The sequence below is a fragment of the Nocardia sp. NPDC049149 genome, assembly GCF_043197455.1.
Classification (GTDB): Bacteria; Actinomycetota; Actinomycetes; order Mycobacteriales; family Mycobacteriaceae; genus Nocardia.
In genome coordinates, this window is the sequence record NZ_JBICTD010000006.1 from 285,475 (window position 1) to 342,545 (window position 57,071).

General features: G+C 68.0%; 52 protein-coding genes (2 of these 52 only partly in view). 33 read left to right on the forward strand and 19 right to left on the reverse strand.

The window, feature by feature from the left end:
- On the reverse strand, positions 1-131 hold the 5' end (the start) of the coding sequence (locus ACGFNJ_RS25560) for a hypothetical protein (protein WP_393452981.1). Its footprint begins 1,213 nt before the window's first position; only the first 131 of its 1,344 coding nucleotides appear in the window; its start codon is at positions 129-131; its stop codon lies off the left edge, out of view.
- Between the two features lie 358 nt (positions 132-489).
- Between ACGFNJ_RS25560 and yajC the strand changes: the two genes are divergently transcribed.
- From yajC to ACGFNJ_RS25585, 5 genes are all read left to right on the forward strand, one after another.
- Entirely contained in the window at positions 490-843 is a 354-nt protein-coding gene (gene yajC / locus ACGFNJ_RS25565) for a preprotein translocase subunit YajC (RefSeq protein WP_393452984.1), read from the forward strand.
- A gap of 194 nt (positions 844-1,037) precedes the next feature.
- Positions 1,038-2,786 (forward strand): protein translocase subunit SecD, encoded by a 1,749-nt coding sequence (secD, locus tag ACGFNJ_RS25570; RefSeq protein ID WP_393452987.1) that lies wholly within the window; start codon positions 1,038-1,040, stop codon positions 2,784-2,786.
- A gap of 7 nt (positions 2,787-2,793) precedes the next feature.
- Entirely contained in the window at positions 2,794-4,017 is a 1,224-nt protein-coding gene (secF, locus tag ACGFNJ_RS25575; protein WP_393452990.1) for a protein translocase subunit SecF, read from the forward strand.
- Positions 4,018-4,034: 17 nt separating this feature from the next.
- On the forward strand, positions 4,035-5,756 hold the full coding sequence (locus tag ACGFNJ_RS25580) for an ABC transporter substrate-binding protein (protein WP_393452992.1): 1,722 nt from the start codon (positions 4,035-4,037) through the stop codon (positions 5,754-5,756).
- Positions 5,757-5,793: 37 nt separating this feature from the next.
- Positions 5,794-6,366 (forward strand): adenine phosphoribosyltransferase, encoded by a 573-nt coding sequence (locus ACGFNJ_RS25585; protein ID WP_393452995.1) that lies wholly within the window; start codon positions 5,794-5,796, stop codon positions 6,364-6,366.
- Positions 6,367-7,783: 1,417 nt separating this feature from the next.
- Here ACGFNJ_RS25585 and ACGFNJ_RS25590 read toward each other — a convergent pair.
- Positions 7,784-8,608: an alpha/beta fold hydrolase gene (locus ACGFNJ_RS25590; RefSeq protein WP_393452998.1), complete on the reverse strand. Its 825-nt coding sequence runs from the start codon at positions 8,606-8,608 to the stop codon at positions 7,784-7,786.
- 68 nt (positions 8,609-8,676) lie between these two features.
- Here ACGFNJ_RS25590 and ACGFNJ_RS25595 point away from each other — a divergent pair, with 68 nt between their 5' ends.
- Both ACGFNJ_RS25595 and ACGFNJ_RS25600 read left to right on the forward strand, forming a co-directional pair.
- Positions 8,677-9,279 carry a DUF4291 domain-containing protein gene (locus ACGFNJ_RS25595; protein WP_393453001.1) on the forward strand — a complete coding sequence of 201 codons (603 nt, stop codon included), beginning with the start codon at positions 8,677-8,679 and terminating at the stop codon, positions 9,277-9,279.
- A 174-nt stretch (positions 9,280-9,453) separates the two neighbouring features.
- Complete coding sequence (locus tag ACGFNJ_RS25600) at positions 9,454-11,043, forward strand: ABC-F family ATP-binding cassette domain-containing protein (RefSeq protein WP_393453004.1); 1,590 nt, start codon at positions 9,454-9,456, stop codon at positions 11,041-11,043.
- A 55-nt stretch (positions 11,044-11,098) separates the two neighbouring features.
- On the opposite strand, the gene ACGFNJ_RS25605 is transcribed toward ACGFNJ_RS25600, so the two are convergent.
- Both ACGFNJ_RS25605 and ACGFNJ_RS25610 read right to left on the reverse strand, forming a co-directional pair.
- A complete protein-coding gene (locus ACGFNJ_RS25605; protein WP_393453007.1) occupies positions 11,099-11,452 on the reverse strand; it encodes an MmcQ/YjbR family DNA-binding protein in 354 nt (117 codons plus the stop codon).
- Positions 11,453-11,461: 9 nt separating this feature from the next.
- Complete coding sequence (locus tag ACGFNJ_RS25610; RefSeq protein ID WP_393453010.1) at positions 11,462-11,890, reverse strand: nuclear transport factor 2 family protein; 429 nt, start codon at positions 11,888-11,890, stop codon at positions 11,462-11,464.
- A 77-nt stretch (positions 11,891-11,967) separates the two neighbouring features.
- Between ACGFNJ_RS25610 and ACGFNJ_RS25615 the strand changes: the two genes are divergently transcribed.
- On the forward strand, positions 11,968-12,468 hold the full coding sequence (locus ACGFNJ_RS25615) for a winged helix-turn-helix transcriptional regulator (protein ID WP_393453013.1): 501 nt from the start codon (positions 11,968-11,970) through the stop codon (positions 12,466-12,468).
- Between the two features lie 67 nt (positions 12,469-12,535).
- Here ACGFNJ_RS25615 and ACGFNJ_RS25620 read toward each other — a convergent pair whose 3' ends face one another.
- The 3 genes from ACGFNJ_RS25620 to ACGFNJ_RS25630 all read right to left on the reverse strand — a co-directional run bounded on the left by ACGFNJ_RS25620 (position 12,536) and on the right by ACGFNJ_RS25630 (position 14,566).
- Positions 12,536-13,015, reverse strand: a complete 480-nt coding sequence (locus tag ACGFNJ_RS25620) for a YbaK/EbsC family protein (RefSeq protein WP_393453016.1) — start codon at positions 13,013-13,015, stop codon at positions 12,536-12,538.
- A gap of 66 nt (positions 13,016-13,081) precedes the next feature.
- On the reverse strand, positions 13,082-14,110 hold the full coding sequence (locus ACGFNJ_RS25625) for a saccharopine dehydrogenase NADP-binding domain-containing protein (protein WP_393453019.1): 1,029 nt from the start codon (positions 14,108-14,110) through the stop codon (positions 13,082-13,084).
- Positions 14,111-14,179: 69 nt separating this feature from the next.
- Entirely contained in the window at positions 14,180-14,566 is a 387-nt protein-coding gene (locus tag ACGFNJ_RS25630) for a RidA family protein (RefSeq protein WP_393453022.1), read from the reverse strand.
- 124 nt (positions 14,567-14,690) lie between these two features.
- Between ACGFNJ_RS25630 and ACGFNJ_RS25635 the strand changes: the two genes are divergently transcribed.
- The 4 genes from ACGFNJ_RS25635 to ACGFNJ_RS25650 all read left to right on the forward strand — a co-directional run bounded on the left by ACGFNJ_RS25635 (position 14,691) and on the right by ACGFNJ_RS25650 (position 18,269).
- Positions 14,691-15,638: a hypothetical protein gene (locus ACGFNJ_RS25635; protein ID WP_393453025.1), complete on the forward strand. Its 948-nt coding sequence runs from the start codon at positions 14,691-14,693 to the stop codon at positions 15,636-15,638.
- Positions 15,639-15,663: 25 nt separating this feature from the next.
- Positions 15,664-16,920: an adenylosuccinate synthetase gene (locus ACGFNJ_RS25640; RefSeq protein WP_393453028.1), complete on the forward strand. Its 1,257-nt coding sequence runs from the start codon at positions 15,664-15,666 to the stop codon at positions 16,918-16,920.
- Between the two features lie 53 nt (positions 16,921-16,973).
- The gene (locus tag ACGFNJ_RS25645) at positions 16,974-17,600 is read left to right on the forward strand and encodes an NUDIX hydrolase (protein ID WP_393453031.1); all 627 of its coding nucleotides are present in this window, start codon (positions 16,974-16,976) and stop codon (positions 17,598-17,600) included.
- A 66-nt stretch (positions 17,601-17,666) separates the two neighbouring features.
- A complete protein-coding gene (locus ACGFNJ_RS25650) occupies positions 17,667-18,269 on the forward strand; it encodes a hypothetical protein (RefSeq protein ID WP_393453034.1) in 603 nt (200 codons plus the stop codon).
- 157 nt (positions 18,270-18,426) lie between these two features.
- Here the strand turns inward: ACGFNJ_RS25650 and ACGFNJ_RS25655 are convergent, their stop codons facing one another.
- Positions 18,427-19,278 (reverse strand): isocitrate lyase/phosphoenolpyruvate mutase family protein, encoded by an 852-nt coding sequence (locus ACGFNJ_RS25655; RefSeq protein WP_393453037.1) that lies wholly within the window; start codon positions 19,276-19,278, stop codon positions 18,427-18,429.
- A gap of 110 nt (positions 19,279-19,388) precedes the next feature.
- Entirely contained in the window at positions 19,389-20,114 is a 726-nt protein-coding gene (locus ACGFNJ_RS25660; protein WP_393453040.1) for a metallophosphoesterase, read from the reverse strand.
- Between the two features lie 340 nt (positions 20,115-20,454).
- Here ACGFNJ_RS25660 and ACGFNJ_RS25665 point away from each other — a divergent pair, with 340 nt between their 5' ends.
- From ACGFNJ_RS25665 to ACGFNJ_RS25750, 18 genes are all read left to right on the forward strand, one after another.
- Positions 20,455-21,369, forward strand: a complete 915-nt coding sequence (locus ACGFNJ_RS25665) for an alkaline phosphatase family protein (protein WP_393453043.1) — start codon at positions 20,455-20,457, stop codon at positions 21,367-21,369.
- Between the two features lie 215 nt (positions 21,370-21,584).
- Positions 21,585-23,981, forward strand: a complete 2,397-nt coding sequence (locus ACGFNJ_RS25670) for a RelA/SpoT family protein (protein WP_393453046.1) — start codon at positions 21,585-21,587, stop codon at positions 23,979-23,981.
- 361 nt (positions 23,982-24,342) lie between these two features.
- Complete coding sequence (locus ACGFNJ_RS25675) at positions 24,343-25,968, forward strand: cutinase family protein (RefSeq protein ID WP_393453049.1); 1,626 nt, start codon at positions 24,343-24,345, stop codon at positions 25,966-25,968.
- 54 nt (positions 25,969-26,022) lie between these two features.
- Positions 26,023-26,997 carry a hypothetical protein gene (locus ACGFNJ_RS25680; RefSeq protein ID WP_393453052.1) on the forward strand — a complete coding sequence of 325 codons (975 nt, stop codon included), beginning with the start codon at positions 26,023-26,025 and terminating at the stop codon, positions 26,995-26,997.
- A 16-nt stretch (positions 26,998-27,013) separates the two neighbouring features.
- Positions 27,014-27,892 carry a MinD/ParA family protein gene (locus ACGFNJ_RS25685; protein ID WP_393453055.1) on the forward strand — a complete coding sequence of 293 codons (879 nt, stop codon included), beginning with the start codon at positions 27,014-27,016 and terminating at the stop codon, positions 27,890-27,892.
- On the forward strand, positions 27,889-28,557 hold the full coding sequence (locus ACGFNJ_RS25690; RefSeq protein ID WP_069167700.1) for a hypothetical protein: 669 nt from the start codon (positions 27,889-27,891) through the stop codon (positions 28,555-28,557). Before ACGFNJ_RS25685 ends, ACGFNJ_RS25690 begins: the two co-directional genes overlap by 4 nt.
- A 52-nt stretch (positions 28,558-28,609) precedes the next feature.
- Entirely contained in the window at positions 28,610-28,906 is a 297-nt protein-coding gene (locus tag ACGFNJ_RS25695) for a hypothetical protein (protein WP_069167701.1), read from the forward strand.
- 8 nt (positions 28,907-28,914) lie between these two features.
- A complete protein-coding gene (locus ACGFNJ_RS25700; RefSeq protein WP_393453058.1) occupies positions 28,915-29,190 on the forward strand; it encodes a hypothetical protein in 276 nt (91 codons plus the stop codon).
- A 20-nt stretch (positions 29,191-29,210) separates the two neighbouring features.
- A complete protein-coding gene (locus ACGFNJ_RS25705) occupies positions 29,211-29,903 on the forward strand; it encodes a hypothetical protein (protein ID WP_393453061.1) in 693 nt (230 codons plus the stop codon).
- 72 nt (positions 29,904-29,975) lie between these two features.
- Entirely contained in the window at positions 29,976-30,788 is an 813-nt protein-coding gene (locus ACGFNJ_RS25710; protein WP_393453064.1) for a hypothetical protein, read from the forward strand.
- Between the two features lie 62 nt (positions 30,789-30,850).
- Complete coding sequence (locus ACGFNJ_RS25715; protein ID WP_393453067.1) at positions 30,851-32,329, forward strand: hypothetical protein; 1,479 nt, start codon at positions 30,851-30,853, stop codon at positions 32,327-32,329.
- A complete protein-coding gene (locus tag ACGFNJ_RS25720; protein WP_393453070.1) occupies positions 32,326-33,822 on the forward strand; it encodes an SCO6880 family protein in 1,497 nt (498 codons plus the stop codon). Before ACGFNJ_RS25715 ends, ACGFNJ_RS25720 begins: the two co-directional genes overlap by 4 nt.
- A 7-nt stretch (positions 33,823-33,829) precedes the next feature.
- Entirely contained in the window at positions 33,830-36,238 is a 2,409-nt protein-coding gene (locus tag ACGFNJ_RS25725; protein WP_393453073.1) for a hypothetical protein, read from the forward strand.
- 52 nt (positions 36,239-36,290) lie between these two features.
- Complete coding sequence (locus tag ACGFNJ_RS25730) at positions 36,291-36,599, forward strand: transposase (RefSeq protein ID WP_069167967.1); 309 nt, start codon at positions 36,291-36,293, stop codon at positions 36,597-36,599.
- 37 nt (positions 36,600-36,636) lie between these two features.
- Positions 36,637-38,328: a peptidoglycan DD-metalloendopeptidase family protein gene (locus tag ACGFNJ_RS25735; protein WP_393453076.1), complete on the forward strand. Its 1,692-nt coding sequence runs from the start codon at positions 36,637-36,639 to the stop codon at positions 38,326-38,328.
- Between the two features lie 128 nt (positions 38,329-38,456).
- Positions 38,457-39,020 (forward strand): hypothetical protein, encoded by a 564-nt coding sequence (locus tag ACGFNJ_RS25740; RefSeq protein ID WP_393453079.1) that lies wholly within the window; start codon positions 38,457-38,459, stop codon positions 39,018-39,020.
- A 37-nt stretch (positions 39,021-39,057) separates the two neighbouring features.
- Positions 39,058-40,893 (forward strand): type IV secretory system conjugative DNA transfer family protein, encoded by a 1,836-nt coding sequence (locus ACGFNJ_RS25745; RefSeq protein ID WP_393453082.1) that lies wholly within the window; start codon positions 39,058-39,060, stop codon positions 40,891-40,893.
- A 28-nt stretch (positions 40,894-40,921) separates the two neighbouring features.
- Complete coding sequence (locus ACGFNJ_RS25750; RefSeq protein ID WP_069167964.1) at positions 40,922-41,308, forward strand: DUF4913 domain-containing protein; 387 nt, start codon at positions 40,922-40,924, stop codon at positions 41,306-41,308.
- 1,157 nt (positions 41,309-42,465) lie between these two features.
- Here the strand turns inward: ACGFNJ_RS25750 and ACGFNJ_RS25755 are convergent.
- The 10 genes from ACGFNJ_RS25755 to ACGFNJ_RS25800 form a co-directional block, all read right to left on the reverse strand.
- On the reverse strand, positions 42,466-43,719 hold the full coding sequence (locus tag ACGFNJ_RS25755) for an IS30 family transposase (RefSeq protein ID WP_393453086.1): 1,254 nt from the start codon (positions 43,717-43,719) through the stop codon (positions 42,466-42,468).
- A gap of 512 nt (positions 43,720-44,231) precedes the next feature.
- A complete protein-coding gene (locus tag ACGFNJ_RS25760; protein ID WP_069166017.1) occupies positions 44,232-44,780 on the reverse strand; it encodes a hypothetical protein in 549 nt (182 codons plus the stop codon).
- 402 nt (positions 44,781-45,182) lie between these two features.
- A complete protein-coding gene (locus ACGFNJ_RS25765) occupies positions 45,183-46,058 on the reverse strand; it encodes a peptidylprolyl isomerase (RefSeq protein WP_393453089.1) in 876 nt (291 codons plus the stop codon).
- Positions 46,059-46,241: 183 nt separating this feature from the next.
- On the reverse strand, positions 46,242-47,249 hold the full coding sequence (locus ACGFNJ_RS25770; RefSeq protein ID WP_393453092.1) for a sugar phosphate isomerase/epimerase family protein: 1,008 nt from the start codon (positions 47,247-47,249) through the stop codon (positions 46,242-46,244).
- The gene (locus tag ACGFNJ_RS25775) at positions 47,246-48,409 is read right to left on the reverse strand and encodes a Gfo/Idh/MocA family protein (protein ID WP_393453095.1); all 1,164 of its coding nucleotides are present in this window, start codon (positions 48,407-48,409) and stop codon (positions 47,246-47,248) included. Before ACGFNJ_RS25775 ends, ACGFNJ_RS25770 begins: the two co-directional genes overlap by 4 nt.
- Before the next feature lie 14 nt (positions 48,410-48,423).
- Positions 48,424-49,470, reverse strand: a complete 1,047-nt coding sequence (locus tag ACGFNJ_RS25780; RefSeq protein WP_393453098.1) for a substrate-binding domain-containing protein — start codon at positions 49,468-49,470, stop codon at positions 48,424-48,426.
- A gap of 40 nt (positions 49,471-49,510) precedes the next feature.
- On the reverse strand, positions 49,511-50,545 hold the full coding sequence (locus tag ACGFNJ_RS25785; RefSeq protein WP_393453101.1) for an ABC transporter permease: 1,035 nt from the start codon (positions 50,543-50,545) through the stop codon (positions 49,511-49,513).
- 58 nt (positions 50,546-50,603) lie between these two features.
- Complete coding sequence (locus ACGFNJ_RS25790) at positions 50,604-52,103, reverse strand: sugar ABC transporter ATP-binding protein (RefSeq protein ID WP_393453104.1); 1,500 nt, start codon at positions 52,101-52,103, stop codon at positions 50,604-50,606.
- Between the two features lie 23 nt (positions 52,104-52,126).
- Complete coding sequence (locus tag ACGFNJ_RS25795) at positions 52,127-53,311, reverse strand: ROK family protein (RefSeq protein WP_393453107.1); 1,185 nt, start codon at positions 53,309-53,311, stop codon at positions 52,127-52,129.
- Positions 53,312-53,525: 214 nt separating this feature from the next.
- On the reverse strand, positions 53,526-54,290 hold the full coding sequence (locus ACGFNJ_RS25800; RefSeq protein ID WP_393453109.1) for an IclR family transcriptional regulator: 765 nt from the start codon (positions 54,288-54,290) through the stop codon (positions 53,526-53,528).
- A 157-nt stretch (positions 54,291-54,447) separates the two neighbouring features.
- Between ACGFNJ_RS25800 and ACGFNJ_RS25805 the strand changes: the two genes are divergently transcribed.
- The 3 genes in view from ACGFNJ_RS25805 to gcl are tightly spaced (at most 32 nt apart) and all read left to right on the forward strand, a layout consistent with a single transcriptional unit that may run on beyond the window.
- Positions 54,448-55,272, forward strand: a complete 825-nt coding sequence (locus tag ACGFNJ_RS25805; protein ID WP_393453111.1) for a hydroxypyruvate isomerase family protein — start codon at positions 54,448-54,450, stop codon at positions 55,270-55,272.
- Positions 55,273-55,304: 32 nt separating this feature from the next.
- Positions 55,305-56,195: a 2-hydroxy-3-oxopropionate reductase gene (locus ACGFNJ_RS25810; protein ID WP_393453114.1), complete on the forward strand. Its 891-nt coding sequence runs from the start codon at positions 55,305-55,307 to the stop codon at positions 56,193-56,195.
- 2 nt (positions 56,196-56,197) lie between these two features.
- Positions 56,198-57,071 carry the beginning of a glyoxylate carboligase gene (gene gcl / locus ACGFNJ_RS25815; protein ID WP_393453117.1) on the forward strand. The gene runs 902 nt beyond the window's last position, so only the first 874 of its 1,776 coding nucleotides appear in the window; its start codon is at positions 56,198-56,200; its stop codon lies beyond the right edge, outside the window.

A 57,071-nucleotide genomic window follows, 5' to 3' on the forward strand; every position in this document is an offset into this window, starting at 1 on the left:
CTGGCGTCGGGCATGCCGAACCAGGAACCCGATTCGGCGATTCGTGCCAGGTCGTACAGTTCGGGCGCGGACAAATCTCCGGCGGCCTTCTGGAATAGCGTTTTGACGTCGATTCTGGCGTCTGCGGCCATCGTGATCCCCTTTGTGAAGGCACAGGAGGCCACGAGACACGGCTCGGCGATCGATGAGTGCGTGCGAATCAGGCTCCCCGGCTGCGCCGTCGGGACGTCCTGCGCTACTGAATACCCTGCGATTTCCACTGTAGGCCAATGGAATTCGTGGCGTGCCGGTTTCGAGTGGCGACCTTTCCCGGCAAACCGACCTGTCGCGTCGGACCGCCCCGTGCACCGCTTACCTGGCGTAGGATTCGCCCGCCATACTCGCCACAGGTTCCCACCTGGTGTGCCGGTGTGGCGCTGACGACACGAAATGGCAGACTGTGTGGGTACATATCCATCCCACCACCAAGACTAGGGACTGACTTCGACGATGGAACTTCTGTTTCCGCTGCTGCTGGTAGCCCTGCTCGTGCCGATGTTCCTCGGTGTCCGCCGTCAGAAGCGGGAAGCCGCCAAGGTCACGGAGATGCAGGACAGCCTGAAGGCCGGCGACCAGGTCATCACCACGTCGGGGCTGTACGGCACCGTCGTCGATCTCGACGACACCACGGTTGATCTCGAGATTGCCGAAGATGTCGTCACCACCTGGCTGCGCGCCGCCATCCGCGAAGTGCGCACCGAGACCGAGGTCGTTACCGACGAGGCCGATTCGACGACCGAGGGCGCGCACGATGCTCTCGAGGAATCCGCCGAGCAGACCGAGACCCGGCTGACCAAGGACTGATGTGCCGTCGCGGTCGGCGCCCCGCCGGTGCCGCCGCGTCTGTGTTCGATCCGCCGCTGCGGCGGCGGTGCTCGATGGGCCGCCACCCGCGCGCTACCTGATCGGTGTATTCTCCGCCGCTCACGTCCGCACCAGGCATCGCTGGTGTGCCCGCCTGTTCAACTCTCGACTTCCCGCCTAGGAGATGACGCACTGTGCCACCTTCCCAAGGATCGGCGCATCCGCTCCGGCTGATCGGCGTCTACGCCGCGCTGCTGGCCGTGATCTATGCGCTGGTGTTCTTCACCGGTGACAAAGCACCGACACCCAAGCTCGGCATCGATCTGCAGGGTGGCACCCGGGTCACGTTGACCGCGCGCACCCCCGACGGCAACAAGCCGAGCCAGGACAGCCTGAAGAAGGCGCAGGAGATCATCGAGACCCGCGTCAACGGGCTCGGCGTGCTCGGCTCCGAGGTGGTGATCGACGGCGACAACATCGTCATCACTGTGCCCGGCGATGACGGACAGCAGGCGCGTTCGCTGGCTTCGACCGCGAAGCTCTACATCCGGCCGGTGATCGGCCAGCCGTACGGTGCGGTCCCCGATGCCACGCAGCTGCCGCCAGGACAGCAGCCGGGCCAGGCGCCCGCGTCCGGTCTGCCGCCGACGCTGCCGCCGCCCGCGCAGGGTGGCGAGCCGCTGCCCGCACCGGCACAGGGCGGTGAGCCGCTGCCCGCACCGGCACAGGACAACCCGGCCTCCGAAGGCGCACCGCAGAACCGCGTGTTCCCCGCGCAGGCGCCGACCACGCCGCAGCCGACGCCGGCGCCGAACCAGTCGGAGCTCGCGCCGCAGGAGCAGGTGAAGCAGGAAATCGCGCAGGCCAAGGCGACCCGCCAGAGCCAGGATCCGGCCGTGCAGCAGCAGGCGCTTGCCGCGCTCGACTGCAGCAAGGCCGATCCGCTGGCGGGTAACGACGATCCGAACCTGCCGCTGGTCACCTGCTCGGTGGACGGCAAGGCCAAATACATCCTGGACAAGAGTCGGATCGACGGCCAGGAGATCAGCAACGCGGTCGCCGAGTTCGATCAGCGGCAGTCGCGCCACACCGTTCGCCTCGACTTCAAGTCGACCGGCTCGGACGAGTGGGCCAAGCTGACCACCGAGTACTACAACAAGTACCTCGCCTTCACCCTCGACTCGCGTGTTGTCAGCGCGCCGATCGTGCAGGCGGCAGGCCAGTACGGCGGCACAACGATCTCCGGTAACTTCACCGCCAACGACACCAAGCAGCTCGCGAGCACGCTGAAGTACGGCTCGCTGCCGCTGTCGTTCCAGACCTCCGAGGCCGAGACCGTGTCGGCGACGCTGGGGCTCTCCTCGCTGAAGGCGGGTCTGCTCGCGGGAGCGGTCGGCCTGGTCGTCGTGCTGCTCTACTGCCTGGCCTACTACCGGATGCTCGGGTTCGTCACCGGATTGTCCTTGGTGGCTTCGGGTCTCGCGGTGTACGGCATCATGGTGCTGCTCGGCCGCTGGATCGGGTTCACCCTCGACCTGGCAGGTATCGCCGGTTTGATCATCGGTATCGGTATGACCGCCGACTCGTTCGTGGTGTTCTTCGAACGCATCAAGGACGAGATGCGTGAGGGCCGTAGTTTCCGTTCCGCCGCACCGCGCGGCTGGCAGCGGGCGCGTCGAACCATTCTGTCCGGCAACGCGGTCAGCTTCATCGCCGCCGCGGTGCTCTACATTCTCGCGGTCGGCCAGGTGAAGGGCTTCGCGTTCACCCTTGGCCTCACCACCATCCTCGACGTCGTCGTGGTGTTCCTGATGACGTCGCCGCTGGTGTTGCTCGCCTCGCGCACGAACTACTGGGCCAAACCGTCGGTGAACGGTCTCGGTGCGATCCAACAGGTCGCGCGCGAGCGCAAGGCCGCCGAAGCCGCACTCGGGAAGGCGTGAGAACGCGATGACGAACCACACGAGCCCGTCGCTCGCCAAGAACGCGGCCGAGACCACCGATGTCTTCGCCGCCGTGCCCGCCACGCCCAAGCACGGCTTCTTCAACCGGCTCTACACCGGCACCGGTGCCATCGACGTCATCGGCAAGCGCCGGATGTGGTACCTGATCACCGCCGCGATCGTGCTGATCTCGTTGGGCAGCATCGTCTTCAAGGGCTTCAACTTCGGCATCGACTTCGAGGGCGGCTCGCGGATCCAGTTCCCGGCCGGGTCGGCGAGCACGAGCCAGGTCGAAGAGGTCTACAAGTCCGCCATCGGTACCGACCCGGTGTCGGTGCAGACCGTCGGCAGCGGCTCGAACGCCACCGTGCTGATCCGCTCGGAAGCGCTGAACAAGGAACAGGTCGACGCGCTGAACAACGCGCTGTTCGAGAAGTTCCAGCCGAAGGGCAAGGACGGCAACCCGAGTCGGGCCGCGATCAGCGCCTCCGACGTCAGCGAGACCTGGGGTAGCCAGATCACCCGCAAGGCGCTCATCGCGCTCGCGGTGTTCCTGGTGTTGGTCGCCGCCTACATCGCCATCCGATTCGAACCGCACATGGCGCTGGCCGCGTTGGCCGCGCTGGTCTTCGACGTCACGGTGACGGCGGGCGTCTACTCGCTCGTCGGCTTCGAGGTGAGCCCGGCGACGGTGATCGGTATCCTCACCATCCTCGGCTTCTCGCTCTACGACTCGGTGGTCGTGTTCGACAAGGTCGAGGAAAACACCAGGGGCATCCTGCATTTGAACCGCCGCACCTACGGCGAGCAGGCCAACCTCGCGGTGAACCAGACGCTGATGCGGTCCATCAACACCGCCCTCATCGGCATCCTGCCGATCGTCGGCCTGATGGTGATCGCGGTCTGGATGCTCGGTGTCGGCACCCTGAAGGACTTGGCGCTGGTGCAGCTGGTCGGCCTGCTGGTCGGCACCTTCTCCTCGATCTTCTTCGCGACACCGCTGCTGGTGTCGATCAAGGAGCGGTGGGGCCCGGTCGCCAAGCACACCGAGCGGGTCAAGTCCCGCAGGGCCGCAGGCGCGAGCGCGCGTGCGGGGTTCGAGGCAGAGCGGCGAGCGACCGCGGCGACCGGCCGTAGTTACGACGAAACACCGCGCAGGCCACGCGAACCCGGACAGGCACCACGGCCGGGCGCGCGCCCGAGCGGCAAACGGCAGAAGCGGCGGCACTGACACAGGCAGGGGGTTTCATGCGCAACCCACGTAGCCGGGCCGTCCGCCTGCTCGCCGTGGTGGCTGCGAGCGCCATGGCCGCCGGACTGGCGGCCGGGTGCTCGAGCAAGAACCAGGTGCCGTCCATCGGTTACGCCGTCGACGCCACCATCGCCAGCTACAACGGCGGAACTACGTTGGGCGCGAGCACCGGAACGGCTGCGGTGTTCGCGCGAACGATCACCGGGTTCTTCTACACCGGACCGGATGGTCAGCAGGTCGCCGACACCGACTTCGGCACCGCCAAGGAAGTACCTGGCGAGGCACAGACCATCCAGTACCGGCTCAACCCCGACGGGGTGTACTCCGACGGGGTGCCGACCTCGTGCAACGACCTGGTGCTCGCTTGGATGGCCCGCAGCGGGCGGTTCACCAAACCCGGTGACCGCGGGCCTGTTCCGCTGTTCGACGCCGCGAGCACCGCGGGCTACGCCGACATCGAGCGGGTGGACTGCCAGCCGGGATCACGCGACGCCACCGTGGTGTTCCGGCCGGACAAGCGCTACCTGCCGTGGCGCAACTTGTTTGCCGCGGGCCAGATGGTGCCCTCACATATCGCGGCGCAGGCGGCGAATGTGCCGAATGTGGTGTCGGCCTTGCAATCCGGTGATTCGAACGCCATCGGGCGGATCGCCGATTTCTGGAACACCGGCTGGACGCTGACTCCTGGCAAGCTCGACCTGGCCCGGTTCCCGTCGTCGGGGCCGTACCGGATCGAATCCTTCAGCGAGAAGGACGGTCTGGTGCTGGTGTCGAACGAGCGGTGGTGGGGCACCAAGCCGGCGACCGGCCGAATCATGGTGTGGCCCAAGAACGTCGATCTGAAGTCGAAGATCGGCGACAGCGCCATGGGCGTGATCGATATCGGCACCGGCTCGGTGAAAGACCTGAACCTGGACGGCTTCCGGGTCGAGAACCGGCCGGGCCGCGGCGCCGAGCAGCTGGTGCTGGCGACCGGGGGAGTGCTCGGTTCGGTGGACATGCGCAGGGCGCTCGCGCTGTGCGTGCCGCGGCAGGCGCTGTTCGACAAGCTCGGCAAGGTGCCGGACGCGCCGAAGACCGGGCTCGGCTCCGCGCCGCTGAATGCGCATATCGTGCAGCAGGATTCGCTGTTCTATGCGTCGGCGATCGGTGCGGCGGACAAGTTCGGCGGTGGCGACGTCGCCGGTGCGACCCAGGCCGTCGGTGCGTCCAAAACACCGAACCCGACCATCCGCATCGGCTATTTGCGGCCTGATGACCGGCGCGCGCAGACCGTGGCGATGATCACGGAAGCCTGCAAGCCCGCAGGCATCACCATCGTCGACGCCGGGTCGCCCGATTTCACGCCCGCCCAGCTCACCGAGGGCAAAGTCGACGCCGTCCTCGGCAGCACCGCGGCCGCGCCGGGTCCGGCGGGATCCATCCCAGGGGTCGCCGCGGTCGCCGCGTTGCGCACCGGTAGCGGGCTCAATTTCGGTCGCTACGGAAACGGCCGTTACGATGCGATCACCGATCAGCTTGCGGCCGACGACAGCTCGACCACACAGCTGAACCGGCTCACCGATGTCGAAAACCTGCTGTGGGCGGAGCTGCCGAGCATTCCCCTGTTCGCCACCCCGCGCACGATCGCGTTCGGCAACGGTTTGCAGAACGGAATCTCCGCCGCCAACCAGGCGGGATCCGGGTGGAACATGGACCGTTGGGTGTTGAAACGGTGACGGGTGCTGTGGGGGTTGTGATGATGGAGAGGTGTCGATGAGTAAGCACGCGGCGATCGAGTCGGATGAGCTAGCCGCCGAACGGACCGGCCGGGCCGCCGAAGCGGTCGAGCGATTGACCCGTTGGCGTGACGACTTCCCCACTCCCGGAGTCCGATTCGCCGATCTCACGCCCGTGTTCGCCGACGCCGAAGGCTTCCGCGCCGTCGTCGACTCCCTCGCCTCCTGCGCCCCCGACGCCGACCTGGTCGCCGGTGTCGACGCCCGCGGCTTCCTGATCGGCGCGGGCGTCGCCGCCAGCCTCGGCACCGGTGTCCTCGCGGTCCGCAAGGCAGGCAAGCTGCCTCCGCCCGTCATCACCCGCGAATACCAGCTCGAATACGGCACCGCGGCCCTCGAAATCCCCGCCGACGGCCTCTCCCTGGCAGGCAAGCGCATCCTGCTCCTGGACGACGTCCTCGCCACCGGCGGCACCCTCGCCGCAGCCGCCGCCCTGTTCACCGAGGCAGGCGCAGAAATCATCGCCGCCGCAGTAGTCCTGGAACTGACCTTCCTCGAAGGCCGCGACCGCCAAGGCGACTACCCCTTGAGCTCCATCGTCAAGATCTAACTCCCGCCGAACCGCACTGGTTTTGGTGGATCCGCACACCCTCTGGAGTTGGTCGGTTGATCATGGGGAACTGGTGCAGGCGTCGCCCGAGAAGCCACCTGCACCATTACCCCCTCGGCCCGAAACCACCTCTGGGATCCCACATGCTGGGAGCGCTGGCACTTCTGAGACCGGTAACCGCGCCCAGCCCCGCCTGACGCCGAAATCCGCACCCCTTCTGCGGATCCGCACCCGTTCTAGCAGCCCACAGCTAGTGCGGATCCCCAGAACGAGTGCGGTTGCCGAGAGGGGGTGCGGATTACGGAGCGCGGTGGGTGCGAGCGAGGATTCGGCGTAGTTGATCGTGAAACCCCCGCAGCCGCACACTTTCTGTCTTCCCGCACACGATCTGGCATGCAAAATCGTGTGCGGGAAGACAGAAAGTGTGCGGCTGAGAGTCTTTGATCTTGAATCTCTGTCTTTGATCTTGAAGTTCTCGAAACGGGAGCACAGCCAAGTAACCCGGCTGGGACGAGCGAACGCGTGACTGACTGCGGAGGTCAGCCGGGTACGGCAGGCGACGTCACCACGCTAATCCGGTGCACACACCGAGATGCCGTACTCACAGGAGACCGCAGAGCCGGGGAAATCTTTGCCTTCGCCGAGCCCAAAGCGGCACGACCGCAGTCCAACCCGGCCCGTGGGGCGCGGTCTCGGACGGGCGCAGTCTCGGACGGGCGCGGCCTCGGACGGGCGCGGCCTCGGACGGGCGCGGCCTCGGACGGGCGCGGCCTCGGACGGGCGCGGCTTTGGAGGGGCGCGGCTTTGGGGGTTGGTGCGGGTTTCGTAGGGCGTGTTGCGTTTGGGGTGGTGGTTTATCCGCTGGTTGGACGGTTTCCTGGCGAGCGGGACGGTTTCGGGGTTTGCACTGGATAGCGTGGTGGCGTCGTGTGCCGTACCTGGCTGACCTCCGCAGTCAGGTGCGGGTTCTCTTGTTCCAGAGCGGGTTGCTTGGCTGTGGTCCGGTCCAAAGATTTTCGGGGAAGTGATCTCGAGGGAGGTTGACGGGAGTCATATGGTGGCCGTTTTCGAGCGCACGGCAACCATAGGACTCCCGCCAACGACAGTCAGCAACCATTTCACTCCCGTCAACGGGTCAACAACCATTTCACTCCCGTCAACACGGGCGGCAACCGCCCCGGTCATCGGCCGGTGATCCGGCCCAGGAGACCTTCACAGCGATCTTGAAGCGTTGACGTGAGAGAAAAGGCGCGTGTCGCGACACGCGTCGCAACCCCTTCACTCACGCCAATCAGGTTCAGCAACCATTTCTCTCACGCCGATGCAGGGCTCAGCGGTCGTAGTGGGGAAGTGGCAGCGTGGGCCGGTTGGGGCATGGCTTGGGCCATCAGCTCGGAACCCTCAATGAGCGGCGCTCCTACAGTTGCAGCAACCAGTCCATCGCAGCGCCGCATTCGCGGAGGATCGAGACGTGGCCGTCGTTGGGGCGGGACCATAACTGCGCCTTGGGGATTCGGGTGTGCAGCCAGTCCGCGTGGCTGGGTGGGACCACTCGGTCCTGCTGGCCTTGGACGAGGAGGACCGGGGTGGTGATCGCGGTGAGGTCGATGTCCCACGGCATGGTGAACGCCACATCGTCGTCGACCAGCCCGTCGGTTCCCGCCTCGCTCGCGCGTTGCGCGTCCGCACCGAGGGCGGCCCACGGGCCCGCGAGTGCCTCCATATCGGCGGAAGTGAAACTGGCAGGGTCGAATTCGTCGATCGCTGCGAAGCGTTGCCGCGCCGCGGTTCCCTGCAAGGCAGCCTGTAGTCCGCCCGGCGAAACCATGCCGCCGAACCAGTCGAACTCCTCGGTATACGGGGCGATGCTTGCGAGGCAGACCGCGCCGATGATCCGGCCGGGCAGTGCTGCCGCGCAGGCCAGGGCGTGCGGGCCGCCGCCGGAGGCACCCATGACGGCGAACCGGCCGATCCCGAAGGCGTCGGCGAGGTGTGCGACGTCGTCGGCGGCGGAGCCGACGGTGCGGCTGTCGAGCCGGGTGGACCCGCCGTAACCAGGTCGAGCGTAGGAGAGCAGGCGGATTCCGCGTTCGGCGGCCGCGACCAGGAGTGGGTCGAGGGGCAGCCCGGTTTGCGGTGAACCGTGGTGCCACAGCAGAACTCCCGCGCGATCATCGGCCTCGCTGTCGTAGGCGCGAACGACCCGTCCGTCGGGCAGGCGAACATCTCTGGCTGCGACCATTCCTGCACGGTAGCTGTGGGTACCGACAATCCGTTGCCGAGCGGGGGCCGGGGTGTCAGGATCTGCCGGTGAGTGTTGCGCCGCCGATGCGGCAGGTCAGAGCTGACTACGACGCGGCGACAGTGGTGGTGTATCAAGCGTATTCCGCGGAGATCGCCGAAGCTGCCGTTGCCGCAGGAACTTTCGTGAACCCGTTCATCCGGGATCGGATGACGTGGATCAAGCCGTCGTTCCTGTGGATGATGTATCGATCGGGGTGGGCGAGCAAGCCTGGGCAGGAGCGGGTGCTCGCGGTGACGATCACCCGTAGCGGTTTCGAGTGGGCGCTATGGCAGTCGTGCCTGAGTCACTATGTGCCGGAGATGTATTCGGATCGGCAAGCGTGGCTGGACCGGCTGCGGGTGAGTCCGGTTCGCATCCAGTGGGATCCGGAGCGCGATCTGCTGCACCGGCCGATGGCGCACCGATCGCTACAGGTCGGGCTCGGCGGTCCGGCTGTCGGTCTCTATGTGGATCGCTGGATCACCGGGATCAGGGACGTCACCGAGCAGGCGCACCGGATCGGTCGGCTGGTCAGCGACGGGAAGCTCGATGCCGCGGCCCGCGCGGTGCCGGTCGAGCGACCCTATCCGCTGACCGCCCAGGTCGCCGAGGTGATCGGGGCAGACTGACGCGCGGATGCGGCGTGTGATCCACATCTCATTGGCGCGCACGGCACAAGTGTGGTTAATCTATACAGGTCTTGTTCCCGTTGATCGGAGTCATGCCGTTGCTCTTCTGAGGTAGCCATTCGGGCGGTCCGCACTCGCGCACCGCGTTTTCCGTAGCAACCTCATGGAGTCACCATGGCCAATATTTCATTTTCCGATCTCACCTTCTCCTGGGCCGACGGCACCCCTGTGTTCGATGGGCTCGATGGAGTGCTCGGCCCCGGTCATGTCGGCTTGGTTGGCAGCAATGGTGCGGGCAAATCCACCCTGTTGCGGTTGATCGCCGGTGAGCTGACTCCGGCGCGCGGTTCGATCACGGTCACCGGCCATCTCGGCTACCTGCACCAGGACATCGGGCTGGCGGCCGGCCAGCAGGTGGACGCCGTGCTCGGCATCGCCGAGGTACGGAAAGCCTTGCACCGCATCGAATCCGGCGGCGGCGACGATGCCGACTTCGACATCGTCGGCAGCCGCTGGGATGTCGAGGAACGCGCCATCGCGTTGCTCGGGCGACTCGGACTGCACTACGTCGCCGACTCGGCCGAACAGCTGGACCGTCGCCTGGAGACGCTCTCCGGCGGCGAGACCACGCTGCTCGGTCTGGTGGCGGAACTGCTGGCCGAGCCGGAGGTCCTGCTGCTCGACGAGCCGACGAACAACCTGGATCAGGTTGCCCGCGAACGGCTTTACGAGGTAGTCGCACAGTTCTCCGGCACCGTGCTCACGGTCAGCCACGACCGGGAGTTGCTGGAACGCATGAGCACCATCGCCGAGTTGCGGCATGGCGAGATGCGTTTGTTCGGCGGCAATTTCAGCGAGTACGAGCGGATCATCGAGGCCGAGCAGGAGGCGGCGCGGGCCGCCATCCGCGACGCGCGCAGCGATGTGCGCAAGCAGGCGCGCGAACTCGTCGATACGCGGATCAAGCTGGATCGCAGGCTGCGCTACGGGCAGAAGATGTGGGACCAGAAGCGGGAACCGAAAATCATCATGTCCGAACGCAAACGGCAGGCACAGGTGTCGGCGGGCAAGTTGCGCAATCAGCACATCGGCAAGCTGGAGACGGCCAAGGACCAGCTGCAGCAGGCCGAGGAGTTGTTGCGCGACGACAGGGAGATCCGGGTGGATCTGCCTGACACCCGGCTGTATCCGGGCCAGGACGTCATCGACCTGGACCGGGTGCGGCTCGCGTGCGGGCCGACGGTGTCGCTTCGGGTCAACGGCCCGGAGCGGATCGCCTTGACCGGGCGCAACGGCGTTGGCAAAACCACGCTGCTGCACCAGATCTCGGCGGCACACCCGAAGGTGCCGTGGCGGATGCTGCCGCAGCGGCTCGACCTCTTCGACGAGCAGCGGTCGGTGTTCGAGAACGTGGCGTCGACGGCGCCGCACGCGTCACCGGAGCAGATCCGAGCCAAGTTGGCCCGCTTCCTGTTTCGCGGCGCGGACGCCGATGTGGCGGCCGCGGCACTGTCCGGCGGTGAACGCCTGCGGGCGGCGCTGGCCATGTTGTTGCTCGCCGATCCGGCGCCGAAGTTGTTTCTGCTCGACGAGCCGACCAACAACCTCGACCTGCCGAGCCTGCAGCACCTCACCCAGGCGCTGGCCGGTTTCGAGGGCGCGCTGATCGTGGTCAGCCACGACCCGCGTTTCCTCGACGACATCGGCGTCACTCGTCGGCTGGAACTGACTGCCGACGGGTTGCAGGAGACGCTCGTCAGCTGATGAATGGCGTTGCACCCCTTGGTCTTCCGCACGGAAGGCTAAGGGGTTGCGCGTTTCAGTCGAGCTGTGCCGACAGCTTCTTCGGCGCCACCTTGCGGTAGGCGTCGTGGATGATTTCGGCCAGCTCGTCCCAGTCCGGGTCGACATCGAGCCGAACGCCGATCCACCCGCTGTGCCCGACGTACGGCGGCACGAAGAAGCGTGTGGGTTCCGCGTCGACCAGTTCGGCTTGGACACCTTCGGGGGCCGGGCACCAGATGGTGGGTCCTGGCTCGTCGTAGCCACCGTCGATGTATTTGACGAACGAGGTTTCCGCGCGGACGAAGAAGGTCGGGCAGCCGTGGCTGAGCCGTTCGCTGCATTCCGGTAGGTCCAGGCAGATCGCTCGGATCCGCGTCAACGGGTCCATGCCCGCAGTCTACGGCGCGGTGGCGCCCCGCATGGCCCGTCGCATGACGCCGGGGTGCCTGAGCAGGCGCGGCGAGAGCAGCACCGCAAGGGCGGTGAGGGTGAGCCATGGCCGCAGATGCGGGCGCAGGCTGCGGATTCTTCCGTCTGCGGCGAGGTCGATGACCAGGGCTTCGGTCAGTTTGAACGGTCCGGCGGTGGCCTCTGCCAGCAGTACCCGCCTGGCGCCGTCGCCGATCCGGTCGGTCCAGCGCAGTCCGGTGAGGCTGCCGTAGGCGGCGGTCAGCAGCACCCGCAGGTCGTCCTTGCCGCGGAACACCAATCGGCCGGACAACGGCGAGATGAGCTCGGCATCCGGCGCCAGGGTGTCCACCATCGCATCGAAGTCGGCGGCGGTGGTCGCCGCACAGAATTGGGCGACGAAATCCGTGGCGGTCATGCTTTCTACCTTCACCGTGTCCATGTCTCGAACCTAGCCGCAGTCCCTTGCAAAAAGCAATGGACTATTCTGAGCGGGTGCCCAAGGTTGCTCTGTCCGACATCGTCTGCTCGATCGCGCGCACCGTCGACGCGATCGGCGAGCGCTGGACGCCGCTGATCCTGCGTGACCTGTTCGCCGGGGTGACCCGGTTCGAAGACCTGCGTCGCGATCTCGGTATCGCCTCGAATGTGCTCGCCGCACGGCTGGACGGGCTGCAAGCGCACGGCATCGTGGAAACCCGTGCCTACCAGACGAATCCGGTCCGTTACGAATACCTGCTCACCGACAAGGGGCGCGATCTCTATCCGGTGCTGACGATGCTGGTCGCCTGGGGCGACACCTGGCTGGCCGGGCCGGAAGGCCCACCCGCGCTGATCGTGCACAACGACTGCGGCAAGGAGACCGCAGGCGTGGTCGTGTGCCGGGAGTGCGCGGCGCCGCTGACCGCCGACAACGTGCATTTCCGGCAGGGCCCCGGCGGGCAGCGCGGCCAGGGGACCATGGTCATCGGCGATCATCTGGAACCGTCCAGCTGATCAGTCGCCTTCTTGCCGAGCCTGTTCCGGCCCTCGGTGGCCGCAGGCTCGGATTTCGACGCGGGCCTCAGTTGACCGTGACAACCTCGGCGCCGGTCACGGCGACCAACTCCGTGAACGTCGTCGCGAACACGGTGTGTGGATGCCCGGCGGCAGCCCAGATCTGCTCCTGCGCGGCCAGTGTCTCGTCGACCAGCGTCCTGATCGGCGCGGGATGCCCGACCGGGGCAACGCCGCCGATCGCCTGACCGGTGTGCGTGCGCACGAAAGCCGCACTGGCGCGGGCAAGTTCGCCGATGCCGAGGTGCGCGGCCACCTTGCCGGTGTCCACCCGATGCGCGCCGCTGGTGAGCACGAGCAGCGGCGCGCCCTCGGCATCGAAGATCAGGCTGTTGGCGATCGCGGCCACCGGACAGCCCAACTGCTCGGCCGCCGCGGCCGCGGTCGGTGCGGTCTCCGGGAGCACTCGGACCTGCGGCGTGACCCCGGCGGCGCGCAGCGCGGCCTCGACGGCAAGTACGGTCGGCTTCCTGGCGATCTCGTCCATGGCGGCGATCCTAGACCGCGGCTGCCGCGCCCGGCCTTCGATTTTCGGCGCGTCCTGCCTCGCGGGCTATCTGCCGTCGATCTCCAAGAGATCGAGGTGGACGGGCAGCAGCGCGCGCAGCACCTCGGCCGGGTCGGCGATCCGGCCCGCCGTGTGGAGTCCGGCTTGCGTTCCGGAGGTGATGTGCGACAAGACTTCCACCACGATCGGTGCGGTCACCGCGTAGATATCGCGACCGGCGGCAACGGCTCGGCGTTCGGTGTCGCCTGCCCGAACTACGACCTCGACGAGGAATTGCTGGGCGGACCGCCCGAACTCGTCCGCGGGCTGCGGCGGCGTCTCGTCGGTGGATGCGAGATCGCGCAGCGCGTCGGGAGTCATGTAGCTGTGCAGGGCACCGGTTTTCAGGTGAGAGGGGATGGTGACGCTGTCGGCGGTGGTGAAATCGCCTACGACGGTTTGCTTTCCGAACGGAGCGGGGAAGGTCCACTCGGCGGTGGGGGCGGCATCGTCGCGCAGGACGAGCTCCCCGCCGGTGTAGACGAGACGCTTGCCGTTGCGACGGCCGCGGGACGCCACGCCGGCTTTACGGGTGCCGGGGGTGGGGATCCAGCTGTCCAGCGCGAAGGCGAGGTGGATCTCGTCCACCGCGGGCAGATCGCCCACCGCCGCGCTGGCGAGCAGGTCGCCGAGCCCACCGTAGAAGGCAACCGCGGGCGCGAGGACGATGCCTGCCGCGGCAGCACGATCCTGGTATGTGGCAACGGTTTTCGCGACCACCTCGACTTCGGCGGCGACATCGACATAGTGGATACCCGCCCGTAGCGCTGCCTCCACGAGCGCGGGGACGGTGTCACCGAACGGTCCCGCGGCGTTGATCACCGCCACGCTGCCCGCGAGTGCGCGATCGAGCGCGTCGGGGTCGTCGACGGTGGCCGGGCGGACGGCAAGCCCGGGATACCCGGCGGCCAGGTCGTGAAGCTGGGATTCGTTGCGGCCGGACAGGATCGGTGTCCAGCCCCGCCGCACCAGTTCGGCGACGACGAATCGGCCGGTGTGGCCGTAGGCGCCGAAAACGGTCACGGTCGACGGCATGGGGGTCTCCTCAACGCTGGAAGGTGTCGAGTCGAACCAACATGCCGTAGCCGCAGGGCATTCCCAGCGTTAGCCCGCGGCGACGATCTCGACTTCGACCAGCCAGTCGCTTTCCAGCGTCTGCACCACGATCGCGGTGGTCGGGACGGTGCGGCCGCCCAACGCGGCAATTCTGGCGGCGGCGTTCGCTTCGGCGTAGGCAGCATCGCGCAGGTAGCTGGTCAGCCGGACGATGTTGTCGACGGTCATGCCTGCCGAGGCGAGGATGGTGCGCAGGTTCGTCCAGATCAGGTCGAGCTGTGCGGTCAGGTCGGCGCCCGGCTTGCCCTCGGGGTCGAGGCCCATGGTGCCCGAGACGAAGAGTAGCCGCTCGGCGCCGCGGACCTCCATCGCATGCACATAGTCGTTGGTGGCGGGGTAGATGCCTTCGGTCGGGTTGCGCGGTTCGAGCTCCACGGTTTTCGATCCTGCCAGCCAAGGGAATTCGGCGACAGTGAATTTGGCAGGCAGGGGATCGATGCTTGACCCCGCTACTTTTGGTCGCATACACTAAAACTGGTTCACGAGAGGAAGTGATCACATGGGATACGGAAACTGGGACGACACCGCCTACCGCGCGGCCAAGACCTTCCGTGCCAGCCGGGGACTCGACGACTTCGGCTACACCGCCGATATGCAGGCGGAGCCGTACGAGAACTGGCAGGCGCATCCGACCCTCGATCCGCTGGGGGTAGGCGCGCGGGAATGCCGAGATTCGGCCGACCACGCGAATTCGCTGCCCATCGCGGTGCTGTTCGACGTCACCGGTTCGATGGGGCGGGTGCCGAGGATCATGCAGCAGAAGCTCGGCAAGCTACACGGGCTGCTGCGCAGCAAGGGCTACGCCGACGATCCGCAGATCCTGTTCGGCGCCATCGGCGACGCCGACACTGACCGGGTTCCGTTGCAGGTCGGGCAGTTCGAGTCCGACAACCGGATGGACGAGCAGCTGCGCAACATCCTGCTCGAGGGTGGCGGCGGCGGGCAGAAGTCCGAAAGTTATGAGCTGGCAGGATATTTCATGGCCACTCACATCGTCACCGACGCGTGGGAGAAGCGCGGCAAGAAGGGCTATCTGTTCCTGATCGGCGACGAGCTGAACAAGCCGAAGCTGGCGTCGCGGCACATCCGCAGCGTCATCGGTGACGCGGTGCGCCGCGATGTCTCGGTGGAGTCGATCTACCGAGAGCTGATGCAGCGCTGGCATGTCTATTACATCCTGCCGAACGAGTCGAGCTACTACCACGATCCGGAGATCGCCGACCACTGGCGCGGGCTGCTCGGCCAGAGCTTCATGAAGCTCGACGATCCCGCCGCGGTCTGCGAGCTCATCGCGTTGACCATCGGCCTGGAAGAGGGCCGGGTCGACATGGATTCGGGCCTGGCCGACCTCCGCGATATCGGATCGGCGGCCGAGGCCGCCTCCGTCGGCAAGGCGTTGTCCGCCACCGGACCGCGCATCCGCGCGCTGCCGAGTGGTCGTAGCTGAGCACGGAAAGACCAAGGAGCACAGCATGTTCGACTCGCACATCATCGTCGTCGACCTCGGCTTCGGCGATGCGGGAAAGGGAGCGACGGTCGACTGGCTGTGCTCGGCGGACGCGGGCCTCGACGTGGCGGCTGTCGTGCGGTTCAACGGGGGCGCGCAGGCGGCACACAATGTGATCGCCCAAGGACGGCATCACATGTTCGCCCAGTTCGGGTCGGGGACGTTCGCGGGCGTGCCGACGTTGCTGTCGCGGCACATGCTGGTCGAGCCGATCGCGTTGGCGGGGGAGTCGCGGCAACTGGCGGCGCTCGGTGTGCCGGATCCGTTGTCCCTGCTGCGCATCGACGGTCGAGCACTGCTCACCACGCCGATCCACATCGCCGCCAACCGTGCCCGCGAGGACGCGAGGGGTTCCTCGCGGCACGGTTCGTGCGGACGGGGGATCGGCGAGACCGCCGCGCACGCGCTCGACCACGATGCGCCGACGGTCGCGGATTGCCTGCGCCCCAAGGTGCTTCGTGACAAGCTTCGGGCACTGGCCGCGCACTACGGCAGCCTCGTCGCCCCGAGCGCGCACGGCTACGAGCCGATCGACGACCTGGTCGACATGTACCGCGAGTTCGCCGCCGCCGTCGCGATCGTCGGCGGCGACCAGCTCGCCCGCTTCGCCAGGCGCGGCAGGCTGGTCTTCGAAGGCGCCCAGGGCGTGTTGCTCGACGAGTGGCGCGGCTTCCATCCGCACACCACCTGGTCCACTGTCGAACCACGCAACGCGCACGCCCTGCTTGCCGAAATAGGCGCTACCGCTGCGGTTCTCGGTGTGACCCGCACTTACCTGACCCGGCACGGCGCCGGTCCGTTCCCCACCGAAGACCACGCCGTGGACGTCCCCGAGCCGCACAACACCACCGGCCGCTATCAAGGCGCATTCCGCCTCGGCCACCTCGATCTGCTCCTGCTGCGCTACGCGATCACCGTCGCAGGCGGCATCGACGGCCTCTCCGTCACCCACCTGGACGCGCCGGGAACCCGTTACGCGGCAACGAAATACCGCACCGACAACGGCACCGTCGACCATCTGGAACCAGGTACCTGGCAGGACCTCGACCACCAGCAGCGCCTGACCGATCTGCTGACCACCGCCCACCCGGTCCTCACCGAAATGCCGGACGACGTGATCCCCTGGCTGGCGCAGGCACTCGACACCCCGGTCGTGCTGACCGCGAACGGCCCGACCCGGGCACACCGCACCGCTATCGAGGCCTGCGCTGCCGCGGCATGACACTCGATCGGCCGAGCGCGGATGCGCCGCCCGGGTGCGGCAGGATTGGCGGCGTGGAGCAGTCGGTGGTTTCGGTGGACGTGGTGGCGTTGCGGTTCTGGGGCGACGACGCCGGAGTGCGTGCGGGGATCGCGCCGCGTGCGCTGGCGCCGTTTGCGGGTGCGCTTGCGCTGCCCGGTGTGCTGCTCGGCCGGGGCGAGCGGCTGGTCGGGGCGGCACGGCGGGCGGTGCACACGAAACTCGGTGTGCCGGAGGCGGCGATCGGCGCGGTGGGCCAGCTGGTGACCTTCGACGAACCGAACCGCGATCCGCGCGGTCCGACCTTGTCGATCGCGATGTGGGCGGTGGTCGGGCCACACGAGGGGCCCGCGCAGTGGGTGCCCTTCGACGAGGTGCCGGAGCTGGCTTTCGATCATAATCGGATCATCGGCGCATCACGGGGGCTGCTCGCCCAACTCCTGTGGAAGGACCTGACTTTCACCAGGGCGCTGCTCGGTGACGAGTTCCCCGCGACCCGCGCCGTCGCGGCAAGCACTGCGCTGTCCGGCATTCGCCCTGATCCGGCCAACCTCAACCGCACGCTCGCCGCCCTACCCGGCCTGGCCCGCACCACCGAACGCAGACGGGTCAAGGCGACCGGCCGCCCTGCGGCGGTCTGGGCCTTCGATTCGCCGGGGTAGTCGGCCGAAACCAGTTGTTCGCCAACCGGATACGCGCGGTTGGCCGAAATGGTCTTGGATGACGCCGTGAAAGAACTTCTCTCTCGACTTCCCGACATCCCGACCCTGCGTGACCGCTGTCGGGCACTGGCGATGCTCGACGCCATTCTCAGCCCCGAGTGGGAGGAACGGTTCTACTCGTTCGACAGCGGCTGGGCCGAGGGCGAGGAACTGGCCTCGATGCGCGACGGCTCCGGTAACCAGTGGTTCATCGTCTTCTCCGCAGCGGGCGTCTACGGCCAGGGCTTCGACCACGAGGCGCCCAACGCGCCGGAGGTGCTCGATCCGGTGCCTGCCGCGTTCGCGTCCAGTGTCGAGGAGCCCGCGTTCGGCGACGAGGTCGGACCGCTTGTCACCGTGTGCTTCTGGCGCGAGCCCGCCGACCCGGCGTGGGGCGTTTCGGTGGCCGACCGCGGCGGGGAAGGGCTCTTCGACGTGCTGGTCGAAGGCACGCCCGAGGCCTACCAGGAGTTCGCCGAGGACTACTACGAGTTCGACCTCGACCTGCCGGTCGTGCAGCACGTGTTTGCGCTGCGACCGCTCACCCAAGAGGTGATCGCCGAGCTCGACCCCGACCTCGAGCTCGCCGATCTCGAGGAAGATATCGCTCAAATCGGCTACCCGCGTTGAGCATTGGGCACCGCCCGGTGGCTTGAAGCGGTATCCGGCGCAGGGCAGAGCTTGTGCACGCTCTGCCCTGCGCGTCGGTCAGCGTGGCGATCATGCCGACGCTCACCGTTGGCCTTCGAGCTCGGCAAGATCGACGCAGTGCCGGCAGTGCGTCTTGTCAGCGGCGGAAAAGCGCTTGCACCGAACCGAAGTCCAGCGCATCCGTCAACGCCGTGTACGTGCCGTGCTGCAGCAGCTCGACGGCCGCAGCTTCGGCCTTGGCGTAGGCCGCTTGGGCCACCGCCGACCCGACGCTCACCCGGCGCACGCCGGTGGCGGCCAGCTCCGCGACGGTCGGTCCGCCGGGCCCCGCCATCACATTGATCGGCAACGATGTCTTGCCGACCAGGTCGGTCAATGTCGCCAGGTCGAGCAGTCCCGGCACGAAGAGGCTGTCCGCGCCCGCTTCCGCGTACGCGGCGGCCCTGGCGAGCACGTCGTCGAAACGTCCTTCCGGCGCACCGATTCCGAACAGATAGACGTCGGTGCGCGCGTTGATCACCAGCTCAGGCAGGCCCGCCGCCTCCGCAGCGGCCCGTGCCGCCCGCAGCCGGTCGGACTGGGCGTCCGGGTCGAACAGCCCGCCGCCGGGCGCGTTGGAGTCCTCCAGGTTCACCCCCACCGCGCCTGCGGCCACCACGGCCGCGATAGTCGCCGCGACATCCTCGGGCGCCGGTCCGTAGCCGCCTTCCACATCCGCGGTGACCGGCACATCGACAGCGCCGGTGATGCGGCGCACGTGGGCGATCATCTCGTCCCTGGTCAACTGCTCACCGTCGCCGCGGCCGAGCGACCAGGCAACGGCCGCACTGGTTGTCGCGATGACCGGAGCGCCTGCCCTGGCGATCACCGCCGCGCTCACCGCATCCCAGGCATTCGGCAGCACGAACAGCCCGTGCTCGTGCAGTGCCCGGAATGCCGCCGCCGCGCGGTGCTGAGCTTCGGTGATCGGCTGAATGTCGTTTGCCACGATGACTCCTCGCGAGTGTGTCCCCAATTACCCGTCGTGACGAACGTAGTCCGAAACCGCTCTCCGCGCATATGTTCGATTCAACCCTGATCGCCTAGAGCCCTTGGACATCAACACTTTCCGGGATGCGGCACCCGGTCCGGCCCGACGTGATAGACCGCGTAGGAGCGGCCGAGCACCGGATACGACACGTTCCGGACGGGCACGCCGCCCGCGGTGCTGCCGAACTCGGTGCCACTGTGCGCATGGCCGTGTAGGGCGAGGGTGGCGCGCCCCGCGTCGACGGCTTCGGCGAGGTCGTGGCAGCCGAGGCCGGGATAGAACTTGACCGGCTCACCGACGATGGTGTCGATCACCGGCGCGAAATGCATGAGGGCGATGCGTATGTCGGTGTCGAGGGTGTCGAGGGCCTGCCGCAGCCGCCCGGCGTCGACGGGACCGCGCAGCATTCTGGCGCGATGTTCCTCGGTGCCGACATCAGGATTGCCTGGATGGTCGGGGAAGCCGCCGCTGCCGCCCATCGCCCCGGCGATGCCGAGCCGAATCCCGTTGCACTCCAGCGTGATCGCGGTGCCGTCGAGCATGTGTACGCCGATGTCGGTCAGCTGGGCCGAGATTCGCCACGCCAGCTTGCGGTCGTGGTCGTGATTGCCGAGCACGGCGACCACCGGGACCGGTAGATCAGCGATCTCGGCACACAGCAGCTCCGCGTCGCGGGGCGTGCCGCCGTCGGTGAGGTCACCGGCGAGCAGCAGCACATCGGCATGCTCGGCGAGTCGAAGGAAGTCGGGCCGAAACCGGCCGGCGACGGCGGGACGCAGGTGGGTGTCCGCCACGGCGGCGATGCGAACGGTCGGCCGCGCGGAATCGGCTTGCACCAAGCCAGCGAGCCACACGATGATCGAGGTGTCAACCGCAATATCGCGTTCATCTCCGCGCCACCCGCTCGTGAGCTGCTGGAATAGCTTCAGGCTATCGAGAGTTCAGTGGGTGTTCAGCCGGGCAACAGCCAGTGGCGCGAGCGATGAAACGTCCATGAACAGTGGCGTGTGCGGCTACCGCCCGGCCGGTTCGCCCCGCATCGTTCGCACTATGAACGAGCGCGGCAAGCGAGCGAAGCACCGCCCCGGCCCGTACGGGGGAGTCGGGCGGGCTGTCGCTAAAGTCCTTGCCATCATGTCTGTCTCGGTTCTCCCACTGACCGCCACCGCGGGCGTGGCGCACGCCGAATCCCGCGTGGACAAGGTGGTCGTGATCGGGCTCGACGGGCTGATGTACGACAAGGTGCTGCGGGTGCAGGCGCCGAACCTGTTGCGGCTCAGCGCCGAAGGGTTGCTCAGCCGCTCGTCGATCGCGCCGCACATCACCATCTCGGGCCCGTCATGGGCGAGCGTGCTGACCGGGGTGTGGGACCGCAAGCACGGCATCAAGGACAACAGCTTCACCGCGGCGCCCTTCGCGAAGTACCCGACGGTGTTCACCCAGCTCGAACGGGCGAACCCGGCGCTCAAGACCCACTCCATCGCCACCTGGGATCAGATCGCCACCATGGCGGGCAGCGGCAATCCCCGCGCCGACGTCGTCGTCTCCACCCCGCCGGTCCCGGACGACCCCGACGAGGCCGAGACCGACGCGGCCACCGCCACCGCCGTCGTCGGCGCCATCACCAAGTTCGCCCCCGACTTGCTCTTCACCCACCTCGATCAGGTCGATCACGCCGGGCACAGCGACGGCGCCGCGTCCAAGGCCTACCTCGACGCGGTCACCCGCATCGACGAGCAGGTCGGCCGCATCGTGGCCGCCGTCGACGCGCGCGCCAAGGCCAACCCCGCCGAGAACTGGACGATCCTCGTCACCGCCGACCACGGTCACCGGCCCAAGGGCGGGCACGGCGGTCAGTCCGCGGACGAGACCACCAACTTCGTGATCGGCCGCGGACCGGACTTCGCCGCAGGTACGACCACGTCTCGCTACACCCTCGTCGACATCACCCCGACCGTAGTCGAGCTGCTGCGCGTCCCGGCCAGCCCCGACTTCGACGGCCAGTCGATGATCACCCGCGACCCCGTAGGGCCCGTCACGATTCGTTAGGAACCGGACAGTTTCATTGCTGTTGGGCGACCACACCGCCTCGGTCCCGACGCCAGCGCGGCGGCGGGACTAAAGTTGGTGGTCTGGGCGGTTGCCACGGTCGGATAGGGTGGTCCGACCGAGGCACGTGGCGCGAACGCCAGGCCCGGAGGCGGCAGCCTGCGTCACCACGGAGGGGCCGTGAGCGCTGCACGCGGGCACTGAGAGGTGGTGGCATGACTCAGCACGTGGGCGAGGCGAATGTCGGGCAATCGGCAGGAGCCCCGCAGTCCAACGGTGCCACCACACCGGGAGAGCCGAAGCAGCCGGCCACCCCGGTGCCGCCGTCCAGGCAGCCGGGCGCCTCCGCCGCGGTGCCGACCTCGGCCTCGCGCCGGGTGCGTGCGCGCCTGGCCCGCCGGATGACCGGTCAACGCGGTATCGCCGCGGTCAAGCCGGTGCTGGAGCCGCTGGCCAGCGTGCACCGTGAGCTGTACCCGAAGGCGAACCTGACGCTGCTGCAGCGCGCCTTCGACGTCGCCGACGAGCGGCACAAGCATCAGTTCCGCAAGTCCGGCGATCCGTACATCACGCACCCGCTCGCGGTGGCGAACATCCTGGCCGAGCTCGGCATGGACACCACGACGCTGGTCGCGGCGCTGCTGCACGACACCGTGGAGGACACCGGCTACTCGCTGGAGCAGCTGACCCTGGATTTCGGTCCCGAGGTCGCGCACCTGGTGGACGGGGTCACCAAGCTGGACAAGGTCAACCTCGGTGCGGCCGCCGAGGCGGAGACGATCCGCAAGATGATCATCGCGATGGCGCGCGACCCGCGCGTGCTGGTGATCAAGGTCGCCGACCGGTTGCACAACATGCGCACCATGCGCTTCCTGCCGCCGGAGAAGCAGGCGAAGAAGGCCAAGGAAACCCTCGAAGTCATTGCGCCCCTTGCGCATCGGCTCGGCATGGCGACGGTCAAATGGGAGCTGGAGGACCTCGCGTTCGCGATCCTGCACCCCAAGAAGTACGACGAGATCGTGCGATTGGTCGCGGACCGGGCGCCCTCGCGCGACACCTACCTGGCGAAGGTGCGCGCGGAAATCGTCAATACCCTTGCGGCGTCTCGGATCAACGCGATCGTCGAGGGTCGTCCGAAGCACTACTGGTCGATCTATCAGAAGATGATCGTCAAGGGTAAGGACTTCGACGACATCCACGACCTGGTCGGCATCCGCATCCTCTGCGACGAGGTGCGCGACTGCTACGCGGCCGTCGGTGTGGTGCACTCGCTGTGGCAGCCGATGGCAGGCCGGTTCAAGGACTACATCGCCCAGCCGCGCTACGGCGTCTACCAGTCGCTGCACACCACCGTGGTCGGGCCGGACGGCAAGCCGCTCGAGGTGCAGATCCGCACCCAGGACATGCACCGCACCGCCGAGTTCGGCATCGCCGCGCACTGGCGCTACAAGGAGACCCGCGGCAAGCACTCCAACGACTCCACCGAGGTCGACGACATGGCGTGGATGCGCCAGCTGCTCGACTGGCAGCGGGAGGCGGCCGACCCGGCCGAGTTCCTGGAGTCGCTGCGCTTCGACCTGAAGTCCCCGGAGATCTTCGTGTTCACCCCGAAGGGTGACGTGATCACGTTGCCGCAGAAGTCGACTCCGGTCGACTTCGCCTACGCGGTGCACACCGAGGTCGGCCACAAGTGCATCGGCGCCAGGGTGAACGGCAGGCTGGTCGCGCTGGAGCGGCAGCTGGAGAACGGCGAGGTCGTCGAGGTGTTCACCTCGAAGGCGCAGAACGCAGGGCCGAGCCGCGACTGGCAGAACTTCGTGGTGTCCCCGCGCGCCAAGGCCAAGATCCGGCAGTGGTTCGCCAAGGAGCGCCGCGAGGAAGCCCTCGAAAACGGCAAGGAGCAGATCTCCAAGGAGGTGCGCCGCGTCGGGCTGCCGCTGCAGCGCCTGATGAGCGTCGACGCGATGACCGCGGTCGCGCACGAACTGCACTACACCGACATCTCCACGCTGTACACCGCGGTCGGCGAGCACCAGGTTTCCGCGCATCACGTCGTGCAGCGGCTGATGGCGCAGCTCGGCGGCATCGGTGACGTGGAGAACGAGCTCGCCGAGCGGTCGACCCCGTCGACGACGCCGAACCGGCAGCGCACCACCGGCGATGCAGGCGTGCTGATCCCCGGCGCGCCCGGCACGGTCGCCAAGCTGGCCAAGTGCTGCACCCCGGTGCCCGGTGACGAGATCATGGGCTTCGTGACCCGCGGCGGCGCGGTCAGCGTGCACCGCACCGACTGCACCAACGCCGGATCGCTGCGTGACCAGTCCGAACGCATCATCGAGGTGGCGTGGGCGCCCTCGCCGTCCTCGGTGTTCCTGGTCGCCATCCAGATCGAAGCGCTCGATCGCACCCGCTTGCTCTCCGATGTGACCAAGGTGCTCGCGGACGAGAAGGTGAACATCCTGTCCGCGTCGGTGGCCACGCACGGCGATCGGGTCGCGATCAGCAAGTTCACCTTCGAGATGGGCGACCCGAAGCACTTGGGGCACTTGCTGAACGTGGTGCGCAACGTGGAAGGCGTCTACGACGTCTACCGCGTGACCTCCGCGGCCTGAACCGCGGCGGCGGTCATCTCCCCTTGACGTGTCACAAAGTCGCGCGTCCAGATAGCGCTGAGCTACCGGTTTCTGTACGGGAAATACCTGGCCGAATGCCGGAGTCCTCGGGCGATCGGAACCCGGAGTCCCGGTGGGGAATTCGGGTGGCGGGTGGATCGCCAGGTGGTTGCCCCTGCTTTCCGATGATCGGAAACTTGCCGAAGGGTGACAGGTGGCACGCCGGAATGTGTCGTGCGCCTTTCGGCAGTTCGAACAATCTTTTCGGCGATGCCTCAGCTATTGCCGGAATCTGTTACCGTCTATTGCGTTTCATGGCGTTGAGGAAAGCTGCGGCAACACGGATTGATTGCGGATCGCTATGACAAATGGTGCGGCGAAAGTCACGGGGGTGCTGGCGGCACTCGCCGTAACTGTGGCAACGGCAGGTAATGCCGCGGCCGTGCCGACCAATCCCGCGAGCCCACCGACGAACATCGCACTGAGCGCGTGTCCGGCACTGTACGCGTTGGGAATTCAGGGCACCGGTGAATCGTCGCCGGATGCCGCGCCCTCGACCGATACCGGCATGCTGTCCACCGTCTTTCGTCCGATGCTGGCCAAGGCCGCCGACGCGGGTCTGGTCGACCGCGCCTACGTCCCCTACGAATCCGGCTTCGGCGGCGTGACCGCGGGCAGCACGGTGCCGTATGCGGAATCGGTCACCGGCGGCCTGGTCCGGCTGCGCACCATGGCCAAGGCGGTGGCCGACCGCTGCGCCGACACCAGATTCGCGGTGGTCGGCTATTCACAAGGCGCGCACGTGGCCTCGGTGTTCGCGCAGGAGGTCGGCAACGGCAACGGCGTGCTGCCCGCCGAAAAGGTCGCGGCGGTCGCGCTGTTCGGCGACCCGACCCGCAACCCCGGCGCACCGCTGTTTCCCGGCTCGCCGGGCAAGGCGACCCCGGACCCGGCGCCCGGCACCCACGGCGACCGCCTCGCTACCATCGCCGCGCTGCCGCAGGCGCCTGCCACCGGCGGCGGCATCGGCCCTGACCGCGACAAGGCGGCCAATTTCGGCGCGCTCACCGGACGTGTCGCCAGTTTCTGTGCGGCGGGCGATCTGGCGTGTGACGCACCGCAGGGCGCGCCGATCCTCAAGGCGGTCACCAACGTTGTCGGCCAGTCCACGCTGAGCGGCGGCGACCCGATCACCTCGCTGGTCTCCATCGCCCAGGCGCTGGCCTACACCTCGATCAAGACCGCGACCAAGGTGGTCAACGAGGACGTCCAAGGCAATTCGCTCGCGACTCTGGCCATCTCGCCGAAGAAGTCGATCTCCGAGCGCCTCGCCGACGCCGCCGACCCGCGCACCCCGCTCGACCTGCCCGCCGCGCTGCAGGCGCTGCTGAAGGCCGGCATGCTGGGTCTGAACGCGGTCGTCACCGTGGTCCGATCGGTGATCAACCCGGCGGCCATTTCCGAACTCGCCACGGCGGGCCTGTCGAATCCGCCTGCCGCGCTGCTGTCGCTCGGCACCAAACTGGCGGGCGCCATTGCGCAACTGGTGCCGCCGACCACCGGCGTCCGGTTGGTCAACCAGGCATTCGACGCGGTCGTCCAGAACATCACCGACAACAGCGAACTGCTCAACACCGCCACCTGGGTGCGCTATTGGGACACCGTGCAAAGGCATCATGCGTACAACACCGCGACGGTCGCCGCGAATGGTGCGGCGCCCACCCAGTTCGTCGCCGACTGGTTCGCCGCGGTCGCGCGCGATATCGCCGGTGTATTCGGCATGAACAGCAGGCCACTCGGCGGTGTCGATAAACCGCCGACCGGATTCTTCGGAGAGCAATCCGGCGCGTCGACTACGCCGAATTCGTCCGGTACGGGACAATTTCCGTTCGGGAGAGCCGACGGCGCCTCAACCGGGGGCGCGACGTCGATTCCGCCCACCGACCGCCCCGGTACCGCCAACACCTACCCGTTCTCCACGAACTGATCGCCGAGAGGGTCCGACGATGCGATACGCGCCTCGCTCAGCGGGAATGGGGGAATGTTGAAGTCGTACAAAGATCTGTCGCGCTGGTACGGCGCGCTGGAGCCGGAGACCGGTGCGCCGCCGCCGATCCTGCCCGGCGAGGCGAGCGCCGAGCCGCTGTCCGACGACGGCCCCGCTCGCTTCCCGCACTACATTCGCGACGAGCCGCCGCCCGAGGACGTCCCACCGGACCTGGCCGCGCACCGCGCCGAATTCACCGGCGGCTGGTCGGATTGGGTGGGCAGGGCGCCCGGCCCGCACGACGACTACGTGCAACGCGACGCCGACCTGGTCCGCTTCCCCTGGCCCGATGACGACGATTACGACGACCACCTGGACGAGCGGCCTAGACGCTCGTCCAGTGCCTTGCGGGTGGAGGCTCGCGCCCGTCGTTCGCGGCGCGGCCGGGTGTTCGTCGTGCTCGTGATCGCGGTGCTGCTGCTCGGTGCTGCGGCCGCGGGCGTGCTGTTCCTGTTGAACTCCACGAACACGCGGGCCGCCGCACGCCCCGTGGCGGCGACCTCGTCCTCGGTGCAGTTCGCGGGCAGCGCGCAGGCCGGTGTCACCGTCGACAGCCTGCGCAGCAGGTCGCAGGCGGGCGTCACCACGCACCGGCCGCACGGCGACTGCCAGACCGAGCGCAGCGTCTCGGTGCTGCGCAGCGCCGAAATGGGCGGCACCACAACGGGACCCGACGCCATCCTGCGGTTCCAGTACGCCTACTACGTCGAGCGCTCCGGCGAGCGAGTCAGGGAGGTCGTCGCCCCCGACGCGAACGTCTCACCGGCCGCGACCATTCAGCGCGGCATCGACACCATCCCGGCGGGCACCGCGCATTGCGTGCGGATCGTGACGCTCGCGGACAACCGGTATTCGGTGGAGGTCACCGAGTACCGGCCAGGCGGCGTGCCCGCCACGTACAACAAGCAGACGGTCACCACCGCGGTGGTCGACGGCCGCACAGTGATCACGGGTATCACGGCCGGATAGAGGAGAGCAGGAAGCGATGGGAGAGGACTGGAGCCGCTGGCTCGACGAGGCGCCCGATGAGGGTGCGTCGTCGGGTCGGCCTGCGCGCTCCAAGGCTCCGGTGGTGCGGTTGCGGCGTGGCAAGGGCGGTGGTTCCGGTGCGGAACAGCCGCTGCAGCGCCCGATCCTGGTGGTCGGCGGCTGCGGTGGTGCGGGAACCACCACGACGGCGCTCGGCATCGCGGGTGAGCTCGGCATGGCAGGCACCCCGACGGTCGCGGTGGACGCGACGGCGGCGGGCAGCGACCTCGCGCTGCGCGGCGCGGACGAACACCTGCACCCGATCAGCTTGCAGTCGTGGCTATACGGTCGCGGCGACGACGAACCGGCCCCGCTGAAGGAATGCCTCTCGCGCGCGACCTCGGGCATCGGCCTGCTGTGGCGCGACGCGGCACCGCTGCGCAGGCGTGCGACCTATCTCACGGTGGCGCGGGCGGTGTACGACGCGGGCTTCACCGCCGTCTACGACGGTGGCAACCCGATTGCCGGACGGCAGCTGCGCCCGCTGCTCGACGACGCCGACATCGCGCTGGTGCTTGCCATTCCGGCGCGCACCGATGCCGCGAACCGGCTGCGCGTCACCCTGGAATGGCTCGACGACCAGTTCGGCGACTCGACCGAGGGGCAGGGCGGCGGCATCGTCGGCGATACCACCATCGTTGTCTCGCACCAGCATCCCGGTGGTGAGTCGCGAGTTGCCGACCATTTGCGTGAGCACCTGTCCGGCTGGGTCCGTGACATCAGGGAGATTCCGTACGACCCGCACCTGGCCAGGGGCGAACTTGTCCGGCACGCGTCGCTGTCGCTCGAGACGCGCCGGGCCTATGGGCGTCTGCTCGCCGGGGTGGCATCATGACCGCCGCCATGAAGTTTCGACGTCAAACCGAATCCGCGCCCGTCGGTGTCGTTGCCCCGCCGGAGTCGCGTCGCGCGCCTATCTGGGATCGTCCGGTGCCGGGGGTCGGCCGCGCGCCGCTGGTGTGGCTGCTCGGTGTGCACGGCGGTGCGGGGGCCAGTAGCCTCGCGCATGTGCTTGCGCCCGCGGCGGATTCGGGCCGCCGCTGGCCCGGCGTCTTCGACCGCGAGTCTCCCTTCGTCGTGCTGGTGGCCAGGGAGACCATCGCAGGCCTCACCCGCGCGCATGATCTACTGCGGCAACATCATTCGGGTTTCGCCGGTTCCTGTGAGGTGCTCGGCCTGATCACCGTCGCCGCCCGCCCGGGCCGCCTGCCCGCCGAGATCCGCCGCTACCGCGACGTGGTCGGCTCGCTGGCAGGCCAGTTGTGGCAGGTCCCGTGGTACGAGGAATGGACGCTGGTAGAACCGGAGAAGTTGCCGGTGTGGTCACCGGGCGACCCGATGCCGCAGAAGAAGCGCAAGATCGACCCGCTGGAGGAGGTGCCGCTCGATGTCAGGGAGCTGGGCGCGGACATCGTCGCGGCGGCCCGAACGGCACTGGAGGAGGCGGACCTCGACGATCCGGTGCAAGATCGGGTAAGCAGAAAGGCGCCCGATCAATGAACCCAGGCATCGAATTGGCGACTGACGCAACAACTTTCGAGAAAGGCACCCGATGAGCATGCTTCTCCTCGCCGTGCAGGACACGTACGGCACCGTACTCGCGCAGGTCGGTAACCCGACCCCGGAGGCGCCGCCCGGCTCGGAGAAGATCCTGCAGCTGGTGCGCTACCTGACCTGGTTCGTGCTGCTGTCCGGCATCTGCGGAATCGTCTACGCCGGTGGCAAGTTCGCGTGGGAGAAGTGGACGGGTGGCGGGCTCGAATCGCCGAAGATGGTGGCGGGAGCCATGATCGGTGGCGTCGTGGCGACCAGCGCGGGCACCATCATGAACGCCGTCATCGGAACCTGATGTCCGCCATGTCTTCCGCGCGCGTGTCGGCAGCCGAGCTGCTGGCCTACAAGCAGATGCCCGCCGAGGTGCTGCAGCCGCTCATGCAGCTGCTCAACTGGCTGCTGTGGTTCGTCCTGCTGGTGTGCCTGGCTTGGATGATCGTCTCCGCGGGCAAGCTATGGATCGCCTTCCGTGACGATATGGCGGTCAACGACGCGTCGCACGGGGTGCTGATGAGCCTGCTCGGGGCGATCGTGGCGAGCACGGCATCGGGGATCGCACTGGCGTTCCTCCCGACGTGAGCCACCGGTCAGGGACGAGCATGAATTCCACGTTGCGGTGCGCACCGACCCCGCGCGCTGCCGTGCGCCCGCGCACAGCGGGACGGCCGCTGCCGGCAGTGCGACGGTCGTTGCGCGGGCCCGCGGCGGGCGCGTTCGGCGCCGCGTTGCTGCTCGCGGCCACCGGCTGCGGCGGCGGCGAGGAGCCGGGGCCGGACCTGGCCGCGGTGCCGACCGGGGTGCGCTGGCAACCGTTCCAAGGGGTGCCGCTGCCGCAGACCGAGCAGGGCCCGAAGTCGACAGCCGACGGTGCCGCAACGGGTTTCGAGCACTCACCGCGCGGCGCCGGCGTCGCTGCGATCACCCACGCGGTGCGCATCGCGGTGGCCGCCGACAGCCAGTGGGCGAAGGTGGCGGCCAAGGAACTGGTGCCGGGACCGGCCAAGGACGAATGGGCGGTCAACCGGGTCCAGCTGTCCATCACCGGCCCGGCCACTCCCGACTACGCGCCGAGAGTGCTTGGGTACAAGATCACCGGCTACACCCCGCAGCGCAGCACCGTTGACGTGCACACCGAATACTCGGACGCCTCGAAGGCGGTGAACCACACCACCGTCGAATGGTTCGGCGAGGACTGGCGATTACGACTGCCCGACCCGGGCTCGACCGCCAGACCCATCGATCCGATCGACGTATTACCCACCGACATAGTGAAATTGGAGGCGCCGAAATGAGTGAGCGCAGCGAGCGAATCGTATCGCCGCATGCCTCGCGCATGGCGTGGTCTGCCGTCTGCGGGGCGCGGCATGGCTGAGAAGGATTCCTATTCGCGCGATCGCGTCTCCTTCGGCGCCATCGCCTCCGCGGCGGTGCTGACCCTCATCGTGGTCGTCGGCATCGTCGTGTACGTCACGCGGGACAGCGGCGCCGCGGGCACCACCCCGTCGGTCGCCGAGACCGCCGGCGGCAGCGGCTTCGCCAGCCCGGAGGTCGACATCCTCGGCAGGCGCGTCGACGTGCCGAACAATGCTGCCGGGCAACCACTTCCGCAGAACGTCACGCGGCAGCGCAAGTCCGGCGACGCGGACTGGCTGACGGCGGCCCCCGAGGGCACCACCGCGCCGTTCGGCTGGCAGCGGGTGTACGGCGCCTCGGTGCCGTTCTCCACCTCCGACGGGCCGACCCGCCTGGAAGACGGTCTCGCCGTTGGCTATTCGCACACGCCGCAGGGCGCGGTGCTGGCCGCGGCGCAGATCACCTACCGGCTCAACGCCCGTCCGGCCGACCGTGACCTCTACGTCCGGCAGGTGCGCAGTTCGGCACAGCAGGTCGCCGCGTACGACCGGGCGCTCGCGGCCGACCGGTTACCCGAGCAGCAGCCGGAGCGGATCACCAAGTTCTTCGTCGCCTCGGATGCGTTCAAGGTGGACGACTATGCCGACGATCTGGCGATAGTCCAGCTCGCCACCAGGGGACAGGTCGTCGACGGTAAATCGACATGGTCGACGATCCGCCTCGTCATGGTCTGGGACAGCGGCGACTGGCGGCTCAAGCCGTTGTCGTCCAGCTCCGCGCAGACCGGATTGATCGAATCGCTTGGCGGGTGGACGAAATGGTGAGCACGGTAGGGAAGATGCGCGCAACAGTTGACGGCCGTCCAGTGGAGCGAGGGGTGCACGCAATGGTGAGGCGATTGCTCACGATCGTCGCGGTCATCTTCACGGTGATGATCGCGACGCCGACGGTGGCCTACGGGCAGCAGTACGGCTTCGACCAGACCTGCAACGAAATCCACGACACCCTCGACAATGTCGGCCTGCCAGGCATCTCGCTCGGCGACGCCGCCTCGGCCGCGTGCAAGGCTGGCAACGTGGCCTCGCACCCGGGCTCGGCCGCCGAGGCGGTGAAGGACAAGGCATGGGACTCGACCTTCGGCAAGGTGGTCGACTCGCTGATGAAGGGCCTCGGCGAGGCCATCATCCTGGCGTTGACCTTCTGGATGAAGGTGCCGAATGAGGCTGCCAGCGACTCGGGTTCGTTGTTCACGAAGATCAACGACTACACCTATCAAGCGCAGATATTGCTCTTGATCGCCTCGGTGATCCTGTCCGGCGCCCGACTGGCCGAAGCCAGACGCGGGGCGGCGATGAACGAGGCCGCAGAATCGTTCCGAATGTTCGCCAGGGTGGTGTTCAGTTCCTGGATGCTCGGCGCGGTGATCGTGGCAGGCACCCAGGCCTCGGATCGCTTCTCCGAGTGGATCATCAACGACTCGACCAACGGCAACGCCAAGGACCTGGCCGAGCTGATGGTGAAAACCAGTAAGCTACAGGCGTTTTCGCCCGGTCTGGTGTTGATCATCGCGATCGTCGGCCTGCTCGGTGCGCTCGCGCAGATCATTCTCGCCATCGTGCGCCAGGGTCTGCTGTTGATCGCGGCGGGCGTGCTACCGCTGGCGGCGGCCGCGTCGGGGATGAACATCGGCAAGCAGTCCTACCAGAAGCTGGTCGGCTGGATCATCGCGTTCATGCTCTGGAAACCGGTGGCCGCGATCGTCTACATGATCGCGTTCACCACTGCGGGGCATGTGGATTCGCTGACCTCGACCAACGGTCTGCCGGATGGTGAACAGGCGCAACGCATGCTGGTCGCGATCGTGCTGCTGTGCAGCGTCGCGTTCGTGTTGCCCGCGCTGATGCGACTGGTCACGCCCGCGGTTGCGATCGTGGGTAGCGGTGGTTCCGGTCTCACCGCGACCGGCGGCACCTTGCTCGCCGTCGCGGGCCTCGGCGCCATGGGCACCAAGGCCGTTGGCGTCAAAGGCACTGCGGCGCCCGGCTCTGCTGGCTATGTCAGCGGCAGTGGCACGGGTCCGCGTCCGCCGGGTGGCGCGGGCGGCCGCGGCGGTGGTGGTGGCGCCCCGCGTCCGACCCCGCCGCGTGGTGGCGGTGGCGGCGGAGGTGCTGCGGCACAGCGCGCCTCCTCGCCAGCGGGCGCGGCCGGAGTACCGTCCGGTGCGGCAAGGGCGGCGGGCCGGATCGGTGCGGCGCGCGCCGCGACGAGCGGGCTGAGCCGTGCCGACCAGGTGATGGGTGATGTGGCCGGTGACCGTTGGGCGAATCGATCGCCCGACCTCGGGAGGAGCACCATTCCGCGATGACGATGACGACGAACGACACCTACGAGCGTCGCTCGTACGGGCTGTGGCAGAAGCCCCGCAGCGCAGGCCTTTTCGGCTTGCGGTGGGAAGAGACCGTGCTCGGCTTCGCGGTGGTGATCACGGCGCTGATCACCGCGATGGTCGGCGGTTTCAAGTGGGGCATGATCGTCGGCGGCGTCGGTGTGCTGATCATGGTTCCCCTGGTGTGGCGGACGGGGGGCCGCTCGGGCTACGAGACGGGATTGATGATGTTCAACTGGATGCGCTCGCGTAAGCGTGGCGAGCACGTGTACCGGGGTGGCCGGTTCTCCCGAATCCCCGGCGGCGTCACCCGATTGCCGGGTCTGCTCGCTCCGTCGAAGCTCTACGAAGGCATCGACGCGGGCGGCTACAGCTTCGGCATGATCCACCTGCCGCAGTTCGCGCAGTACACGGTGGTGCTGCGCGCTTGGCCGCAGGGCCACGAGGCAGTCGACCAGCCGGTGATCGATCGCTGGGTGTCGGCGTGGGGCACGTTCCTCGCCTCGGTCGGCCAGACCAGCGACATCGTCGCCGTCGTTCCGGTCATCGACACCGTGCCGGAGACCGGAAACCGTTTGCTCACCGAGGTTTCCACGATCACCAGGCCGGAGGCGCCGGAGCTCGCGCAGCAGGTGATGTACGAACTCGCCACCGAGCTGCCGCAGGAGCGGGTGCAGCTGCTGCCGCGCGTGGCGATCACCTTCAAGGCGACCACCGCCGAGCGCCGCAAGAACCCGGCGGAAGAGGCCGTCGAGATCGGGCGCAGGCTGCCCGGCATCTGCGCGGCGCTCGCCGAGGCAGGCGTGCGCGCCCAGCCGATGTCGGCGGACGAGGTGATCTCGTTCATCCGGCGCAGCTACGACCCCGCCTCGCAGGCCGACTTGGAAGTCGCCGCAAGCGAACCCGAGGGCCACGGGCTGGATTGGGCTGACGCAGGCCCGGTTTCGCACGACGAGAAATGGGACCACCTGGTGCACGACGGTGGTCGCTCGGTGACCTGGGAGATGGACGCCGCCCCCGAGGGCGCGGTCGACGAGCGGGTGCTGCAACGGCTGCTCGCGCCCAATCCCGAAGTGCCACGCAAGCGCATCGCCATCGTGTACCGGCCGCATTCGGCCGCCGATGCGGCCGAGATCGTCGACGACGACTTCAAGAACGCACTGGTAGCTCAGCAAAGCGAACGCGGCGTGGTTTCCGCGGCCGCGACCCTGCGGGTGGGCGCCACCCAGCAGGCGCGTGAGGAGCAAGCCCGGGGTCACGGTGTGACCCGCTTCGGGGCGTTGGTGACCATCACCGAGCCCCTGCGCGGCGACCTGCCGCGTATCGAAGCCATCACGCGCGACCTGTCCACCCAGGCGCGCTTGAAGATTCGGCGGTGTTACCGCTACCAGGCGGCGGCCTTCGCGGCCTCGCTCGGTTGCGGGGTGATCCTGCCGGAACACGCGACCATTCCGAAGGCACTGGCGGGGTGAGGGATTCATGGCACGTGACTACGAGCCACCCGTACGGGAACGCGGCGAGCCACCGGCTCGGCGCGGCAGGCGGCGCGACGAGGCCGAGTACGACGAGTGGGGCGAACGCCCGTCCGCCGAGCGCGAGCGCCGCGACGGTGCTCGGGTGCGCGAACGCTCCGGCATCGAGGAGATGCCGGAACGCCCGCGCCGATTCGGCAGGGGCGCGGCGCGGGTGACCGACGACGACCGGTCGGGGTTCGACGAGCCGTCCGAGCGGGAGCGCGCGCGGGCGGCGGCCGAACGCCGGGCCCGCGCCGAGGGCTCCCGCGGTGCGGGCACGCGTTCCGATCGGTCGCGCGCCGACGACGGTCGCGCGGAAAGCGGTCGCGGCGAGCGCAGTTCGGACCGCTCCCGCGGCGATGCCGCCAGGTCGGCGCGCGCCCGCGAGGGTTCCGCCGACCGCCAAGGCCGTCCGCGCGAAGGTGAGCGTCCTGCGCGTCCGGCGGCACGCGGCGGGCAGGCCGATCCGCGCGGGGCGCAGAGCGAGCAGCGCGGCAGGCCGCGTCCGGCACGCACGGCCAAGCCGGAACGCGAAGTGCGGGACCGCAACGGCTCGCGGGCCGCCCGTAATGCCCAGCGCAGCAACAAGACCGACTACACCGCCGATCGCGCGATGGGCACCCCCATCATGGACAAGGCCGCGTTGCGCGCCAAGGCCAAGGCGGACCGGCGCAAACAGTCGGGCCCACCGCTGCTCGACGAGGTCACGCGCGCGAAGCTGGAGATGATCGTCCGCGAGCAGACCGGCCTGCGGGCGGCGTTCGCGCAGTTCCGGATTCGCACCGACGACATTCGCCGCCGCAATTACGCCGCGCGGGCCGAGCAGGTCTTCGAAGACGGATTCGACCGCAGCACCGCCCAGCTCACCGACCGCGGCTACGCGGGGGAGGGCGGCGGCCGGATGAACGTGGTCGGCCGACCGGTCGAATACCGCGCGACGACAGCACAAGTGGCAGGCCTGTGGCCGTGGTCGGTCGGCGCGGGCGCGCCGCTGATCGGTACCCCGCTCGGCTCGCACCTGCACACCGGCGCCCCGGTCTGCTTCGATCCGATGAACTGGTTCCTGCGCGGCAGCTTCATCACCGCGCCCAGCCTTTTCGTGCTCGGGCTCAACGGTTTCGGCAAGTCGTCACTGGTGCGCCGGATCGTGCTCGGTGGCATCGCGCAGGGCATCACGCCGCTGATCCTGGCCGACGTCAAGCCCGACTACCGCAAGATGGTCGAGCTGGTCGGTGGCCAGGTGATCGACCTCGGCTACGGCCACGGCAAGCTCAATCCGCTGGCCGCGGGCGTGCTCGGCGCCGTGGTGCCGCGCCTGGAAGACCTTCCTGCCCTGCAACTTCAGGTGCTGCAGGACCTGCGGGCCCGTCAGGTGACGCTCATCGCTGGCCTGGTCGAACTGGTCCGCGGCGCGCGGGTGCGCGACTACGAGGAGACGCTGATCTCCACCGGCCTGCGCATCCTGTACCAGCCGGGCTCGGGCTACACCCCGGACCAGCCGCCGATCATGGAGAACCTGCTCGAGGTGATCGTCACCGGCGGTGAGGAATTGATGCTCGACGCGGGCGCCGACGGCGTCGACGAGTATCAGAACGCCATCAAGGGTTTGCGTCGTTCGCTGCGCGCGCTCACCCAGGGACCGTTCGGCGCGATCTTCAACGGGCAGACCTCGGTGCCGATCGACACCAGCGCCGTCGCGGTCTGCATCGACGTCTCGCACATCCCCACCGGCGACAAGAAGCTCAAAGCCGCTGTCATGCTTGCCTGCTGGGCCGACGGGTTCGCCTCGGTCGAGGCGGCGCACGTGCTCTCGGACGCGGACATGGGCCCGCAGCGCTACTTCCAGGTGGTGATGGACGAGCTGTGGCAGGTGCTCGGCCTCGGCGACTTCATGGTCGACCGGGTGGACGAGCTGACTCGTCTGCAGCGAGGCATCGCCACCTCGCTGATCATGATCAGCCACACCATCAAGGACCTGCAGGCGCTCGGCTCGGAATCGGCCATCGCCAAGGCGCTCGGCTTCCTGGAACGCGCGCGCGCCAAGATCTTCGGCGCGCTGCCCGCCGAGGAGGTCAAGCGGCTGGACAGCATCGTGCCGTTCACCTCCGCCGAGGAGCAGATGGTGACCGGCTGGTCGGCGCCGCAGGCGTTGACGGGTGAGGCGCTCAAGCCGGGCCAGCTGCGGCCGTCGCCGCCGGGCACCGGCAAGTTCTTGCTGAAGATCGGTGAGGATCGTCGGCCCGGCATCCCCTTCCACATGGAGTTCACGCTCTCGGAGAAGGAGAGCGGCATCCACGACACCAACCAGCGGTTCAGCGAGTTCACCGAATCGACCGCACGAGGAACGGATTCGCCGAGCGGGAGTGCCGCATGAGAGATCAGCGCAGACGCGAGTTACCGATGCCGCGCGGTCGGAGGTGCGCCCGATGATGCCGCACCGTTCCTATCGCCGGGTCTCGCCGGAGGTCAGGCAGGCCGCCGTACAGCAGGTCGTCGCGCTCACCAGTCAGCTGAGCAGCGAATCGGAGGCCTGCCGGGTGGTCGCCGAACAGATCGGCGTGCATACGAACTCGGTGCGCAACTGGGTGCGCGCCGCCGAGGGGCCGAGCCTGGAACGCTTGGACGCATCCGCGCTGCGCCGCAAAGTGGCGCTGCTGCAACAGCAATTGGCGGCCGCCGCCGAGATGAACCGCACCCTCGCCGACACCCTCAACGAATCCCGGCGCGGCCAGTGAACCGTGACGCTCCGGGGCCGGGCCCGGCGAGGCCACAGTGAGCGGACGGGGGCTCCTCTGGGGATGCCTCGGCGCGGTGCTCGGTCTGATGACCGTGGTGCTGGTCATCGTGCTGCCCGCGGTCGACGACCCGTGTGAGGGTTCGTCTTTGCTCGGCTCAGGGACGGTGCTGCCGCCGCTGGGCGGGTTCGCGCCCGGCGATCCACGGGCCACCTCGACGACGCAACCGCCCGGCGCACAAGCGAACCCGGCCGCCGCAGGGACGCCGGGGAATCCGACCGTGACCGGAACGCCCTCGCTCGCCGCGGGTTCCGGGCCGATCCGCCGCACGATGCCGCTGGCCATCGGCACCTTCACGCTGTCGGACACCTTCGGCGCGCGCGGCGGCCAACACCGCGGCATCGACCTCGCCGCCGCCGACGGCACCACGATCTACTCGGTGTCCGACGGCCGCGTCGTCGCCGCAGGGCCCGCTTCGGGTTTCGGCAACTGGGTGGTCGTCGACTCGGTCGACACCAACGGCCGCTCGTACTCGGCGGTCTACGGGCACATGTGGGATTCCGGCGTGCATGTGCGCGTCGGTGACACGGTGACCGCGGGCCAGCCCATCGCCCAGGTCGGCTCCGCAGGCGAATCCAGCGGCCCGCACCTGCATTTCGAGATCGTGCCCGGCGGCCGCTTCACCGGCGGCAGGCAGATCGACCCGCTGCCTTGGCTCGACGGCGCGCCCACTCCGGATGTCGGTGGCGCACAGGCGTATTCCAGCGATCCGCGATGCAACCGTGGCTTCGGCAGCGCGGGCGGCGCGCTCGCCGCGGGCAAGGTGCCACCCGAGCTCGAAATCTGGTATCGCCGTGCGGGTTCGATCTGCGCGCAGATCACCCCGTCGCTGCTGGCCGCGCAGGGCAGGCAGGAGTCGGGCTTCCGCCGCGGCGCCACCTCACCCGCGGGCGCGCAGGGCTTGGCGCAGTTCCTGCCGAGCACCGCGGCCAGCGTGAACCCGGATGACGGGCAGCCCTACGTGATCGACGCCGACGGCAACGGTTCGGCCAGCGTGTGGGACGACGGTGACGCCATCATCGGGCAGGGCCGCTACATGTGCGCCATCGCGCACAAGATCGTGCAGTGGCAGTCGGAAGGCCGGGTGAGCGGCGACGTCACCGCGCTGACCCTGGCCGCCTACAACGCGGGCGAGGGCGCGGTGCTCGCCTCCGGTGGCATGCCGAATCAGGTGGCGGCGCACTATTCCGAGACCCAGCCATACGTGGCGAACATTCTCGCGATGGAGGCGCAGTATCGGGCGCCGGGTTCGGTCGGCCGATTCGCGCCGCAGGAGAGCGGCACGGGCAGCCAGATCGTCGAGGCCGCGCACGACTGGCTCGGCACGCCGTACGTCTGGGGCGGCGGCGGACCGCAGGGTCCGACCGGCGGTGGCCTCGACGGGCCAGGCCTCACCTCGGCCGCGGTGTTCGCGGCCTCGTCCGGCAAGGTGTCGCTGCCACGCACAGCCGAACAGCAGTGGGAGGCAGGCGTCGAGGTGCCGATGAGCAAGATCAAGGAGGGTGATCTGGTGTTCAGCTCGTTCGGCCCGCGCGGGCCCGCGGAGGTGGGCATCTATGCCGGAAACGGGCGGATGATCCAGGCCGTTCCCGGTCTCGTCGGCCGTTCTGCGGGCGGTGTCGGCGAGGTGGCGGTGCCCGGCGACAGTCGAGCGAGGAGGGTGCTGTGAACACCCCCGGCAAACACGCGACCGTGGGACTGCCGAAGTGTCGGTCATTGCGGCTAGCCTGGAATAACACAGCGGCACGCGCGGCGACGGCTCGCCGTGACCACGGAGGGTCCGGGGAGCGCCGCGCGGTGAACAGAGCACAGGTACGCGCGAAACTGGTGGTGATGCTGGTGATGAGCGTCGCGATGCTGAGCGCGGCCTGTGGCCGCGAGGACGGCGTGGGGACGGGATCCGGTGCGGGACAGCCCGCCACGTCTACCACCAGGATGCTCGAAGGTGTCCCCGCCCCCGATCCGGTGACGCCCGACGGTGTCGCGGTGGCCGCGCTGAAGGAGATCTACACCTGGCAGCCCGCCAGCGAGGCCCAAGGCGCGTCGCTGGGGCGGGCCCGGAAGTGGTTGGGCCCCAGCCTGGTCCGCGTCCTCGACGGCCCGCCGACCGGGCTGGAAACGCCGAAGGCCACGCTGCAGTGGGCGGATTGGGCCGCGGCGCAGGCACACGTCGATGCGTTCACCTTCGCGTCGGGGGAGAAGGCGCCTGCCGGCGCCGATCCGAACACCCAGCAGTTCAAGGTCGGCATCGAACAGACCGTGGTCTATCCGAACGGCCGCAAGGAGTCGCTGCCGCCCGCGACGGTCATCGCCACCGTCGTGCGCACGCCCGACGGCTGGCGACTCGACGCGTTCCGCTGAACACCAAGACATTTCCCGCACAGAACAGGAGGCAGACATGGCGAAGAAGGTGGTAAAGGATCCGGCCGCCGTCGGCCCGGACGCGACCATGATCCTGCTCTATGTCGGCTTCGCGGTACTCGGAACACTGTGGGTGGCACTGCATCTCGGCAATGCGCTCGCGGTGACCCCGCAGTCGATCCCGATCAACCCGATCGCCATCGTCGCGGATCTGGCCAGGGGCAAGCTGCAGTGGCCGCGTGCCTCGACGGCGATCGTGCTGCTGGTGATGGTCGCGGTGCTCGCCTACGTGGTGATCCGCAAGCGGCTGAAGAAGCGCAAGACGGTCGGCGTGCTCCCGGTCGACGAGAAGGCCGACGTCATGGGGCAGGGCGCCGCCATCGGGCATCTCACCGCGAAGGGCGTGTACGACAAGGCCATGCAGCTCGGCGTGCGGCTCGGCACCAACGACGTGCCCGGCGTGCCGATCGGCATCGGCATCGCCGACGGCCAGATGCTGTACGGCTCCTACGAGGATCTGCACCTCGACATTTGGGGACCGCGGCAGGGCAAGTCGACGTCACGGGTGATCCCGGCGATCCTCACCGCGATCGGTCCGGTGCTGGCCACCTCCAACAAACGCGACGTGGTCGACGCGACGCGAGATGTCCGCGAGGCCAAGGGAAGTCCCACCTTCGTCTTCGACCCGCAGGGCGTCGCCGGCGAGGAACCGACCTGGTTCTGGGATCCGCTGGCCTGGGTGGACGCGCGGCACGAGGGCTGCGAGATGCGAGCGGCGCGGCTGGCAGGCCACTTCGCCGACGGCGACGACGGCTCCGACGCCAAGACCGACGCGTTCTTCGATCCGGAGGCCGAGGATCTGCTCGCCGGGCTGTTCCTGGCCGCCGCGATCGGTGACCGCAACGGCAGCAGGCCGATCGTGCAGGTGTGGGAATGGGTGACCAACCCGCGCGACACCGAGCCCATCGAGTTGCTGCGCGCGGCCCGCCACCACTACACCGCGTCCGGTCTCGCGTCCCAGTACAACGCCGACGAACGCACCAAGAGTGGCATTTTCGGCACCGCCAAGAAGATGGTCCGCTGCCTCAAGCTGTCCAACGTGCACCCGTGGATCCAGCGCGGCGGCGACCGTCTCCAGTTCGACGAGCGCGCGTTCATCCGCGACAACGGCACCCTGTACAGCCTCTCGCTCGAGGGTCGCGGCTCGGCGGCGCCGCTGGTCAGCGCGCTCACCGAGGCGGTGATCGACGTGGCCATGCGTGAAGCGTCCCGCTCCGCGGGCGGCAGGCTGCCGATCCCGCTGCTCGCGGTGCTCGACGAGGCCGCGAATGTGGTGCGCTGGAAGGATCTGCCCAAGCAGTACAGCCACTTCGGCTCGCGCGGCATCGTCGTGATGACCGTGCTGCAGTCCTGGGCGCAGGGCGTGCGCTGCTGGGGCGAGGCAGGCATGAACGCGCTGTGGGCCGCCGCGAACATCAAGGTGCTCGGCAGCGGCGTCGACGACACGGCCTTCCTGCGCGAGCGCTCGGAGGCCATCGGCGACTACGAAGTCATTTCCGCGTCGGTGTCGGAATCCTCTGGCGGCAAAAGCTATTCGCGTTCGCTGGGGTCGTCGAAGACGTTCAGCGTTCAGGCGCTCGCCCAGCTGCCGCGCGGCCGGGTGATCGTCTTCCCGTCCGGCGCGCCGCCGGTACTGGTTCGGACAGTCCCATGGTGGGAGGGCGAGTACGCTGCCGAAGTGACGAAGTCCATCGCGCATCACGATCCGCAGCGCAAGACGGAAATCGGCGATCTGATGCCCGGTAGGCCTTCGCTGAGCAAGGCAACGCCGCCACCGGAGTACGGACAGGTCGAGGAGGTCAGGCCACTGTGAGGGAGCCGAACGCCAGCGAGGCGATGGCATGACTGAACAGCAGCAGCAACCGATGATCTACTCCAGCGTGGTCGAGTTCGTGGAGAACTACCTGAGCCTGGTGTACCGGCGGCAGGTCACCGATCTCAGCGATACGGTGTGGTGCCCGGAATGGTGGCAGCACGCCGAAGCGATCGCCAGGCTGGACGCGATGTGGCGCGCCTGGGAGCACTTCCGTCTCGACGGCGCAACGGGATTGAGCGTGTGGTTCCTCGATCACGCGGATCCGCACATGGCGCGGCTGTTCGACCCCAAGGGCCCATTCAAGTACTGCAGCGTCCGCAACGGCCACAAGGACATGCTGAGCCCGCTGCCGCTGAAGTCCCCCCAGCACGGGATGTTCGGCGATCCGACAATCGGCGACTTCCGAATGTGAGCTGTTGGGGGAGTGCGGCTGTCGAAGGACGGGCCGAGTGTGGGGATGGGTTGGGCACGGTCGTTGGGCGGTAGTGGAGTGGTTGGCGAGGCTTGTTGACGTGAGAGAAGTGGTGGCTGGGCTCCGTTGACGGGAGTGAAATGGTTGCCGCCCCGTTGAGCGGAGAGAAATGGTTGCTGATCTGCGTTGAGCGGAGTCCTATGGTTGCCGTGCGCCTGAAAACGGCCACCATACGACTCCCGTCAACCTCCCTCGAGATCACTTCCCCGAAAAGATCTTTGAACCGGACCACAGCCAAGCAACCCGGTCTGGAACGAGAGAACCCGCACCTGACAGCGGAGGTCAGCCGGGTACGGCACACGACGCCACCACGCTATCCAGTGCAAACCCCGAGACTGTCCCCGCTCGTCAGGAGACCGTCGAACCCGCGGATAAAACCACCACCCCAAACGCAACACGCCCTACGAAACCCGCACCAACCCCCAAAGCCGCGCCCGCCCGAGACCGCGCCCGCCCGAGACCGCGCCCGCCCGAGACCGCGCCCGCCCGAGACCGCGCCCGCCCGAGACCGCGCGCGTCTGAGACCGCGCGCGTCTGAGACCGCGCGCGTCTGAGACCGCGGCCCACGGGTCGGGTTGGGCTGTGTCCGTGCCGCTTTGGGCTTGGCGAAGGCAGAGCTCCTTCGGGTCCACGGTCTCCTGACGAGTACGGCATCTCAGGGTTTGCACCGGATTAGCGTGGTGGCGTCGCCTGCCGTACCCGGCTGACCTCCGCAGTCGATCACGCGGTCTCTTGTCCCAGCCGGGTTACTTGGCTGTGCTCCCGTTTCGAAACCTTCAAGATCAAAGACTATTTCCCGCATACCTTTTGAGTTCCCGCACACGATATGGCATGCGAAATCGTATGCGGGAAAGCAGAAAGTGTGCGGCTGCGGGGTTTCGCGATCAGAGGCTTTGAATCCGCACCGGTTCTGTGCATCCGCACTCGTTCTGGCAGCCCAGAACGAGTGCGGATGCACAGGAGGGGTGCGGATTTCGGTGTCAGGCCGGGCTGGGCGCGGTTTCCGGTCTCAAGGCACCCCCGATCCCGGCATCTGGGATCGCCCGGGGCGGATTCTGGTCGAGGGGGCACTGGTGGCGGGGGCTACTCGCTTGGGTTCAAGGGGTCGATGCAACAGGGTTGTCGGGGTTTGACAGTAGCTGGTCCAGGACTTGGGCGGGGGTGCGGTAGTTGTAGCGTTTGCGGGGGCGGGTGTTGAGTTGGTTGGCGACCCAGTCGAGGTAGTCGGCGGGGAAGATCGAGAGGTCTTGGCCTTTGGGGAAGTATTGACGGAGAAGGCCGTTGATGTTTTCGTTGCTGCCGCGCTGCCAGGGTGAGTGGGGGTCGCAGAAGTAGATCTCGAGGTCGGTGGCCATGCTGATGCGGGCGTGGTGGGCCATCTCGCTGCCCTGGTCCCAGGTCAGGGAGCGACGCAGCTGGGCCGGTAGCTGACTCATTTTCGCGATCATGGCCTCGGCCACGGTCGCGGCGGTGCGGTCGTGGGGCAGATGCAGCAGCATCACGAAACCGGTACTGCGTTCGACCAGGGTCCCGATCTGGGATGCCTGGTCCTTGCCGATGATCAGATCACCTTCCCAGTGCCCGGCCACGGCTCGGTCCTCGGCCTCGGCGGGCCGGTCGCTGATGGGGACCATCCCAGCGAATTTGGCTCGGCTGCTGCGGGATTCGCCGCTTCGGCGGGGTTTGCGTACCGCCCGCCCGGTGCGCAATGCCGTGGCCAGCTCGCGACGCAGCTCGCCACGGCCCTGCACATACAGGGCCTTGTAGATCGTTTCGTGTGACACCCGCATCTCCGGTCGGTCGGGGAATTCCGCACGCAGCCACCCAGCGATCTGCTCGGGACTGTGACGCAGGCTCAACCGTTGCTGCACCAATTCCCGCAAGACCGGGTCCCCTGCCAGCTTCCCACCGCGGGCCCGCCGCGCGCGTTGCTCACTGCGTTGCTGGGCCAGGCTAGCCCGATACCTCATCACCGCCTCGTTGCCCCGCTGCCCGGCACCGATGCGATAGCGGCGCCGATACCGCCCGACACTGCCCTTGCCGCCACCGTTGTTGGCGATCTCGCGCATCACCGTCGACGGTGAGCGGCCCAACCGCCGGGCCATCGAATTGATCGACTCCCCAACCACCACACCAGCCGCGATCTCTTCGCGCTCAACCACACTCAGCCGCGGACGCCGCCGCGGGCCTGGGACCGGAAACTCAGGACGCAACCCACCCGAGGCGGCCACCCACCGCCCCGCCTGCACCGCAGACACCCCACACACAGCACCGGCCTCCGCGACCGACACACCACCACCAACAAGATCCCAGAACCGACGCATGACAGACCTCAACGGCAAATGACTCATCAACACTCCAGATCAGAAGTGTTGCATCCACCACTTGAATCCACCTCGGCCGATGCCGCCACCAGTGCCCCGTGATCAACCGACCAACTCCGGAACCGGCACGGATTCTGGGTTGTGTGGCCGTCGCCTGGGTTCGTACGTCAAGAGGTCTACTCCCCGCTGGGCGACATCTGCACGTACAGCGTGAAAAGTAAACGCCCGCTTGGTAAGCGGGCTTCGTGCTGAGGGGGCTCTCACGGCGGGGGCTTCTCGGCCGATACCGCCATCAGTGCCTCGTGATCAATCGACCAACTCGGCAGGGCTAGCCACAGGTACCGGCCTAGAGGGTTCATGATCAAAGACTCTGTCCCGCACACTTTCTGTCTTCCCGCACAGCGAATCGCTGACGAAATCGTGTGCGCGAAGACAGAAGGTGTGCGGCTGCGGGGTTTCGCGACTCCGGAGAGGTCGAAGGAGCAGGCGAAAAGTAAACGCCCGCTTGGGGAAGCGGGCGTTTGGGTGTCCGGTGTGCGTCAGCGAGTGCGTTCGAGTCCGCGGGATTCTTGCTCGCGAGCCCTTGTCACGGCGGGTGCCTCTTCGGGACGAGTGCGTACCGCCTCGATCGGGGGCTGCGCCTGGCCTACTTCGATCAGCATCCGCACCGCGGCGAGTTCCGGCGCCACGCCCATCTTCGCAAGATGGGCGGCGATCGCCATCCGTCGTTCGGGGGAGTCGTACTGCAGCACCGGCTTTGCGTGCGCGGCGGCGATACCTGCCATCCTGGTCGCCTCGGCCTGCGCGGTGAAGCGATCCTTCTCCAGCGACACGCCGCGCTCGGGGATCGGTCGTTCGATCATCCGGGCGAGTTCGGTGTTGCGCGGGTCCTTGGACTTCGCGTCGCGGGCCTCGCGGACTTGCATCTCGCGGGCCTCTTTCATGCGAGCTTCGGTCACCTTGACGCGCGCTTCGGCTTCTTTTTGACCACGCTCGCGGGTCCGCAGTGCGACCAACGTCGCAAGCTGCAACATTGTCCTCATCATGGCCGCTGTCTCGCGGCCGATGTCGTCCAGTTCCTCGGACATGGCTGCTCCCCGATGCTGCAGTGATCACTATGGATGTTGTGGTGCTTCGTCAACGACACCGCCACGCGAACTGTAGTCCGTGGACGCTGTCCCGGCTGCAAACTTGGACACCGAGAGAACTCGTTGCGTGGCGTGCCTTGCTCGAGGGTCACTCGAGCGAAGGGGTTACTACGCTACGGGAACTCCTTGTTTCGAGGTTACCCGAGAAAGGCTCGGCGCAACCGTACGGCCGTGCCGCTTATCAGCATATATCGCACATTTCCGACAGGCTGAGGAACGCGCCGGAGGATCTCCGGTCTGAGCCAACCCTAACCGGACGATTAGGCGCACCTAACCTCATTGCGACACGTGTCGGGCCCGGACCGAAAAATCGGTGCCGGGCCCGACTCGGGCGCGCGCTGGTCAGTCGATCCGAACCGACTGGATGGTCACCGGCTCCTTCGGCTTGCCGTCGCCGGGGCCGTTCGAGTCGTCCTGGCCACCCTTGGCGATCTTGTCCAGGGTGCCGAGCGAGTTCTCGTCGACGTTGCCGAAGATGGTGTAGTTCGGCGGCAGCTGCGAATCGCCGTAGACGATGAAGAACTGGCTGCCGTTGGTGCCCGGACCCGCGTTGGCCATGGCGAGCACGCCACGCTTGTAGGCGATGGCGGTCTGCGCGGACTTCGGATCGTTCGGGTCGATCTGATCGGTCGGGTACTCGTTGTCGAACGCGTACCCGGGGCCACCCATGCCGGTGCCGGTCGGGTCACCGCACTGCAGCACCTTCAGGCCCTCGCTGGCGGTCATCCGGTGGCAGCTGGTGCCGTCGAAGAACTTCTGCGCCGCCAGGCTGACGAAACTGTTCACCGTGCAGGGTGATTCGGCGTTGTTGAGGGTCAGGCCGATCGGGCCCTGACTGGTCTCCATGCTGACGCTGACCTTCGCGTCGGCGCCCGTGGTCGGGATGCCTTCGGCCTTCGTCGGCTTGGTGACCGGCTTGTCGGCGGGCTTCTCGCTGTCCTTGTAGACGCAGTTGACCTGTGCGGGCTTGGCCTTCGCCGCGGGCGCCGCCGCGACGGAGGGGGTGCTGCTCGACTGGGTCGCGTCCTTGGCCTCGGCCTTGTCGTCGCCGCGTGTGAGGAAGTACACGCCGGTCACCGCCGCGACCACGACAATGACCCCGAGCACTGACCCGGCGATCGTGAGTTGCTTGCGCCTGCGTGCGCGCTCGGCCCGGTTGGCGAGCTGGCGCTCCAACTTGCGTTTCGCCGCTGCTCGCCGCTGTTCGTTGCTCGGCACTACCACGTTCCTCCCGTGTCCGGTTGTTACGGCTTAGTAGTGTGCCATTTATTCCTGAGACTGCCCGACACTTCCTGAGAGCGGTGCGCCTCACACTCCCGGCAGGACTGTGTCAGCCGGGAACCGGCGCGGTCAGTGATCGGGTCTGCTGTGGTGTTGCCGCGGCACACCGGACGACTGTGGTCAGTGATCGGTGTTGAACGCGGCGTCGAACGCGGTGGCGGGTGGGGTGAGGGCGTTGCGGGCGCGGACGAACGCGAGGGCTTCCGGGGCGCCTGCGAGGCGGTCCATGCCCGCGTCCTCCCATTCGATCGAGATCGGGCCGGTGTAGTTGATCGTGTTGAGGGCGCGGAAACAGTCTTCCCACGGCACGTCGCCGCGACCGGTGGAGACGAAGTCCCAGCCGCGCCGCGGATCGCCCCATGGCAGATGTGAGGAGAGGCGGCCACGGCGGCCGTCGTTGCGGCGGATGCGGGTGTCCTTGCAGTCCACGTGGTAGATCCGGTCGGCGAAGTCGAGGATGAAGGCGACCGGATCGAGGTCTTGCCAGAGGAAATGGGAAGGGTCCCAGTTCAATCCGAAGGCGAAGCGGTGGTCGACGGCGGCCAGGGCCCGCACGGTGGTCCAATAGTCGTAGGCGATTTCGCTGGGATGGACCTCGTGCGCGAAGCGGACCCCTTCGGCGTCGAAGACGTCCAGGATCGGATTCCAGCGGTCCGCGAAGTCCTGATAGCCGCGTTCGATGGTCGCGGGCGGCACGGGCGGGAACATCGCGACGGTGTGCCAGATGCTGGATCCGGTGAAGCCGACGACGGTCTGCACGCCGAGTTGTGCGGCGGCCCGTGCGGTGTCGGCCATCTCGGCCGCGGCGCGTCGCCGTACCCCCTCCGGCTCGCCGTCGCCCCAAATACGTTGCGGCACAATAGCTCGATGACGCTCGTCGATCGGGTGATCGCAGACGGCCTGGCCGACGAGGTGGTTGGACAGTGCGAAGACCTGGAGGCCGTAGCGCTCCAGGGTTTTCCGCTTGAGCGCCGAGTAGCCTGGATTGGCGAGTGCCTTGTCCACCTCGAAATGGTCGCCAGAGCAGGCGATTTCGAGTCCGTCGTAGCCCCAGTCCGCGGCTAGGCGGCACACCTCGTCGAAGGGCAGGTCGGCCCACTGGCCGGTGAACAGCGTGATCGGTCTCATGGTTGTGCTCCTGCGATAGCGGTCCAGCGGCCTGCGTCGGCCGCGCTCACCTCGACGGCGTCGAGCACCCGCTGCACCGCGAGCCCGTCGGCGAAACTCGGGCTCGGGTCTTTGCCCGCCGCGATCGCGATGACCAGATCGGCGACCTCGTTGGTGAAGGTGTGGTCGTAGCCGAGCCCGTGCCCGGCGGGCCACCAGGCGCCGGTGTAGGGGTGCTGTGGCTCGGTCACCAGGATGCGGCGGAAGCCCGCGGTCTGCGATTCTTCGGTGTGATCGTGGAACCACAGCTCGTTCATCGCCTCCAGGTCGAAGGCGAGGCTGCCGTGAGTTCCGTTGAGCTCGAGGCGAAGTGCGTTCTTGCGCCCGGCGGCCACCCTGCTCGCCTCGAAGGAGGCGAGGCCGCCCCCGGAGAGCCGCCCGAGGAACAGCGCGGCGTCGTCGACAGTGACCGCGCCGTGGCCTGGTCCGTCCGGCAGTGGACGTTCGGTGACGAAGGTGTCCAGCAGTGCCGACACTCCGGTCACTGCCTCGCCGGTGACGAACTGGGTGGCGTCGATGATGTGCGCGCCGATATCGCCGAGTGCCCCCGAGCCTGCCCGGCGCCGATCGAGCCGCCAGCTGAGCGGTGCATCGGGATCGGCGAGCCAATCCTGGAGATACACCGCGCGCACATGCCGGATGGTGCCGATTCGCCCCTGCGCGACCAGGTTTCGCGCCAGCGCGAGTGCAGGCACCCGCCGGTAGCTGAAGCCCACCATCGAGCGCACTCCACGCACAGCGGCCTGCTCGGCTGCGGCGGCCATCGCCTCGGCCTCCGCGACGGTGTTGGCCATCGGCTTCTCGCACAGCACATGTTTGCCCGCATCCAGTGCGGCGATGGCGATTTCGGCGTGGCTGTCGCCGGGGGTGCAGATATCGATGAGATCGACATCGTCGCGCTCGAGCAACTTTCGCCAATCGTCCACGCTGCTCGCCCAGCCGAGCCGTCCGGCGGCGGTGGCGGCCTTGTCCGCGTCGCGGCCCGCGAGCGCGACCGGCACCGGGCGCCACGGCAGGTCGAAGAACGCGTCGACACTGCGCCAGGCATGCGAGTGCGCACGACCCATGAAGGCGTGGCCGACCAGCGCGATGCCGAGGGTGCGGCGGTCTGTCGAGGTCATCGTGCTCCGATCGGTCAGTAGCCGTTCGCCAGGTACTGCGCGGCGTTGTCCTTGGTGACGACCGCGGAGAACGTCGTGATCTTCGCGGGCACATCGTGTTCGGCGAGATCGCCGAGTGCTCTGCGCTGTCCGAGCAGCCGGGCGAGTGCGACCGCGGAGGAGGCCATGGCGGGGCTGTAGAGCACGGTCGCCTGCAGTGGCGAACTGCCGGACTGGATCTCCTTCATGGCCTGTGCCGAGCCGCCACCGCCGACCATCACGAACTCGCCGGCTCGGTTGGCCTGCTTGATCGCAGCGAGTACGCCGATGCCCTGATCGTCGTCGTGGTTCCACATCGCGTCGATCTTGCGGGTCGCCTGCAGCATCTGGCTGGCGACCTGCTGACCGCCCGCGGCGGTGAAGTCGGTGGATTGCCGTGCGGTGACACGCATTCCGGCGGCGGTGAGGGCGTCGTGGAAGCCTTTGCTGCGCTCCTGAGTGAGCTGGAGGTTGTCGATCCCGGCCACCTCGACGATCACCGGGTCGGCGACGCCTGCGTCCTTCATCTTGCGGACGATGAAATTGCCCGCGTTGACGCCCATTCCGTAGTTGTCGCCGCCGACCCAGGTGCGGTACGCCAGCGCCGAGGCGAAGACCCGATCGAGGTTGATCACCGGAATGCCCGCGGCCATGGCATTTTTCGCGATCTCGGTGAGCGCGTTGCCGTCGAACGGCAGGATCACCAGCACGTCGGCCTTCTGGTTGATCATCGTCTGCACCTGCTCGATCTGGCGGGCCACATCGTTGGTGCCCTCGGTGACGTTGAGCGTCACGTCGGTGAATTTCTCCGCCTGGGCCCGCGCATTGCGGGTGATCGCCGCGGTCCAGCCGTGGTCTGCGGCTGGCGCGGAAAACCCCACGCGCACTTGCTGTCCGGCCGCGGCGTTGTCGCCGGTGCTGCCGGCCACCTGGGTGCCCGAGCTGGTGTCGTTGGACGTGCAGGCGGCCGCGAGGACGCCTGCGCCCGCGGCGAGACCGGTCAGCAGGATGCCGCGGCGGGGGAGGGAGGTTGTGGTGCTCATGGTGTTCCTAGAGGAGTGCGAGGTGGATAGGCACTGGGGATCAGGTGAGGGTCGGCACCGCGCGGGCGCGGCCGAACCGCTGGAACAGCAGGACCGCGACGATGATGGCGCCCTTGCCGATTGCTTGGATGGGTTGTTCGAGGTTGTTGAGGATGAACAGGTCCTCGATCACGGTGAAGACGAGCACACCGAGGATCGAGCCGGTGATGGTGCCGAAGCCGCCGCTGAGCAGCGTCCCGCCGATGACCACCGCTGCGATCGCGTCCAGTTCGTAGAGCTGGCCGTTGGTGCTGGTGCCGGTGGTGGTTTGGGCGGTGAGCATGATGGCGGCGATACCGCAGCACAACCCGGACACCGCGTACAGCAGCAGAGTGTGCCGCCGGACGTCGATGCCCGCCAGCCGCGCCGCCTCCGGATTGCCGCCGACCGCCGCGCTGCGGCGTCCGAAGGTGGTGCGTTCCAACACGATCCAGCCGATCGCCACGACCACGAGGAACAGGTAGACCAGCAGTGGGATGCCGAGCACCCGCTCTTGCGCGAGCGCGAGCAGATCGGTGGTGACGAGCTGGGATTGCCGCCCGGAGATCTGTTCGGCCAGCCCGCGCGCGGCCACCATCATGGCGAGCGTGACGATGAACGGCACCAACCGGCCGTAGGCGATGAGCGCCCCGTTCACCAGGCCGCAGCACAGGCCGACGAGCAACGCACTGAGCACCATGCCGCCGACGCCGTAGGACTGGGTGGCGGTGGTGGTGCACCAGACCGAGGCCAGCGCGATGATCGCGCCGACGGACAGGTCGATGCCGCCGCCGATGATCACGAACGTCATGCCGACGGTGACCACGCCGATCACCGAGGCCAGGGTCAGGATGGTGATCATGTTGCTGGCGCTGAGAAAGTCCTCGCCCTTCGTGAGGGCGCCGACGAGCAGCAGCGCGAGCAGCGCGACGATCAGGGTGAGGTGTTTGCGGAGCTCGCCGACCGACCTGCGTCGGGCTCGCGCCGTCCGGCCGGGTGGATCACCTTCGGCCGCAAGCGGTTTCGCCTCCGCGTGCACGGTGTGACGCTCACTCACGACTACACCTCGCTGCCGTTCGGCTCAGTCGTGGGTAAACCGCCTTCGGTTCGCTCACTCACAGCGCACTTCCTTCCATGATCATCGCGACGATGTCCTGCTCGGTGAGGTCGGCCGCGGGCGCGGTGTGGATGATCTCGCCGTCGCGCAGCACGAGCACCCGGTCGGCCAGGCCGAGTAGTTCCGGCAGGTCACTGGACACCATCAGCACCGCGACTCCGCGCTCGGCGAGCCTGCGGACCTGCGCGTACACGTCGGCACGCGCGCCGACGTCGACGCCGCGGGTCGGTTCGTCGAGTAGGAGCACCCGGCAGTCGTCGAGCAGCCAGCGGGCCAGCACCACCTTCTGCTGATTGCCGCCGGACAGCCCGCGCACCGGATAGTCGGGGTCGGCCGGGCGGACGCCGACCCGGGCGAGCAAGTCGCCGGTGTCGGCACGCTGCCTGCGGCGATCGAACCAGCCGAACCGCGAGTAGCGCGGCAACGATGCGGCAGAAACGTTGCGGCCCACCGATTCCAGCAGAAACAGCCCTTGCGATTTGCGCTCCTCGGGCGCCATGCCGAGCCCGGCAGCTACCGCGGCGGTGGTGCTGCCCGGCCGGATTCGGCGGCCGTCGACCAGGATCTGCCCCGCCGACGGACGCCGAGCGCCGTAGATCGTTTCCAAGACCTCCGACCGGCCCGCGCCGACCAGCCCGGCGAGGCCGACGATCTCCCCGGCATGGACGGTGAACGAGAGGTTGTGGAATCGGCCTGCCAGACCGAGTTCGGCTACCCGCAGCACCTCGGTGTCGCTGTGCGCGGGTGCTTGGTGCGCGAGCGCAGCCACCGCGCCGTTGCCGGTCATCAGCGCGACGATCTGTGCGGTTCCGGTGGTCCGTGCAGGCAGCCCGGCGGCGACGGTGCGGCCGTCCTTCAAAACGGTGATCCGGTCGCCGATGGCGCGGATCTCGTCGAGGCGATGCGAGATGTACACGACCGCAACACCATCCGCGCGCAGCTGGTCGATGATGCGGAACAGGTTGGCCACCTCGTCGTTGCCGAGCGCGGCCGACGGCTCGTCCATCACGATGAGGCGTGCGTTGTAGGACAGCGCTCGCGCCATGCTGACCACCTGCTTGGCGGCCGCGGGCAGCGTGCCGACGAGCGTTTCGGGGCGTAATTCCCCGTGGCCGAGGCGCTCGAGCAGCGCGGTGGCGGCGCGGGCGGTCGATACCCGACGAGTGAATCCGGCGCGGGCGTGTTCGTGGCCGAGGAAGATGTTTTCCGCGATGTCGAGCCCGTCGCACAGATCCAATTCCTGGTAGATCGTGGCGATGCCGAGCCTGGTCGCCGCGGCGGGACCGGACAGGCGCACGGGCTTGCCCTGCCAGCTCAACTCGCCCGCATCCGGATAATCCGCTCCGGCAAGGATTTTGATCAACGTCGACTTGCCTGCCCCGTTCTGGCCGAGCAGGCAGTGCACCTCGCCCGCGCGGACCTCGAGGTCGACGTGGTCGAGGGCGCGCACACCGGGGAAGTCCTTGACGATGCCTCGCATGGTCAGCACGGTGTTCATGGGCGGCTCCTTGCCCCGGGTCGTCAGGCGACGCTGAAGATGTGGTCGCTGATGAGTCGTGCGGCGCCGATCACCCCGCCGAGCTCGCCGAGTTCGGAGAGCACGATCGGTAGGTTGCCGGTGGCCAGCGGCAGCGAGCGGCGATAGACCACGCTGCGGATCTCGGCGAGCAGCGGGTGCCCGAATCCGGTGAGCCCGCCCGCGATCACGACGAGGCCGGGGTTGAAGAAGCTGACCAACCCGGCCAGCGCTGTACCCAGGTGCGTGCCCGCCTCGCGAATCATGGCCACTGCCACCGGATCTCCGGCCGCGGCGGCATCGGCGAGGTCCGTCGCCGTCAGTGCGCCCGCGGTGGCGAGGCGGTTGGCGAGGAACGGCGATCGCCCTGCCCGCGCCGCGGCCTCCCTGGCCAGCGCCGCGCCGCCCGCGTAGGCCTCCAGGCAGCCGCTGTTGCCGCAGGCGCAGACCGGTCCGTCGTCGGTGATCCGGAGATGACCGATATCGCCTGCGCTACCGGAGGCGCCGCGGTAGATGCCGCCGTCGACGACGATGCCGCACCCGATTCCGGTGCCCGCCTTGACAAGCAGGAAGTCCGCCACCGAATGCGCCGAGCCTGCCTGCATTTCGCCGAGCGCGAGGATGTTCACATCGTTGTCGACCAGCACCGGGCAGCCGAGTTCCTGCGCGATCACCTCGCGCACCGGAAACCGGTGCCAGCCAGGCATTATCGGCGGTGCGACCGGCATCCCCTCGCGGAAGCTGACCGGCCCAGGCACGCCGACGCCCGCGCCGTGCAACCGGCCTGCCATCCGTTCGTCCGTACGGAGTTTGCCGAGCAGATCCAGCGCCCGTTCCAGCACGGCCGCCGGCCCCTGCCGGATATCGCACGGCTCCGAAAGCTGTCCGAGCACCCGCAATTCGCCGTCGGTCACCGCGACATCGATCGAGGTGGCCCCGATATCGATGGCGGCGAAGCGCAGACCCGACGCGAGGGTGGCGATCGCCGAGCGACGGCCGCCACTGGATGCCGCAAGCCCGCCCGCTTCGACGAGCCCGAGTGCGGCAAGCCGATCGAGTTCCACCGCGAGCTTGGATCTGGACAACTCCATGGGATGCGCCAGCTCCGACCGCGATTGCGGTCCCCGGTCGCGCAGCAGCCGCAAAAGCCTTGCCTGGTGGGCGTTCTCGGGCCGGGCCGCAATCCGCATCAGTTGCTTCTTTCTCACTACTGAGCAGATTCAACCGCACTTTGTCGCCCACTGTCTGCGCTTTCGGTGAAATCGATCCAAGTTTGTTCTCTTGAAGGACAAAGTAAGGCAGTGGTCGATGCTGGTGGTGCCGATTCGGATCGGCCGCCGCATGGCCGGATCTGGCCAGCAGAGTCGGAGGGGTCGGCGCGGTGAGCCGCTGAGTTGTCCCTGGTCAGCGGAGGTCGGCGGCGAGCGCGAGGCTCACCTCGGTGAGCAGTGGTGCGGCGCGGTTGATCAGCTCGTCGGTCATCCGGCCTGCCGGGCCCGAGATGGAGATGGCAAGGGGGGCTGGGGCTTCGGGGACCGCGACGGCGATGCAGCGGACGCCGAGTTCTTGTTCGCCGTCGTCGATGGCGTAACCGTCGCGGGCGGCCGCTTCGAGTTGCCTGGCGAATTCGTCAGGGGCGGTGATGGTGTGTTCGGTGTAGCGCGGCATGCCGGTGCGCTGCAACAGGTCTCGGGTGCGCTCGGGCGGCAGGTCGGCGAGCAGTGCCTTGCCGACCGCGGTGCAGTGCGGCAGGACGCGGCGGCCGACCTCGGTGAACATGCGCATGGAGTGGCGGGACGGGACCTGGGCGACATAGACGATCTGGTCGCCGTCGAGCATGGCCATGTTGGCGGATTCGCCGAGCTCGTCGACCAGGCGCGTCAGGTGTGGGCGGGCCCGGACGCCGAGCAGGTGCGCGGAGCTTTCCCCGAGCTTGATCAGCTTCGGGCCGAGCACGTACTGGCGCGACGGTTCCTGGCGGAGGTAGCCGAGGTCGACGAGCGTGCGAACCAGCCGGTGGATGGTGGGCAGCGGCAGGCCGGAGGCGGTGGCGAGTTGCGAGAGGCCCATCGTGCCTCCCTCGTCCGCCATCGTCTCGAGCAGGCCGAATGCGCGTTCGATGGACTGGACGCCGCCTGCGCGGCCCTTGGTTTCGTTCGCTGCGGGCACTGGCTCGCCTTCTCCCTGTTTCCGGATGGTGGAAGTTTACCGGTCGATTCGGCGGAGTCGGACACCTGTGCGTCCTTGACCCGGTCACGGCGGGGCTCCTATCCTGTTCCATATAACGAAATCTAGTTTCCGTATTGTGGAATTCCTGGAGGATCCTATGAGCCATTCGCTGCGCTACGAGGTCAACTGCTCGCTGCTGTTCACCGAGGTGCCGCTGCTCGAACGCCCGGCGGCGGCGCGGACGGCGGGCTTCGACGCCGTCGAGTTCTGGTGGCCGTTCGACAGCGCGGTGCCCGGTGACAAGGGGGTGGACGCCTTCGTGGCCGCGGTCGAGAACGCCGGAGTGTCGTTGGTCGGCTTGAACTTCGCCGCGGGGGACATGCCTGGCGGTGATCGCGGCCTGGTGTCGTGGCCGGCTCGGTCGGCGGAGTTCCGCGACAACATCGACGTCACCCTCGGGATCGGCGAGCGGCTCGGTTGCCGAATGTTCAACGCGCTCTACGGCAATCGGCTCGACGGAGTGGCCGCGGCAGCGCAGGACGAGGTGGCGATCGACAACCTCGGTCGCGCCGCGAAAGCCGCATCCCGCCTCGGCGGCACCGTGCTCGTCGAGCCGGTGAGCGGCGCGGACCGGTACCCGTTGCGCACCGCTGCCGAGGCGCTCGCGGTGGTCGAGCGGGTGCAGAACGCCACGGGCGCAACGAATATCGGGCTGCTGGCGGACCTGTATCACCTGGCGGTCAACGGTGACGACGTCGACAAGGTCATCGCCGAGCACACCGAACGGATCGCGCACGTACAGATCGCCGACAACCCGGGCAGGCATGAACCGGGCAGTGGCGAGCTGCCGTTGTCGCGGCAGCTGACCGAACTCGAGATGCGCGGCTATCGCGGCTGGGTCGGCTTGGAATACAAGCCGAGTGGCGCGAGCGCGGACAGCTTCGACTGGCTGCCGCGCGAGCGCCGCGCCTCGACCACCTAACCGACTGCTACGCACAGATATTCAAGGAAGACATGACTGACATAGCTTTCATCGGACTCGGCATCATGGGCAGCCCGATGGCCGTCCACCTGGCCAACGCGGGCCATCGCGTCACCGGATACAACCGCACCGGCAGCAAGACCGCCCCGCTCGTCGCGGCGGGCGGGCGTGCGGCAGGCTCGATCGCCGAGGCGGTCGGTGGCGCCGAGGTGATCTGCGTGATGGTGCCCGACTCACCCGATGTCGAGGAGGTGCTCACGGGCGCGAAGGGCGTGTTCGACAGCGCCGCGCCCGGCGCCCTCGTCATCGACTTCTCCAGCATCCGGCCGGATGTTGCCGTCGAACTCGCGAAACAGGCTGCGGACCAGGGCTTCCGACTGCTCGACGCGCCCGTCTCCGGCGGTGAAGCGGGGGCGGTGCAGGCGGCACTGTCCATCATGGTCGGTGGTGCCGCCGCGGACTTCGCCGCGGCCAGGCCGATTCTCGATGTCGTCGGGAAAACCGTTGTGCACGTGGGCCCCAGCGGCTCCGGGCAGACCGTCAAGGCGGCCAACCAGCTGATCGTCGCCGCGAACATCCAGGCACTCGCGGAGGCGGTGGTGTTCCTCGAGGCGTACGGGGTCGACACGGCCGCGGCGCTGCGGGTGCTCGGTGGTGGGCTGGCCGGATCGGCGGTGCTCGAGCAGAAGCAGGACAAGATGGTGTCCCGTGCGTTCGCGCCGGGTTTCCGGATCGACCTGCACCACAAGGACATGGGCATCGTGACGGCAGCGGCCCGCGAGGCCGGGGTGGTGGTGCCGCTCGGCGCACTGGTCGCCCAGCTGATGGCCGCCGCGAAGGCGAACGGTGACGGCGGGCTCGACCACAGTGCACTGCTGCGCGGTGTGCTGCGGCTGAGCGGGCGTGCGGACGAGGAGGATTGACGATGACGCGCATGCGTACCGTGGATGCCGCGGTCTTGATACTCGAAAAAGAAGGCGCTACCCAGGCTTTCGGGTTGCCTGGCGCCGCCATCAACCCGTTCTACAGCGCGATGCGGGCACACGGCGGAATTCGGCATGTGCTGGCCCGTCATGTGGAGGCCGCTTCGCATATGGCCGAGGGGTTCACGCGGGCCGCGGCGGGCAATATCGGTGTGTGCATCGGCACCTCCGGACCTGCAGGGACGGACATGATCACCGGGTTGTATTCGGCCAGTGCGGATTCGATTCCGATTCTCTGCATCACCGGGCAGGCCCCGGTCGCGAAGCTGCACAAGGAAGACTTCCAGGCCGTCGACATCTCCTCGATCGCCGCGCCCGTGGCGAAATGGGCAGTGACCGTGCTCGAGCCCGCGCAGGTGCCTGGGACATTTCAGAAGGCGTTCCGGCTGATGCGCGAGGGCAGGCCCGGTCCGGTGCTGATCGATCTGCCGATCGATGTGCAGTTGGCCGAGATCGAGTTCGATATCGAGACTTACGAACCGCTAGTTGTGCATCGCCCGGCCGCGACCCGTGCGCAGGCCGAGAAGGCTATTGCGATGTTGAATGCTGCCGAGCGCCCGCTGATCGTTGCGGGTGGCGGCATCGTCAATGCCGATGCCGCGCGACTGCTCGTCGAGTTCGCTGAGCTGACCGGTGTTCCGGTGGTGCCGACGTTGATGGGGTGGGGCACCATTCCCGATGACCACCGGTTGCATGCGGGGATGGTGGGTTTGCAGACCTCGCACCGGTACGGCAATGCGACGCTGCTGGATTCGGACTTCGTGCTCGGCATCGGTAACCGGTGGGCGAATCGGCACACCGGGGGCGTCGAGACCT

What these genes read in the sequence shown, in the direction of transcription:
- yajC (WP_393452984.1), top strand. Translation starts at nt 490, where the DNA reads ATGGAACTTCTGTTTCCGCTGCTGCTGGTAGCCCTGCTCGTGCCGATG.
- secF (WP_393452990.1), top strand. Translation starts at nt 2,794, where the DNA reads ATGACGAACCACACGAGCCCGTCGCTCGCCAAGAACGCGGCCGAGACC.
- ACGFNJ_RS25580 (WP_393452992.1), top strand. Translation starts at nt 4,035, where the DNA reads ATGCGCAACCCACGTAGCCGGGCCGTCCGCCTGCTCGCCGTGGTGGCT.
- ACGFNJ_RS25585 (WP_393452995.1), top strand. Translation starts at nt 5,794, where the DNA reads ATGAGTAAGCACGCGGCGATCGAGTCGGATGAGCTAGCCGCCGAACGG.
- ACGFNJ_RS25590 (WP_393452998.1), bottom strand. Translation starts at nt 8,608, where the DNA reads ATGGTCGCAGCCAGAGATGTTCGCCTGCCCGACGGACGGGTCGTTCGC.
- ACGFNJ_RS25600 (WP_393453004.1), top strand. Translation starts at nt 9,454, where the DNA reads ATGGCCAATATTTCATTTTCCGATCTCACCTTCTCCTGGGCCGACGGC.
- ACGFNJ_RS25605 (WP_393453007.1), bottom strand. Translation starts at nt 11,452, where the DNA reads ATGGACCCGTTGACGCGGATCCGAGCGATCTGCCTGGACCTACCGGAA.
- ACGFNJ_RS25610 (WP_393453010.1), bottom strand. Translation starts at nt 11,890, where the DNA reads ATGACCGCCACGGATTTCGTCGCCCAATTCTGTGCGGCGACCACCGCC.
- ACGFNJ_RS25620 (WP_393453016.1), bottom strand. Translation starts at nt 13,015, where the DNA reads ATGGACGAGATCGCCAGGAAGCCGACCGTACTTGCCGTCGAGGCCGCG.
- ACGFNJ_RS25625 (WP_393453019.1), bottom strand. Translation starts at nt 14,110, where the DNA reads ATGCCGTCGACCGTGACCGTTTTCGGCGCCTACGGCCACACCGGCCGA.
- ACGFNJ_RS25635 (WP_393453025.1), top strand. Translation starts at nt 14,691, where the DNA reads ATGGGATACGGAAACTGGGACGACACCGCCTACCGCGCGGCCAAGACC.
- ACGFNJ_RS25640 (WP_393453028.1), top strand. Translation starts at nt 15,664, where the DNA reads ATGTTCGACTCGCACATCATCGTCGTCGACCTCGGCTTCGGCGATGCG.
- ACGFNJ_RS25665 (WP_393453043.1), top strand. Translation starts at nt 20,455, where the DNA reads ATGTCTGTCTCGGTTCTCCCACTGACCGCCACCGCGGGCGTGGCGCAC.
- ACGFNJ_RS25670 (WP_393453046.1), top strand. Translation starts at nt 21,585, where the DNA reads ATGACTCAGCACGTGGGCGAGGCGAATGTCGGGCAATCGGCAGGAGCC.
- ACGFNJ_RS25675 (WP_393453049.1), top strand. Translation starts at nt 24,343, where the DNA reads ATGACAAATGGTGCGGCGAAAGTCACGGGGGTGCTGGCGGCACTCGCC.
- ACGFNJ_RS25680 (WP_393453052.1), top strand. Translation starts at nt 26,023, where the DNA reads ATGTTGAAGTCGTACAAAGATCTGTCGCGCTGGTACGGCGCGCTGGAG.
- ACGFNJ_RS25685 (WP_393453055.1), top strand. Translation starts at nt 27,014, where the DNA reads ATGGGAGAGGACTGGAGCCGCTGGCTCGACGAGGCGCCCGATGAGGGT.
- ACGFNJ_RS25690 (WP_069167700.1), top strand. Translation starts at nt 27,889, where the DNA reads ATGACCGCCGCCATGAAGTTTCGACGTCAAACCGAATCCGCGCCCGTC.
- ACGFNJ_RS25695 (WP_069167701.1), top strand. Translation starts at nt 28,610, where the DNA reads ATGAGCATGCTTCTCCTCGCCGTGCAGGACACGTACGGCACCGTACTC.
- ACGFNJ_RS25700 (WP_393453058.1), top strand. Translation starts at nt 28,915, where the DNA reads ATGTCTTCCGCGCGCGTGTCGGCAGCCGAGCTGCTGGCCTACAAGCAG.
- ACGFNJ_RS25705 (WP_393453061.1), top strand. Translation starts at nt 29,211, where the DNA reads ATGAATTCCACGTTGCGGTGCGCACCGACCCCGCGCGCTGCCGTGCGC.
- ACGFNJ_RS25710 (WP_393453064.1), top strand. Translation starts at nt 29,976, where the DNA reads ATGGCTGAGAAGGATTCCTATTCGCGCGATCGCGTCTCCTTCGGCGCC.
- ACGFNJ_RS25715 (WP_393453067.1), top strand. Translation starts at nt 30,851, where the DNA reads ATGGTGAGGCGATTGCTCACGATCGTCGCGGTCATCTTCACGGTGATG.
- ACGFNJ_RS25720 (WP_393453070.1), top strand. Translation starts at nt 32,326, where the DNA reads ATGACGATGACGACGAACGACACCTACGAGCGTCGCTCGTACGGGCTG.
- ACGFNJ_RS25725 (WP_393453073.1), top strand. Translation starts at nt 33,830, where the DNA reads ATGGCACGTGACTACGAGCCACCCGTACGGGAACGCGGCGAGCCACCG.
- ACGFNJ_RS25730 (WP_069167967.1), top strand. Translation starts at nt 36,291, where the DNA reads ATGATGCCGCACCGTTCCTATCGCCGGGTCTCGCCGGAGGTCAGGCAG.
- ACGFNJ_RS25745 (WP_393453082.1), top strand. Translation starts at nt 39,058, where the DNA reads ATGGCGAAGAAGGTGGTAAAGGATCCGGCCGCCGTCGGCCCGGACGCG.
- ACGFNJ_RS25750 (WP_069167964.1), top strand. Translation starts at nt 40,922, where the DNA reads ATGACTGAACAGCAGCAGCAACCGATGATCTACTCCAGCGTGGTCGAG.
- ACGFNJ_RS25755 (WP_393453086.1), bottom strand. Translation starts at nt 43,719, where the DNA reads ATGAGTCATTTGCCGTTGAGGTCTGTCATGCGTCGGTTCTGGGATCTT.
- ACGFNJ_RS25760 (WP_069166017.1), bottom strand. Translation starts at nt 44,780, where the DNA reads ATGTCCGAGGAACTGGACGACATCGGCCGCGAGACAGCGGCCATGATG.
- ACGFNJ_RS25770 (WP_393453092.1), bottom strand. Translation starts at nt 47,249, where the DNA reads ATGAGACCGATCACGCTGTTCACCGGCCAGTGGGCCGACCTGCCCTTC.
- ACGFNJ_RS25775 (WP_393453095.1), bottom strand. Translation starts at nt 48,409, where the DNA reads ATGACCTCGACAGACCGCCGCACCCTCGGCATCGCGCTGGTCGGCCAC.
- ACGFNJ_RS25780 (WP_393453098.1), bottom strand. Translation starts at nt 49,470, where the DNA reads ATGAGCACCACAACCTCCCTCCCCCGCCGCGGCATCCTGCTGACCGGT.
- ACGFNJ_RS25790 (WP_393453104.1), bottom strand. Translation starts at nt 52,103, where the DNA reads ATGAACACCGTGCTGACCATGCGAGGCATCGTCAAGGACTTCCCCGGT.
- ACGFNJ_RS25795 (WP_393453107.1), bottom strand. Translation starts at nt 53,311, where the DNA reads ATGCGGATTGCGGCCCGGCCCGAGAACGCCCACCAGGCAAGGCTTTTG.
- ACGFNJ_RS25805 (WP_393453111.1), top strand. Translation starts at nt 54,448, where the DNA reads ATGAGCCATTCGCTGCGCTACGAGGTCAACTGCTCGCTGCTGTTCACC.
- ACGFNJ_RS25810 (WP_393453114.1), top strand. Translation starts at nt 55,305, where the DNA reads ATGACTGACATAGCTTTCATCGGACTCGGCATCATGGGCAGCCCGATG.